Origin of the sequence: Kitasatospora sp. NPDC101176 (genome assembly GCF_044768035.1) — a bacterium.
Taxonomy (GTDB): Bacteria; Actinomycetota; Actinomycetes; order Streptomycetales; family Streptomycetaceae; genus Kitasatospora.
The window spans coordinates 1-56,165 of the sequence record NZ_JBIWPA010000036.1; the positions used below are offsets into that span (position 1 = coordinate 1).

A 56,165-nucleotide genomic window follows, 5' to 3' on the forward strand; every position below is an offset into this window, starting at 1 on the left:
TTCGTGGACGGCGGTCGAGTCGGTGGCGGCGCGTCCGGCGCGCAGCGCGGGCACCGTCGTCAAGGACGAGGGCGAGGGCGGCAAGGCGCTCGCCGGCTTCCTCGCCGACCAGAAGTTCATCTAGTCCCACCCGTTCGCGCATCCAACGATCGATCAGGAGCAACGAATCATGGCTGAGATCCTGGTTCTGGTGGACCACGCCGACGGTGTGGTCCGCAAGCCGGCCCTCGAACTGCTGACCCTGGCCCGCCGGATCGGCGAGCCGTCCGCGGTCGTGCTGGGCGCCGGCGGCGCCGCGGCCGACATCGCGGCCAAGGCCGCCGAGTTCGGCGCCGCGAAGGTGTACGTCGCCGACGGCGCCGAGTTCACCGAGCAGCTGGTCGTCCCCAAGGTGGACGCCCTGGCCCAGATCGCCAAGGCCAACGGCGTCGCCGCCGTCCTGGTCACCTCCTCCGGCGAGGGCAAGGAGGTCGCCGCCCGCGTCGCGCTGCGGCTGGGCTCCGGCATCATCACCGACGCCGTCGACCTGGAGGCCGGCGACGGCGGTCCGGTCGCCACCCAGTCGGTGTTCGCCGCGTCCTTCCAGGTGAAGTCGAAGGTCACCAAGGGCGCCCCGGTCATCACCGTCAAGCCGAACGCGGTGGCCCCCGAGGCCGCCGCGGCCGCCGGTGCGGTGGAGAACGTGTCGGTGGAGTTCACCGGCAACGCCGCCAAGGTCACCTCGCGCACCCCGCGCGTCTCCTCCGGCCGTCCGGAGCTGACCGAGGCCGCGATCGTCGTCTCCGGCGGCCGCGGTGTCGGCGAGGCCTCGGGCTTCGGCGTGGTCGAGGAGCTCGCGGACGCGCTGGGCGCGGCCGTCGGCGCCTCCCGTGCCGCGGTCGACGCCGGCTGGTACCCGCACAGCAACCAGGTCGGCCAGACCGGCAAGCAGGTCTCGCCGCAGCTGTACATCGCGGCGGGCATCTCCGGTGCGATCCAGCACCGGGCCGGCATGCAGACCTCGAAGACCATCGTGGCCGTCAACAAGGACCCCGAGGCCCCGATCTTCGAGCTGGTCGACTACGGCGTGGTCGGCGACCTCTTCGCCGTGCTGCCGCAGCTGACCGCCGAGGTGAAGGCCCGCAAGGGCTGATCCCCGCGGGAGGACTGGAGGGCGTGGCGCCGGGTGCTCGGTGTCACGCCCTCCGTCGTGCGCGGCGCGACCCGGTGCACGCGCGGCGTAGCGCCGGGTGCGCCGCGGGCCCGTCGGCCGCGGACCGTAGAGTCGGCGCGAGAACGCGGGACGACGGCGCGGGGCGGCCGCGCCGGGACGAGGACGAGGACGAGGGCGAGGGGACGGAAGCATGGCACTGCTGACCGCACTTCAGGGCGGCTTCGGGGACGCGGCCGACGCGCTGCGGATCGACGGGCGGGCGCTGTCCCGGGAGGAGCTGCTGGGCGCGGCGTCCGTCGTCGCCGCCCGGGTGGCCGGCGCCCCCGCGCTCGCCGTGCTGGCCCGGCCCACCGCCGAGACGGTGGTGGCCGTGGTCGGCGGCCTGTTGGCGGGCGTGCCCGTGGTGCCGCTGCCGCCCGACTCCGGGCCGAAGGAGCGCGAGCACATCCTGCGCGACTCGGGCGCGGCGCTGCTCGCGCACGCCGTGGGCGAGGAGGTCGACGGCGCGGCGGACGCGGCGGCGGGCCGCGGGGGCGTGGAGCTCCTGCCGGTGGACCCCGCGGAGCGGTCCACCGCACGCCACGCCGAACCCCCCGCGGACGCCACCGGCTTCGTCCTCTACACCTCGGGCACCACCGGGGCTCCCAAGGGGGCCGTGATCCCCCGCGCGGCGATCGCCGCCGACCTGGACGCGCTCGCCGCCGCCTGGCAGTGGAGCGCCGACGACACGCTCGTGCACGGCCTGCCGCTGTTCCACGTGCACGGCCTGCTGCTGGGGGTGCTCGGCGCACTGCGCACCGGCAGCCGGCTCGTGCACACCGGGCGGCCCACCCCGGCCGGGTACGCCGCCGCGGGCGGCAGCCTCTACTTCGGCGTGCCGACCGTCTGGTCCCGGCTGGCGGGCGATCCGGAGGCGGCGGCCCGGCTCTCCGGGGCCCGGCTGCTGGTCTCCGGCAGCGCGCCGCTGCCGGTGCCGGTGTTCGAGAAGCTGGCGGCGCTGACCGGGCACGCCCCGATCGAGCGGTACGGGATGACCGAGTCGCTGATCACCGTCAGCACCCGGGCGGACGGCGAGCGCCGGCCCGGCAGCGTCGGCCTGCCGCTGGACGGGGTCCGCACCCGGCTGGTCGGCGAGGACGGCGCGCCCGTGCCCAGGGACGGGGAGAGCGTCGGGGAACTGCAGGTCGCCGGCCCGACGCTGTTCAGCGGCTACCTCAACCGGCCCGACGCGGACGCCGAGGCCTGGACGCCCGACGGCTGGTTCCGCACCGGCGACGTCGCCGTGATCGGGGAGGACGGCTTCCACCGGATCGTCGGCCGCGCCTCCGTCGACCTGATCAAGAGCGGCGGCTACCGGATCGGCGCCGGAGAGGTGGAGGCCGCACTGCGCGACCACCCGGCGGTCGCCGACGCGGCGGTGGTCGGCGCGCCGGACGAGGACCTCGGGCAGGCGATCGTCGCGTTCGTCATCCCGGACGGCGCCGTGACGGGTGACCAGCTGACGGCCTTCGTGGCGGAGCGGCTCTCGGTGCACAAGCGCCCCCGCCGGGTCGTGCTGGTGCCCGAACTGCCCAGGAACGCCTTGGGGAAGGTGCTGAAGAAGCAGCTGCTCGCGCAGGCCGCCGGACGCGACTGAGGGGGCGTCGGACGGCGTCCGATGACGGGTGTTCACCCTGATGCACCGTCGGTGCTCACCCGCCGTGAACCCTTCCATTGGCGCACTCCACTGCGCGCTGTGAGCGGACGCGTGCCTAACGTGACACGCAGGCAGAACTGAATCCCTGGGCGACATGCCGCGGCTTCCGGTCGCACGGCCGGAGGCCGCGGCATGTCGGACGGGGACTGCCGGTCGGTGCGTGCCTCGCCGGGACGCACCGCGTGTCCGCAGCCGTTTCCGCAGCCGCCCCCGTGGCGGCGGGTTCGCAGCAGTGAAGGAAGTCAGCAGGATGAGCTCCGTCAACACCGGCGCGCCGGGTGCCGCCGACGAACCGACCGGGCAGCGCACCGCCGCCGCCACCGCCGACCAGCGGGCCGCCGCCCGCCCCGCCCGTCCGGCCCGCGCGTCGCGGGTCCGCCGGGGGATAGGCATGGTGGCCGTGATCGCGGCCGGTGCGGGCGTGATCGGCCTCGGCACCAGCGTGAGCCCCGCGGCCGCCGAGCCGGCACCGGCGCACGCCGGCTGGGACGGCTCGCGGTACTGGTTCAAGAACAGCCAGGGGCAGTGGCGCTGGACCTCGCACTACGACGTGTACGTGGCGCGCACGGGCGGCGGGTCCTCGTCGGCGGCGAAGTCCGCCGGGTCCGGCGGGATCAAGCAGGGCTGGGACGGGTCGCGCTACTGGTTCAAGAACAGCAAGGGCGAGTGGCGCTGGACCACCCACTACGACATCTACCTGGCGCGGACCGGGGGCGGGTCGGCCTCGTCCTCCTCGTCCTCGCCGAGTGCGTCGGGGTCGGTGGGGTCCTCCTCCGACGCGGTGGCGGGCGACCGGGACGTCGAGGACGCGGTGCAGTTCGCGCTCGCGCAGCTGGGCAAGCCCTTCGTGACCGCGGGCAACGGGCCGGACGGCTACGACTGCTCCGGCCTGGTGCAGCAGTCCTTCCGGCGCGGCGGCATCGACCTGCCGCGGGTGGCCAACGACCAGTACGCGGCCACCACGCCGGTCAAGGCGAGCCAGCTGCGCCGGGGCGACCTGCTCTTCTGGTCCCCCGACGGGACGGCGCGGGGCATCCAGCACGTGGCGATCTACCTGGGCAACAACCAGTACGTCGAGGCGGCCCGGCCGGGGACGACGATCCGGATCTCGGGGATCAGCAGCGGCTACTACCCGGCGTTCATGGGGCGGCCGTAGCTCCGGCGGCCCGGTGAGGGGCAGGGGTGCCCGGGCGTTCGCGGCCCGGGTGCCCCTGGCGCGTCCGGGTCCGGGCCACTCCCGGGGCGCTGCTCGGCGCTGCGGGGGTCACCGCTACGGCGGGTGGTGACCGGTGGGGTTGTCGCCGGTGGGTCAGAGGTCGGTGGCTCCGGGGTCGGTGGCTCCGGGGTCGGTGGGTCCGAGGTCGGTGGGGCCGAGATCGGCAGGGCGGGGGAGGGCGCCGCGGGCGCCGAGGGCGGTGACGGCGAACGCCCCGGCGGCCACGGCCGTGGCGGCGGCTTCGGGCAGGGCCGTTCCGCGGGCGAGTCCGGCGGCGAGGGCGCCGCAGAAGACGTCGCCGGCACCCGTCGTGTCGACGACCCGGACGGCGGGTGCGGGCAGCCGGGTCAGCCGCCCGTCCGCGGCGACCAGTGCGCCGTCGGCGCCCAGGGTGAGCACGGCGCCGGCGACCCGGCCGCCCCGCGCCGCCGCGCTGCCCGTGCCGTCCGTGCTGCCTGTGCCGTCGCCACCGTCCCGGCCGGGACGGTGGCCCGTACCGGCGAGGATCCGGGCGGCCTCCTCGACGGTCGGGGCGCCGGTGAGCTGGCGGGCCTCGACGGCGTTGGCGACGATCAGGGGCCGGCGCCCGGCGGGGCCGGTGTCGGGCAGCGCGCCGGCGGGCGCGGCGTTGTGCACCCAGCGGGTGTCGGTCCCGGCGAGCGCGGCCGCCGTCGCCCGGATGCACTCCGCGGGGACCTCGCCGCTGGTGAGGACCACGTCGAGGGGGCGCGGGCGAAGCGCGGCGAGCGCGGCGGTGACCTCGGCGGCGGTCAGGTGGGCATTGGCGCCCGGGACGACGACGATGCTGTTCTCGCCGCCCGGGTCGACCATGACGATCGCCTCGCCGGTGGGCGCGTCGGGGTGCGTGAGCACGGCGCCCGTCTCGACCTCCGCGTCCTGCAGATCGGCCAGTGCCGCCCGGCCGTCGGCGTCCCCGCCGACCTTGGCCACCAGGTGCGTCGCCGCCCCCATCCGGGCCGCCGCGACGGCCTGGTTCGCCCCCTTGCCGCCGAACCCCCGGGTGGCGTCGGCGGCGAGGACGGTCTCGCCGGGGGCGGGCAGCACGGGGCAGCGGAGGATGCGGTCGGTGTTGACGGAGCCGATGACGACGACGCGGCCGACGGGAAGCAGCTTCATCGTCCCTCTGTACGTGCCGGGGCGTGCGCGGCGCAAGACGGCACCCCGGGCGTGCCCAGGCGGCGCGGGACGGCGGCCCGGGCGCGCGTGGCCGGCGCAGGAGGGCGCCCCGGGCGCGCGGGCGGGGCGCGCGGCAGCCGTGTGCCGTCCCTCCTGGGGCCGGACGGACTGGGGTGGCTGGGCGGATGGCCGCTCGCCCGGGCACATGCCGCCGTCAAGGGGGCGGACCGGGGCGGACACGGCGGGCGCGCGGGGGAGGCATGGGGAGCGGCGTGGCGCGGGTACCACCACGGGTGGCGCTGGTTCGGCCGACGGGGGCGCTGCCCGGTGCGAACGGCATCGGGGCAAGTCGAGGGCAGGGGACGTTGTGATCGTCTGGGTCAATGGCACATTCGGGGCGGGCAAGACGAGTGCCTGCCGAGAGCTGGTGGAACTGCTGCCCGGGAGCGTGCTCTTCGATCCCGAGCTGGTGGGCTTCGGCCTGCGGCGGATGCTCCCGGCCGACCGGCTGGCGACGGTGTCCGACTTCCAGGACCTGGCGGCCTGGCGCCGGCTCGTCCCCGAGACGGCGGCCGCGCTGCTCGGCGAGGTCGCGGGCCCGCTGGTGGTCCCGATGACCCTGCTCAGAGAGGACTACCGGGACGAGATCTTCGGTGACCTCGCCTCGAACGGCATCGCGGTGCACCATTTCGTCCTGGACCCAGAAGAAACGATCCTGCGCGACCGCATCGCCCGTCGCGACGAGTGCCCGGACGATCCGCTGGCCAGCGAGCGGGTCCGCACCTGGTGCCTGGAGCACGTGGCCCGGTACCGGGCCGCCCGGCGCTGGCTGGTCGAGGACGCCCGGATGCTCGACACCAGCGAACTCACCCCGCGCGAGACCGCGCACCGGATCGCCGAGCTGGTCCGGGTCGGCGCCGCGCGCTGCCCGATCGTCCAGACCCCGGACCCGACCGGGGACACCGTGGCCTCCGCCGTGCTGCTCTTCGACGAGCAGGACCGCGTCCTCCTGGTCGACCCGGTCTACAAGCCCGACTGGGACTTCCCCGGAGGCGTGGTCGAACGCGGCGAGGCCCCCACCGACGCCGCCCTGCGCGAGACCGCGGAGGAGCTCGGTCTGCGGCTGGACCCGTCCGTCCTGCGCCTGCTCGCCGTCGACTGGGAGCCGCGCACCGGACCGCGCCGCGGCGGTCTGCGCCTGATGTACGACGGCGGCCAGCTCGACTCCGCCGCCCGCCAGAGCCTGCTGCTCCAGCCGGAGGAGCTGCGCGGCTGGCGCTTCGTCACCCTGGCCGAGGCCGCCGACCTGCTGCCCCCGAGCCGCTGCCGCCGCCTCGCCGCCGCCCTGGACGCCCGTCGCAGCGGTGAGCTGCGCTATCTGGAGGCCGGCCGCCGGGTGGCCCTCGGCCTGACCAGCACGGCGGACGCGGCGTAGCGCGGGCCCGACGGTCCACGCCGGGCCGGGACCTGTGTTCACACCCGCGTCCGCGGGGCGACGCCGGACGGCCCGGGGACCGTCGGACGCGGCGTGGTGGCCCACGACCGGGGGCGTTGGCCGGCGGCCGGGCGCGGGCGGGAGGATGGGGGCATGCCGTTCACACTGAGCCACCCCGCCGCCGTCCTGCCCCTGCTGCGCGCCGCCGGGCAGCGCGGGCCGCTGGTGGCCTCGGCCCTGGTCGCCGGGTCGATGGCGCCCGACGCGCCGTTCTTCGCCGAGTCGCTGCTTCCCGGGGTGTACCGGCACGGCGGTCTGACGCACAGCTGGTGGGCCGTGCCCACGCTGGACGTGGCGATCGCCGGGGTGCTGGTGGCCGGCTGGCACGGGCTGCTGCGCGCCCCGCTGGTCGCTCTGCTCCCCGACCGGTGGGCGGGCGCGGCCGAGGCGCTGACGGTGCGGCGGCCCGGCGCCGACGGGGCGGGCGCGGCCTGGTTCGCCGCGTCGGCGGCGATCGGCGCCGCCACCCACGTCGGCTGGGACGCCTTCACCCACGAGGGCCGACTGGGCGTGCGGCTGTTGCCGGAGCTGAACCGCCAGGTGGTCGGCGTCCCGCTCTACTCCGCGCTGCAGTACGGCAGTTCGGCCCTCGCGCTGGCCGCGATGGCCGGCTGGGCGGCGCGTGCGGTGCGGGCGGTCGAGCCGGTGCGCCCGGCCGTCGCGCTCGCGCCCCGGACCCGCCGGACCGCCGTCGCGGCGCTCGGCGCGGCGACGGCGGTCGGGGTGCTGCACCGGCTCTCCCCGCTGCGGCGCAACCTCGTCCCGGAGGTCTGCTTCGGTGCCGGCGCCGGGCTCGCCGTGGGCGCGCTCGGCTACGCGGCGGTGACCGCCGCCGCCCGCCGGCTCAGCGGCGGGCGGCCGGGCGGGCCCGGTGGCCGGGGCGGCGCGGGCGGCGGCCCCGGCTCCCGCAGCGGCGCGCGTCAGACGGAGCGCAGCTCGGCGTAACGGCGCAGGAACAGGGCCTCGGTGAGGGCCATCCGCTCCAGCTCCAGCGGGTCGACGCTCTCGTTGACCGCGTGGATCTGGGTGGTCGGCTCCTCCACGCCGATGAGCACGATCTCGGCCTGCGGGTACAGCGAGCGCAGCGTGTTGCAGAGCGGGATCGAGCCGCCCTCGCCGGAGGCGACCATCGCGGTGCCGAAGGCCTCCGCCATCGCCTCGCCCATCGCCTCGTACGCGGGGCCGGTGGTGTCCGCGGTGAACGGGGAGCCGTTGCCCTGGCGTTCGATGGTCACCCGGGCACCCAGCGGCACCTGCGCCTCCAGGTGGGCGACCAGCGCCTCCTGGGCGGCGTCGGCGTCGCTGCCCGGCGCGACGCGCAGGCTGACCAGCGCCTTGGCGGCTGCCTGCACCGAGGAGGTGGCGCCGATCACCGGCGGGGCGTCGATGCCGAGGACGGTGACGGACGGCCGCGCCCAGAGGCGGTCGGCGATCGTGCCCGTGCCGGTCAGGGCGACGCCGTCGAGGACCCTGGCGTCCGAGCGGAACTGCTCCTCCGCGTACTGGACGCCGGTCCAGGTCTGGTCGGTGGTCAGGCCGGCCACCGCGACGTCGCCGTGCTCGTCGTGCAGCGAGGCGAGCATCCGCACCAGCACCTGCAGCGCGTCCGGGGCGGCGCCGCCGAAGGCTCCGGAGTGCAGGTTGCCGGCCAGCGTGCTGACGGCGACCTCGACGACGGTCATGCCGCGCAGCGAGGCGGTCACGGTGGGCAGGCCGGGGGCGAAGTTGCCGGTGTCGCCGATGATGATGGCGTCGGCGGCGAGCAGCTCGGGGTGGGCCTCGGCGTAGCGCTCCAGACCGCCGGTGCCCTGCTCCTCCGAACCCTCGACGATGACCTTCAGGCCGACCGGGTAGCCGTCGCCGTACACCCGGCGCAGCGCCCGCAGGGCGGTCAGGTGCATCAGGATGTTGCCCTTGCAGTCCGCGGCGCCGCGCCCGTACCAGCGGCCGTCCCGCTCGGTCAGCTCGAACGCGGGGCTGAGCCAGGCGTCCTCGTCGAGCGGCGGCTGGACGTCGTAGTGCGAGTAGAGCAGGACGGTCGGCGCGCCCTCGGGGCCGGGCAGCTCGCCGTAGACGGACTGGGTGCCGTCCGGGGTGTCCAGCAGCCGGATGCCGGTCAGGCCCTCGGCGGCGAAGGCGTCGGCGACCCAGCGGGCGGCCTTCTCGCACTCCTCGACGGGGAACTGGCGCGGGTCGGCGACCGAGGGGAACGCGACCAGTTCGGCGAGGTCGGTGCGGGCACGGTCCATCAGGGACCGGACGGCGTCGACCAGGGGCTGTGACATTCGGGGACTCCGTGGGGGCGGCTCCGGCCGCGGGGTGCCGCGGACGGAGGGGAGTGGTTGGGGTACCGCCGATCATAGGCGGAGTCGGGCGGGCCGGTCCGGTGGACGGGCTCGGCGGGGCGGCCCGGCGCAGGGGCCCGGCGTGCGGGCCGGTCCGCCGGTTCCGCGGGGCCCCGGCGGTGTGCTGCGCGGCCCGGTCCGGAGTTCGGGGCGGCGCGGCCACCGGCGGGCCCGGCGGACGCATAGGATTGCTCGTCGTGACTGACTCCGGAAGCTCCGATTCCCGTAGCCCGCTCGACACCGGGTCCTCGCCGCTCGACGCCGAGGTGTCCGGACAGCCGTCAGGTCAGCCCTCGGGCGAGGCGTCAGGACCGGCGCCCCAGGCGGAGCCCGATGCGGCCGGTGCGGCCGACCGGGCGAGAGCCGGGGGGAGAGCCGACGCGACGCCCGCCGTGCCGTCCGAGGAGAGGCCCGACGCGACGCCCGCCGTGACGGCCGAGCCGCGCGCCGGGCGGCCGCAGTCCGACGCCCTGGACGGCGTCTGGGACGTCGTGGTGGTCGGTGCCGGGCCGGCCGGGGCCTCGGCCGCGCACGCCGCCGCCGTGCAGGGCCGCCGGGTGCTGCTCCTCGACAAGGCCGAGCACCCCCGCTACAAGACCTGTGGCGGTGGCATCATCGGCCCGTCCCGGGACAGCCTGCCGCCGGACTTCCGGCTGCCCCTGCAGGACCGGGTGCACGCCGTCACCTTCGCGTACCAGGGCCGGTTCACCCGGACGCGTCGTTCCCAGCGGATGCTCTTCGGCCTGGTGAACCGGGACGAGTTCGACCTGCGCCTGGTGCAGGCGGCCAAGCAGGCCGGGGCGGTGCTGGTCACCGGAGTGACCGTCACCGGTGTCGAGCAGCGGGGCGGAGAGCACCGGACGGCGCTGGTGACGGCCGCCGACGGGCGGAGCTTCGAGGCGCGCGCCGTGGTCGGCGCGGACGGCAGCGCGAGCCGGATCGCCCGGCACGTCGGCGTCACCTTCGACCAGATCGACCTCGGCCTGGAGGCGGAGATCCCGGTGCCGCCGCAGGTCGCCGCGGACTGGTCCGGCCGGATCCACCTCGACTGGGGCCCGCTGCCCGGCAGTTACGGCTGGGTGTTCCCCAAGACGGAGTCGAGCAGCCTGACCGTCGGCGTCATCTCGGCGCGCGGTGACGGCGAGCGGACCAAGCAGTACCTCGCCGACTACATCCGGCGGCTGGGGCTGTCCGGCTTCACCCCGACCGTCGAATCCGGCCACCTGACCCGCTGCCGGGCCGAGGACTCGCCGCTCTCCCGCGGCCGGGTGCTGGTCGCCGGTGACGCGGCCGGCCTGCTGGAGCCGTGGACCCGCGAGGGCATCTCGTACGCGCTGCGCTCGGGCCGGCTGGCCGGCGAGTGGGCGGTGAAGGTCGCCGAGGCGGGCAACGCCGCGTCGGTGCGGCGCGAGGCGCTGAACTACGCGTTCGCCGTCAAGGCCGGGCTGGGCGTGGAGATGCGGGCCGGCAAGCAGCTGCTGGCGGCGTTCGAGCGGCGGCCGTACCTGTTCCACGCGGCGGTCTGCCTGGTGCCGCCGGCCTGGCGGGCCTTCGCCCGGACCACCCAGGGGCACACCACCTTCGCCCAGGTGCTGCGGCAGTACCGCGCCGCGCGGAAGCTGTCGGCGCTGGCCTCGCGGTAGCGGCGGACCCGGGCCGGGGCCCCCCCCCGCGGGGAGGGGCACCGGCCTCTCGGGTGGTACGGGCCCTTCGGTGGCACCGGCCTTTCGGTGGCACCGGCCTTTCGGACGGGGCTACTTGAGACCGGCGTCGAGGGCACCGATCAGCGTGCCGGACGGGGTGTCGCCGGACATCTCCCAGATCATTCCGCCGAGTAGGTTCTTCGACTTGAGGTAGGCCGCCTTCTGGCCGATCGACCAGGCGTCGTCGAAGCTCCACCACTGCCCGCCGGCTCCCGTGTAGCCGTACGTCGAGACCGACTCGGGGTCGTGGTAGACGGTGAGCCCGGGCACTCCGGTGAGCAGGTTCTGGTAGCCGCGGGTGCCGGCCTCCTCCGCGAACTGGCCGGGGGCGGCACCGTTCGCGGACTGCCAGACGCCCTTGGCGCCGCCGTCCGCCACGCTCTGCCAGCCGCGCCCGTAGAACGGGAAGCCGATGGTGAGCTTGCGCGGGTTGACCCCGGCGTCCAGGTACGTCCGGACCGCCGCGTCCACGCTGAAGTGGGTGGTGTACGGGTCGTGCGGGTCGGTGTAGAGGTTGGCCTGGTGGCCGGTGCGGCCGGGTTCCCAGGAGTTGTCGCTGCCGGAGCCGTGGAAGTCGTACCCCTGGACGTTGGCGATGTCCAGCGAGCCGAAGATCTTCGTCAGGTCCCATCCCGCGGCGACCTTCGCCGGGTCGGCCGGGGTGAAGGCGGTGAGCAGCTTGTGCGAGCCGCCCAGCGCGTCCAGCTGCTTGCGGAACTCGGCCAGCAGCAGGGTCAGGTTGCCCTTGTCGGCGGCGCTCCAGTGGTTGCCGGCGTGGCCGTCGCCGGAGCCGGGCCACTCCCAGTCGAGGTCGATGCCGTCGAAGATCCCGGCCGCGACGCCGTCGCCGCCGGCGCCGTTGTAGACCGGCAGGTTGCCCTTGATCCAGGTGTCGACGCAGGACTTGACGAACTTCTGGCGGGAGGCGTCGGTGGCGGCGGCGTCCGAGAAGTACTTGGAGTACGTCCAGCCGCCGAGTGAGACGACCACCTTGAGGTTCGGGTACTTGGCCTTGAGCTTCTTCAACTGGTTGAGGTTGCCGCGGAGTTTGCCCCAGCCGTCGTCGGCCACGCCGTCCACCGACTGGGCGGCGCTCATCGGGCGGGCGTAGTCGGCGTCGGCGTCGCCGGCGCCGGTGCCCTGGTCCGGGTCCTGCGGGTTGGCGGTGGTGCCCTTGGTGACGCCCGCCAGGCAGGTCAGGTTGACCGGATCGATGTTCTCGAAGGCGTAGTTGACGACGTCCAGCTTGGCCGCGCTGCCCGAGGTGTCGAGGTTCTTGACGAAGTACTGGCGGCCGTAGATGCCCCACTGCACGAAGTAGCCGACCCTGGCGTACTTTCCCGCGCCGACCAGGTCCGAGGTGGTCACGGTGAGCGGTGCGGAGGCCGGCGAGGCGTTGTCGGCGGGGTCGCGGGCCTTGACGGTGAACGTGTAGGCGGTGGACGGCGAGAGGCTGCCGACGGTCGCGGTCAGCGTGCCGCCGCCGACCGTCGCCACCGGCGTGCCGCCCTGGTAGACGTCGTACGCGGCGACCCGGACGTTGTCGGTCGCGGCGTTCCAGGCGAGCGTGACGCTCGTCGAACCGACCGCCGTGGAGCGCAGGGCGGTCGGCGCCGTGGGCGGGGTCGGATCGCTCGACGGGTCGAAGGTCGCGGCGGTGACGGTGGTGCTGAGCGGGCCGGTGTTGCCGCGGGCGTCCTTGGCGCGGACGGTCAGGGTGTAGCTGGTGGCGGGGGTGAGGCCGGTGAGCAGGGCGCTCGTGGTGGTGCTCGAACCGAGCACGGTGGTGCCGCTCAGCACGTCGTAGGAGGCGACCGGGAAGTCCCCGCCGGTGGCGGCCGCCCAGGTCAGGGCGAGCGTGTGCGCGGTGCTGGAGGTGACCGCCGGTGCGCCGGGGGCGGACGGCGGGACGTCGGCGGTGCCGTCGCACTTGTCGCCGTTGACGCGGCAGTTGACCGGCGCGGAGACGGGCCCGGTGCCGACGAACCAGAAGCTGTACGGCTCGGTGGTGCCGTGGGCGTTGACGGTGGCGTTGTAGAAGGCGTTGGTCGCGGTGACGTGCCTGCCGTTGACGGTGGCGGTGCCGTTGTAGCTGTTGCCGATGGAGACTCCGGCCGGCAGGTCGAACTCCAGGGTCCAGCCGGTGACGGCGGTGGCGTTGTCGTTGTGGACGATGTAGGTGCCCTGCCACCAGGATCCGTTGTCGGCGGTGGTGAAGGTGGCGGTGAGCTTTCCGGCGGCGTGCGCCGGGGCGGCCAGCGCGGTGATCGCGGCGACCGGGAGGAGCAGGGCGGAGAGCAGTGCCAGCAGTCTGCTGTGCACGCGCGGGCGCCCGGCCCGGGATCGAGCGGACATGGTTCTCCCTGTGACTGTGGGGGTTGGACAGGGTGACGTAGAACCGCGGGTGTGGTGCGTGTGCGATGGGTGCCCGCGCCGTGGGGTGACGCGGCATGGGGCACTGTAGGAGGACTGGACCAATGCGTCAACAGGTCTGTACCACTGGGGAGTTGGGGTGCAGGGTCGCGGGCCGGGTCACCGGTTCGCCCCCGTCAGCTCGTCCCCGAGCGCGCTGCGCCGGTACAGCACCGAGCGGCCGTGGCGCGCCCGGGTGACCAGCCCGGTGGCGGCCAGGACGGACAGGTGCTGGCTGACCGCACCCGGGGTGACCCCGAGCCGGTAGGCGAGGTCGGTGGTGGAGGCGGGCTCGGCGAGCAGGGTCAGCAGCCGGGCCTTCGGCGCGCCGATCAGCGCCTCCAGGGCCTGCGGCGGGACCGGGGCGCCGGCGCCGTCCATGCCCGCCTGCCCCCGGGCCGGGTAGCTGATCTGCGGCGCACGGTCGTTGCTGATCATGGTGATGGCGCCGCGTGCGAAGAAGGTCGGGATGAGTACGAGGCCGCGCCCGTCGACCGCCGTCTCGCCGTCCCAGTCCGTCCAGCGGCGGTTGATCGACAGGACGCCGTCCTCCCAGTGCAGCCGGTGGTCCAGGTCGGCGAAGAGCGCCGCCGCGCCGTACTGCGAGAGCAGCCGGGCCCGGTAGACGAGGTCGGCGTCCAGGACGCTACGGGCCTGCGGCCACCAGTGCGGGGCCAGGCAGACCTCCCAGTACTCCTCCAGCGCGTCGGCGATCCGCGCCAGCAGCCGGGCCGGGTCGGCCAGTCCGGCGGCCAGCCGGGCGGGCAGGGGGCGTCCGTGCGGCAGGAAGGTCTGTTCGAGTTCGGTGCGCAGCTGCTCCGGCGGCAGCCCGCGGACGGCCGCCAGCTCGGTGCGGAAGTCGACGGCGGGGGCCTCCGGGCGGGGCGTCAGGAAGTCCGGGATCCAGCGGTTCCCGCCGACGAGGGAGAGCAGCAGTGCGGAGTCCAGCCGCTCGAAGGTGGGCCGGAGGCGTTCGAAGGCCCGGCTCTGCAGGGGGTAGACGCCGGGGTGGGTCCACATCCGCAGGCTGAGGGAGGCCTCCTGGATCGGGGACACCGCGAACCAGGTGGTGGCGAGGTCGGCCAGGCCGAGCCGGAAACGGTGCACGGGAGCTTTCCTGCGGCGCTCGACGACGAGGATTCAGCCAGAGCCTAAAGGATTGTCCGCAGCGCCCCGGTAGGCGGTGTGATCAGGGCATGACCTCCTCACCTGCGGAGACTTCCGCACCTCCGCTCGCCATGCCCGGAAACGCGGGAGACCCGGACGCCGGGAGCGGCCTGCCGGGGGCCGTCCGGCGGCGCCTGCACCCCGACCCGATGGTCCGTCGGCTGGCCGGGGCCACGTTGGTCAACACCGTCGGCAACGGACTCTCGCTGTCCGTCGCGGTGCTCTTCTTCACCCGGGTGCTCGGTCTGAGCGCCGCCCAGCTCGGGCTCGGGATGACCGCCGCGGGACTGTGCGGGGTGGCGGCCAGCGTGCCGGCCGGGCGGGCGGCCGACCGGTGGGGCGCCCGGCCGGTGCTGGTGGTGCTGGTGGTGGCGGAGGCGGTCGGCACCGCCGGGTACGCGCTGGTGCACAGCTACCCGGCCTTCGTCGCGCTGGCCTGCGGGGTCGCGGCCGTCGACCGCGGGTCCGCCGCGGTGCGCAACGCCCTGTACGCCGAGGTGCTGCCGCCCGAGCGCCGGGTCGCGGGCCGGGCCTACCTGCGGGTGGTGACCAACATCGGCATCTGCCTGGGCACGGCCGTCGGCGCGGTCGCGCTCCAGGTGGACACCCGGCCCGTCTACCTGGCGGCGATCCTGGCCGACGCCGCCTCCTTCGCGGTCGTCGCCGTGCTGTTCCACCGCCTGCCCGCCCACGAGCGCCCGGCGCCGACCGCACCGCAGGCCGGTGGCGGGGAGCCGGACGGGCGGAGGGCGCGGCGGCGCAACCCGGCGCTGCGGGACGGCCCCTTCCTGGTCGTCACGGTGCTGAACTCGGTGCTCTGCCTGCAGTTCGCCGTCCTCGAGGTCGGCGTGCCGCTGTGGATCGTCCAGGACACCGAGGCGCCGCGCATCACCGTCGCGGGCACCCTGATCGTCAACACCCTGCTGGTGGTCGCCCTGCAGGTGCGGGCCACCCGGGGGACGGAGGACCGGGCGACGGCGGCCCGGCTCTGCGGCCGGGCGGGACTGCTGCTCGCCGCCTCCTGCCTGGTGATCGCGCTGGCGCACGGCCTGCCCGCGGTCGTCGCGGCCCTGGTGGTGCTCGGCGGAGTGGCGCTGCAGTCGCTCGGCGAGGTCCTCGGCCAGGCGGGCGGCTGGGCGCTCAGCTACGACCTCGCGGGGGAGCGCGACCACGGCGCCTACCAGGGCGTCTACAACGCCGGGACGGCGGCCGCGATGATGGCGGGCCCGGCGCTGGTCACCACGGCGGTGATCGGGTTCGGCCCGGTCGGCTGGGCGGCCCTGGGCGGGGTGCTGGCGGCGGCGGGCCTGGCGATGGGCCCCGCCGTCCGGTGGGCCGGGCGGCGGGGCGGGTCCGTCCTGCCGGTGTGACGGACGGTGTGACGGACGGCGTGACGGTTGCTGTCACGGCTGCTGTGACGGCGCGGTGGATGTGGGCCCGAGCCGTGCCGGGGCCCGAGCAGTGCGGGGCCCGGGGGAGCCGGCCGACGGGGGTGGTCGGCTACTCCGGGACGACCGCCATGGCCTCGATCTCGATCAGCACCTCGGGCAGGAACAGCGCCGAGACCTGCATCGCGGAGGAGGCCGGCGGGAGCACGGCGCCGAGGTACTCGTCACGGGCCTCGCGGATGGCGGCGAGGTGGCCGATGTCGGTCATGAAGTAGGTGAACTTGACGACGTCGGAGAAGTCGGCCCCGGCGGCGGCCAGGCAGCGGCGCAGGTTCTCGAAGATCTGGCGTGCCTGCGCCTTGGGGTCGCCGGCGCCGACCAGGTTCCGGTGCTCGTCGAAGGCCACCTGGCCGGAGACCAGGACCAGCCGGCCGGTGCCGGTGACGACCTGGGTGTAGCCCGTCCCGGGGGCGACTCCGGGCGGCTCGACGATGTGGGTGAGGTGCGAGGTGGTCATGGCGACCATCCTCTCCGAGCGGGTGACCGGGCCGCACCCGGGTTTCGCGGTCCTGCGCGCGGTCCCTAGCGGACGACCTCGGGCAGCTCGCGCAGGAACGGCCGGTCGGAGCCGGGGAGTCGTGCGGCCGGGCCGCCGGCACGGAGCACCACGTCGAGGACGCCCTCCGGGTCGGCGGCGTAACCCCCGCTGGCCCAGGCCGCGTTGGCCTCGACCACGGCCCAGCGGCCGTCGTCCGTGAGCCCGACGTCCACCACCACGGCGCTCGGCAGCGCGGCGCCCGGCCCGGACGCCGCCAGGACCTCGGCGGTGAAGGCGAGGGCGTCGGCCGCCTCGGCGGCGTCCACCTCGGCATCGGCCGCCCCGCTGCCAGCCGCCCCGCTGCCGGCCGCCCCGCTGCCGGCCGCCCCGCTGCCGTTCGCCCGGCTGTCGTTCGTCGTGCCGAGCGGTGCGACGGACAGGTCGCCGTCCACCGCGTAGCGCGAGGCGGCTCGTACCGTGCCGTCCAGGACGAACAGCCGGTACTCGCTGCGGAACCGCACCACCTCGCTGACCAGGACCGGAGTGTCCCCGTCCAGCAGCTCGGGGCCCGGCAGCGCGCCGCCGTCCGGGTAGACCCGGGCGGCGAACAGCTTGTCCGCGGGCGGCTTGACGAATGCCCGGCGGCGCAGGCGCCGCGCCTCGGCCAGGGTGGTGCAGGCCACCTGCCGGCCGGTCAGGGCGTGCGGCAGACGGGCCAGCCAGTCCGCCGACGGCTCCAGGAGCGCCAGGTCGAGCGCGCGCCCGACCGCGTCCGCGAACAGCGGCCCGCCGTACACGTGCACGGCCGAGCCGAGCAGCTCCGGCGGCGCCTGCCAGGCCTGCGCGACGGCCGCGCGCAGGCCGCGGCGGCCGGCGGCGGTGCGCAGCTGGAGCCCCGTCTCGTTGATGCGCGGGGCGAGCAGGAGCACGGTGTCGGTGGCCATGGCGGCGATGCTGCCGTGCGCGTGGTGGTCGCCACCACCGGTTTTCCACCGGGATCCGGCGCAGGGTGGCTCTGGCCGAGGGGCGGGTGGGCGTGCCAGAGTCGTCCGGGCGTCGCCCGGGCACCCCGGGCGGCGCGGCAGTCCGACCCACCCTCAGCCGGAAGGCAGGCCCCGCCGATGACCAGCGCAGAGCCCCTCGTCCGCGTCACCACCGCCGACGCCGTCACCACGATCACCCTCGACTCGCCGCACAACCGCAACGCGCTCTCCACCCGCCTGATGGCCGAACTGCGCGCCGGACTGGCGGCCGCCGCGGCCGACCCGGAGGTCCGGGCCGTGGTGCTCGGCCACACCGGCAAGGTGTTCTGCGCGGGCGCGGACCTGTCCGAGGCGACCGGGGCGGACCCGACGGTCGGCCCGCGGGGCCTGGTCGAGCTGCAGCGGGCGATCGTCGACTGCACCAAGCCGGTGATCGCCGTCATCGACGGCCACGTCCGGGCGGGCGGTCTGGGTCTGGTCGGCGCGGCGGACCTCGCCGTCGCCGGGCCGACCGCGACCTTCGCGTTCACCGAAGTCCGGCTGGGCCTCGCGCCCGCCGTGATCTCGCTGCCGCTGCGCCCCAAGCTGGACCCGCGTGCCGCCTCCCGCTACTACCTCACCGGCGAGGTCTTCGACGCCGCCGAGGCCGCCCGGATCGGCCTGATCACCCGCGCCACCGAGTCCGCCGAGGACACCGGGGTCGCGCTGAAGGGCCTGCTGGACGCGCTGCGCCAGGGCTCCCCGCAGGGGCTGGCGGAGTCGAAGCGGCTGGCCAACGCCGAGGTGGTGCGTTCCTTCGAGCGGGACGCGGACGCCCTGGTGGAGCTGTCGGCGCGGCTGTTCGGCTCGGAGGAGGCGCAGGAGGGGATGCGGGCGTTCCTGGAGAAGCGGCCCGCGCGCTGGGTTCGCTGACGGGCGGGGCGGACGGCCTCCGGCCCGGCCCGGTGGCCCGTGGTCCGTGGTCCGTGGCCGGTGGCCGGAAGCGGCGGGTCGCCGGGCCGGGGGTCGGCCCCCGGCCCGGCGCCGGCCCGGGGAGCCGTCAGCTCCAGCCGATGGCCGCCGCGTCCCGCCACAGGCCGAGCAGCGTCTCGTCGCCGGAGAGCTCGACCTTCGCCACGGGCCCGGTCTCGGCCCAGGATCCGGCCCCGGCCCCGGTCACAGCCCCGGTCACGGCTCCGGTTCGGGCGGGACCGACCGGCAGCCGGTTCCACAGCAACAGGTACAGGTCGCGGGCGGGGCCGCTCAGGGTCAGGTCGGCCGGTTCGGGGGCGTCGCCCAGGGTGACGCCGAGCGGCTCCCGGGTGATCGTCAGGTGCCAGGAGCCGGGGCCGTCGGTCGCCCGGACCCGGATGGTGCGCGGCTGGTCGCTGCGCAGCTTGCTCCCGCTGCGGGCCATGAAGCCGCGGAGCAGCTCGTCGATGCCGTCGAGGGCGAAGGCGGCGTCCACCCGGGGCCCCTCGACGCCGGCCGCCGCATCGGCGTCGAAGCGGTGGACGGCGGTCTCGTGCGCCTGGCGCCGGGCCCAGAACGCCAGCGGGCTGGGGGCCGGCAGGAAGGCCCAGCAGTCGAGGTCGGCCGGGGCCCGGGTGAGCGCGTCGACCAGCGCCGCGTGGCCCTCGCGGAACCAGTCGACCAGGTCGGCGTCGGACGGTGCCGGGCCGATGGCGGCCCGTTCGCCCGCCTCGTCCAGCGGGGTGCGCAGGCCGCGGGACGGGTAGGCGGCGGCCCAGCGGTGGACGTGGCCGACGTGTCGCACCAGGTCGCCGAGGCGCCAGTCCGGGCAGGTGGGGACGGGCGCGGACGGGTCGGTCCGGGCGGCGGCGTCGCCGAGCAGGGTGCCCTCGCGGTGCAGCACGGACACGTGTTCGATGATCTCCATGGGGCGAGTGTTCCACCGGAGCCCGCCGTGGGCCGCGGATTTCGGACGGACCGTCGGCGCGGGTCGGCCCGGTCGGGTGCGCCGCAGGTCACGGCGGGCGCGGGGGCGGTGTGATGTTGGCCGCCCGGAGTCGGGGCGCACCCTACGGGCCGGTAACGTGATCGCATGCCGATAACCCGTTCGCTCCTCTCCGCCGTCCGGTCCGGCGGCCGCCGTGCCGCCGGCCGACTCGTCCACCGGGGCTGGCGCTGGGTGCAGCGGACCGGTGCGGTCACCAACCGGAGCCCCGGCCCGTACCGCTTCGGCGAGTTGGGGGACGGCACGACGCTGGCGTTCCCGCTCGGTGCGGTGTTCAACGAGCAGTGGATCACCATCGGCCCGTTCTCGATCATCGGCGAGCGGGTCACCATCAGCGCAGGCTTCCTGCCGGGCCTGGACCTCGGGCCCGAGCCGATCGTCCGGATCGGCGGCGGCTGCGTGATCGGCCGGGACAGCCACATCGTCGGCCACCAGTCGATCGTCCTCGGCGACGACGTCTGGACCGGTCCCGGTGTCTACATCTCCGACCAGGCGCACGAGTACCGGGCCACCGACCTGCCGATCGGCAAGCAGTGGCCGCGCAACGAGCCGGTGGAGATCGGCGCCGGGAGCTGGATCGGCACCGGCGCGGTGATCCTGCCGGGCGCCCGGATCGGCCGCAACGTGGTGGTCGCCGCGGGCGCCGTGGTGCGCGGTGACGTCCCCGACCACAGCGTGGTGGCCGGGGCCCCGGCCAAGGTGGTCCGGCGCTGGACCGCGGAGGACGGCTGGCAGCCGCCGCTGCGCCATGACGCGCCCCAGCCGGTGCCGGACGGCGTGACCGCCGAGCAGCTGCGCGCGCTGGTGGGCTGGGACCTGCGGCTGCCGGGGGAGCAGCCGTAGGGCCGGTGGTCCGGCCCGCCCGCTGTGTCCCGCGCGCCCGCAGTGCCCGGCCCGCGCGCCGTCTCCTGCGCGCCTGCTGTGTCCGGCCCGCCCGCGGTGCCCGGGCGGGTGTGGGGCCGACTGCGGGTGCCGGGGTCCGGCCGACTGTCGGTGTCGGGAGTCCGGCCGAGGCCCGGCCCGTCGTGCCCGGGCGGGCGGCCGACTACCCCGTGTGCGCCGCCCGTTCGGCGGTCCGGGCGGCGATGGCGGCGGTGATCCGCAGGACGTCGGCCGGGCGGGCGGGGTCGAGGCCGGTGAGGGCGGCGATCCGGCGCAGCCGGTAGTCGACGGTGTTCGGGTGCAGGTGCAGGGTGGTCGCGGTGTGCCGGCGGTTGAGTCCGCCCGCCAGGTGTGTGCGCAGCGTGGTGAGCAACTCGCCGCCGTCGGTGAGCGGTTCGAGCAGGGCGGCGAGCCGGGCGCGCGCCCGGCTGGGCCGGGTGAGCTGGTACTCGAGCAGGACGTCGTCGAGTCGGTGGAGCCCGGGCGGGCGGCCGAACGCGCGGGCGACGTCCAGGACTTCGTAGGCGAGGGCGGCTGCGTCGGGCACCTCGGCGGGCGCGGCGGCGGCCGCACCGGCCAGGACGGGTGCGCCCGCGGCCCTGGCCGCGGCGGCGACGGTGGCGGCGAGGTGCGGCCAGGGCTCGGCTTCGGGGGCCTGGCCGTCGTCGGTCGTTCTCCCGGCCGTCGGTGGGGCCTGGTCCGGGCCGATCGGGACGAGGACCAGGCCGCCCGAGGAGGTGAGCGCGGCCAGCGCCGACTGCCGGGTGTGGTGGCCGAGTTCGGCCGTGAGCCGGCGGAGTTTGCGGCGGGCGGCGACGGCCGGTTCGACGCCGGGGGTGTGCTCGTCGGGGTGGTCGGAGACGGAGAGGCAGAGGACGGCGTAGCGCGGGGGGAGGCGCAGTCCGGCCCGGGCGGCGGCCTCTTCGGCGGGGCTGCCGGCGAGCAGCGCCGTGAGCAGGGACTGTCGGGCCGCGCCGCGTGGGTCGCCGGCCGGCCGGTGTTCGTCGAGGTAGCCGGCGCCGGCCGCGGTGGTGGCCTGGCGGAGCTGGTCCAGAAGCAGCCGGTTGAGGACGAGCAGGTCGGCGGCGTCGTCGGCACGCGCGTGCCGGGTGGCGAACTCCCAGCAGACCTCCAGCCCGAGGTGGTGGGCGAGCAGGACGGCGTCCAGCGGCAGGCCCTCCTCGGCGCGCCGGGTGGCGGCCTCCCGGACGGCGGTGAACTCCTCGTCGGGGGCGGGTAGTCCGGTGCGGACGGCGTGGGCGAGGGCGCGGATCCGGCGCTCGGTGTCGCGGGTGAGTTCGCCGGTGAGCTGCTCCCGGGGCAGGCGGCGGTAGACGGGCACCCGGTCCAGCAGGGCGGCGACCACGGCCGCGGCCAACTCGCGTACTCCGCCGAGGAGCCGCTGGTCGGCCGGGCGGCCGCCGATCACCGGAATGCGCCAGCCGGGGGCCCGTCCGCCCGTCCGCCCCGTGGTCCCGGGGGCGGGCGAGGCTGCCGCCGCCGTTGCGGCTGCGGGTTCGGCCGCGGCTGCGGTTTCGGTCACGGTCTCGCCCGGGTGCGCGGTGCCGGCTGCGGAAACGGAGGCGGACGGGCCGGCGGGCGCGCGTTCGGGCGTGCGGGCGGCGGCGCGGTCAGGTGCGCGGTGGGGCGCGCAATCGGGTGCATTGTGACTGGTCACAGAGAACACCGTCCAGGTCTGGGGAACGCCCAAGGGCCGGGCCGGAGGGGCGACCGCATGATGGAGCCACTCGGGTTACCTGTTGGTAACAAACTTCCGCCGTGGAGGCAACAGTTGAGAACCCCACTTCTCCGCTTCTCCGCAACTCCCCTGCGCCGTAGGCTCGGCGGGGCCCTCGGCACGAGCCTGCTGGCGGGCGCGCTGCTGGTCGGCGCGTCGACGGCTCCGGCGATCGCGGCTCCGGCCGCCGTGGCGTCCCCCGGCGCCGCCGCGTCGGCCGCCGAACTGCCGCCGGACGGCGACTCGGTGGCCTCCCCGCCCGGTGCCAACGACTGGAACTGCCGGCCGGGCGCGGCCCACCCCGACCCGGTGGTCCTCGTGCACGGCACCTTCGCCAACCGCTACGAGAACTGGCTCGCGCTCTCCCCGCTGCTCAAGGGCCTCGGGTACTGCGTGTTCGCCCTCGACTACGGGACCGTCCCCGGTGTCACCTCCTCCGGCAGCGGTCTGCTGCTGCCGATCGGCGGCCTCGGCCCGGTGCCCGACTCGGCGGCCCAACTCGGCCGGTTCGTCGACCTGGTCCTGAAGGCGACGGGAGCGGGCAAGGTCGACATCGTCGGCCACTCGCAGGGCGGCATGCTGCCGAACTACTACCTGAAGTTCCTCGGCGGCGCCGCCAAGGTCGGGCGGATGGTCGGCCTGGCGCCGTCCAACCACGGCACCACGCTCGACGGGATCACCAAGCTCGCCCCGTACTTCCCGGGCGTCGCGGACCTGATCTACACCGTCTGCCAGTCCTGCCGCGACCAGGCGGTCGGCTCCGACTTCAACCGCGTGATGGCCTCCCGCCCGGACACCGTGCCCGGCGTGCGCTACACGGTCGTCTCGACCGTCTACGACGAGGTCGTCACCCCGTGGCGCACCCAGTTCCTGAACGGCCCGGCCGTGGACAACGAGGTGCTGCAGGACCACTGCCCGGTCACGCTGGCCGAGCACGTGGCGATCGCGTTCTCGCCGACGGCGCTGCACCTGGTGACCAACGCCCTCGACCCGGCGCACGCCACTCCGGTGTTCTGCGGCTGAGCGCCGCCGCCCGTCGGCGGGGCCCCGGCCGGGGAGTCCGTTCCCGGGCCGGGGCCCCGCCGGTGCGCCGTGGCCGGACGGGGCACGGGCCTGCCGATCAGCCGATCAGCCGCTGCCCGGCAGGTCGGCGGATCGGCAGGTCAGCAGGTCGGCGGGCGGACAGGTCAGCCGGTCAGCGGGACGCCCGGAAGGAGACCACCGCCGTGACACCGCCGTGCGGGACCCGCACCGCGTAGGCGCCGGGCCCGGCGAGCAGCGCACCGTCGAAACGGTCCAGCGCCACGTCGGCGGCACCCGTCGTCCCGTCCGCCGGCTCCGCGGCGTCGGCGGGGGCCGCGACCGCCGCCACGTCCGCGACCGCTGCGGAGCCGGCGAGGCAGACCACGAGCACGCTGTCGCCCTCCGGGACGTCCACCGCGCCCGGCGCGGTGAACAGGTCGACGCCCGCGCCGACCCGGCCGCGTCGGGTCATCACGTTGAAGTCGACCACCGGGCCGCCCAGGAGCCGGCAGTCCGTCTCGGCCTCACCCGGGAAGGCGAACGGGCGGAACGGCGCGTCGACGGCGTGCTCGGCGCCGTCGACGGTCAGCACCATGCCGGGGCCCTCGACGAGGGTGATCACCCGGTCGACGCCGGGGAACGGCGAGAAGGGCCCCGCCGAGGCGACGTCGGCGAGGCTGACCCGCCAGTCGAAGCCGTCCAACCCGGCCCCGGCCGGGTGTCCGGCGACCTCCCTGGTCACCCCGCCCCCGTTGAGCCACGCCGTGGCCGGGCGCTCGGCCGCCCGCAGTACCTGGATCCGTTCGCTGGTCGTCATGGCCCGCATCCTGCCAGCACCCGGCCGGGCCCGTCCCACCGGCGATCCCCGGGCCGGGAGGTCGCCGCGTCCGGCGGTGACCTGCGGGTCCGGCGGTGACCTCGTGGCCCGCGACCGACCCCGAGACCCGTCGGCCGTCCCGCCGGGGGATCGCCGGGGGATCGTCGGGGATCACCGGCGATCCCCCCCCCGGGCGGGTGTTCAGTGCCGGCGGACGGTCAGCGGCAGGAACGCCGCCGCGCCGGCCGCCACCGCGACGGTGGTCAGCGCCAGCGGCAGTCCGATCGCGTCGGCCAGGAAGCCGATCACCACCGGGCCGATCAGCATCCCGCCGTAGCCGAGGGTCGAGGCGAACGCGACGCCCTGCGGCCCGCCCGCGGCGCCGGCCCGGGCGATGGCGAGCGGAAAGAGGTTGGCCAGGCCGAGGCCGACCAGGACGAAGCCGCAGACGGCCAGCGGCACCACCGGGGCCAGCGCGGCGACCAGCATGCCGGCCGCCGCGGCCAGTCCGCCGAGCAGCATCAGCCGGGTCTGGCCGAGCCGGATGGACAGCCAGGTGCCGGCGACCCGCCCGCTGGTCATCGCGAACGCGTACGCGGCGTACCCGGCGGCGGCAGTACCGGGGCCGGCGTGGACGTCGTCGGTGAGGTGGAGCGTGGTCCAGTCGGCGACGGCGCCCTCGCCGTAGGCGGTGCACAGGGCGGTGAGGCCGAGCAGGAGGACGAGGAGCCGGACCTGCGGCGCGGCCCCTGTCGCCCGCGCGGTGGTCCCGGCCGCCCCGGTGCCCGGGGTTCCGTCCGCGGCTGCCCCGGCGACACCGGCGTCTCCTGCGGCCCCGGTGCCCGCGGTGTCGCCCCCGGCCTCCGCCGCGGCGGACCCGCCGGCCCGCACGGGCGCGACCATCGGCGCGGCCGGGCTGCGCAGCAGGACCACGCCCGCGGCGGCGGTGACGGCGAGACCGAGCAGGCCGCCCAGGGCCAGTGCCCAGGAGGCGCTCAACGGCCCGGCGAGCAGTCCGCCGACGCCCGCGCCGATCAGGCCGCCGAGGCTGTAGCCGGCGTGGAAGCTGGGCATGACGGGCCGTCGCAGCTGGGCCACCAGGTCGACGGCTGCGCTGTTCATGGCGACGTTGGCGCCGCCGTACCCGGCGCCGAAGAGCAGCAGGACGCCGCCGAGCGCGGTGACGGAGTGGGTGTGGGCGGGCAGCGGTACGGCGAGGCTGAGCAGGGCGAGCGAGGCCACGGTCACCGGGCGCGAGCCGTACCGGAGGCAGAGCCGACCGACCACCGGCATGGTGAGGACGGCGCCGACGGACAGGCAGAGCAGGGCCATGCCGAGGGCGCTGTGCGAGGCGTTCACCTGGCTGCGGACGTCCGGGATGCGCACGACCCAGGCGGCGAACAGGAATCCGTCGACGGCGAAGAAGGCGGTCAGCGCGAGACGTGCTGGGCCCCAGGGGCTGTCCGTTCCGGGGGGAGTGCTGCGAGACTGGGAGGAGGCCTGGTCGGGTCGGGAGTGTGAACGGATTTTGTTTCGAAGCGGCACAAAGTCACAATAGGGGCGTGCAGCTCTCACCTTCAAGCCCGCGACCAGGCGCCGGGGTCGACTCCGACGCGCAGCGCGACGCCCACCGCCGCGCGGCCCCCGACCGCGGCCGGACGCTGCTCGGCCCCGCGCTCGCGCTCATCCACACCGGCCAGACGCCCACCCGCTCGGCGCTGACCCGTGCGCTGGACGTCACCCGGGCCACCGCCGGCGCCGTCACGGCCGAACTCGAGGCGCTCGGCCTGATCACCGTCGACTCGCGCCCCGCCGGCGGCGGCCGCGGCCGCCCTTCGCACCGGCTGGCGATCGACCCGCAGGGGCCGGTCGTGGTCGCCGGGCAGATCCACGCCGACGGGCTGAGCGTCACCCTGGCCGGCCTCGGCGGCCTGCTGGACCCGCCCGTCCACCTGCCGCTGCCCGCCGCCACCGACCCGGTCCGGATGCTGCGCGCCGTCGCCGAGGCCGGTGCCGAGCTGGCCCGCGCGACGAGCCGGCGCTGCCTCGGCGCCGCGCTCGCGCTGCCCAACCCCGTCACCGAGCCGGACGGCACCGCGCTGGCCGCCCTGCACTTCGCCTGGCCCAGCGGCACCCCGGTCGCGGACCTCTACGACGTCGAGGTCGGGCGCGCCGACCACGGCCCGAACGCACTGCGGCCGCTGCCCACCGTGATCGCCAACGACGCCAACCTCGCCGCGCTCGCCGAGTACCGCCACGGCGCCGGGCGCGGCGCCCGCCACCTGCTGCTGGTCACCTCCGGCCACCGCGGCGTCGGCGGCGCGCTGGTGATCGACGGCCACCTGCACACCGGGAGCGCCGGGCTGGCGCTCGAGGTCGGCCACCTGACCGTCGACCCGCAGGGCCGCCCGTGCCAGTGCGGCAACCGCGGGTGCCTCAACTCCGAGACCGACCCGGACGCGCTGTTCGCCGCCGCCGGCCTCAGCCCCGAACCGGGCCGCCCGCTGCTCGACCAGGCGCGCGAGCTGTGCCGGGCCGCGGCCACCGACGAGCGGGCGCGGGCGGCGGTGGAGCACGTCATCGACCGGCTCGGCCTCGGGCTGGCCGGCGTCGCCAACATCCTCAACCCCGACCGGGTCGTGCTCAGCGGGCTCCACCTCGACCTGCTGGAGGCCGCGCCCGAGCGGCTGCGCGCCGTGGTCGCCGAACGGTGCCTGTGGGGGCGCAGCGGGCGGGTGCCGATCGTCGGCGCGGAGCTTGCGCACGGTGCGCTCGCCGGCGCCGCCGAACTGGGCTGGGGGCCGTACTTGGCGGATCCGCAGTCGGTGCCGACGGGCTGACACCGGTGCCGGCGGGCTGCGGGGGCGGACCGGGAGGGCAGCCCGGGCTCCTCGACGGGGAGCGCGGGCGGGATAAGCGGAAGCTGGGTCTTCGGAAATTGTCACTTATCGTGACTCTCATACACTTGTAGTGAGCACCGGGGGGGCGCAACGAGTGGAGAGACCATGAGCAGCCAGTCCGGCGGCGTCCGCAGTCAGAGCGGCGCGAGCGCGATCGAGCCCACGATCGACATCGACCGCACCGACCCGCAGTACCGCGCCTGGCTCAAGGAGGCGGTGCGCAAGGTCCAGGCCGACGCCAACCGCTCCGCCGACACCCACCTGCTGCGCTTCCCGCTGCCCACCGAGTGGGGGATCGACCTCTACCTCAAGGACGAGTCCACCCACCCGACCGGCTCCCTCAAGCACCGCCTCGCCCGCTCGCTCTTCCTCTACGGGCTCTGCAACGGCTGGATCCGCCCCGGGAAGCCGGTGATCGAGGCCTCAAGCGGATCCACCGCCGTCTCCGAGGCGTACTTCGCCCAGCTCGTCGGGGTGCCGTTCATCGCCGTCATGGCCAAGAGCACCAGCCAGGCCAAGATCGACCTGATCGAGTTCCACGGGGGCGAGTGCCACCTGGTCGAGCGGCCGGACGAGGTCTACGCGGCGTCCGCGCGGCTCGCCGAGGAGACCGGCGGGCACTACATGGACCAGTTCACCTACGCCGAGCGGGCCACCGACTGGCGCGGCAACAACAACATCGCCGAGTCGGTCTTCGCCCAGCTGCGCCTGGAGCCGCACCCGGAGCCGGCCTGGATCGTCGCCACCGCCGGGACGGGCGGCACCTCGGCGACCATCGCCCGGTACGTGCACTACATGCAGTACGACACCCGGATCTGCGTCGCGGACCCGGAGAACTCCTGCTTCTTCGAGGGCTGGGTGCACCACGACCCGGAGGCCGTCTGCGACCGCGGGTCGCGGATCGAGGGCATCGGGCGGCCGCGGATGGAGCCGAGCTTCGTCCCGGGGGCCGTGGACCGGATGATGAAGGTGCCGGACGCCGCCTCGATCGCCGCCGTGCGGCTGCTGGAGCAGGTGCTGGGGAAGAAGGCGGGGGCGTCCACCGGGACGGGCCTGTGGAGCGCGCTGAAGATCGTCGCCGAGATGCGGACCTCGGGGCGGCGCGGCAGCGTGGTGGGCCTGATCTGCGACCCGGGCGACCGCTACCTGGACAAGTACTACTCGGACGACTGGCTGGCGGGTGAGCGGATCGACATCGCGCCGTACCGGGCCGCACTGGAGTCCTTCCTCGCCGGCGGGGCCTGGACGGGCTGATGCCGCGGGCGCGGTGGCGGATCGTCAGGCGCCGTGCCGGGCGGCCGGGTCGGGGCGGTCGGTGAGCGGCGGCCCGGCCCGGCGGGGCGGCGTGCGCCCGCCGGCCGTGCCGGCGCCGCCCGGGCGGGGGTCGACACCGCGCCCTTTCGGCGCTCTGTTGCCTAGCGATGCTAGTATCGGTCCATGTCGATTCACCAGCGCCGCGAGCGCGAACGCGCCGAGCGGCACCAACTGATCATCAGCAGCGCGCGGGAGCTTGCCGAGGCCGAGGGCTGGGAGGCGGTGACGACCCGCCGGCTGGCGGAGCGGATCGAGTACAGCCAGCCGGTGCTGTACAGCCACTTCGCGGGCAAGACGGAGATCGTCGCGGCCGTCGCACTGGAGGGGTTCGCGGAACTCGCCGCAGCGTTGCGGGCCGTGGTGCGCGAGGCCGACGGGCCGGCGGCGGCCTTCGCGGCGGCGGCGCACGAGTACCTCGCCTTCGGCCTCGCCAACCCGGCGCTCTACGACGCGATGTTCACCCTCGCCACCGACCTGCCGTTCGGGCGGCCCGACTCGCCGGAGCCGTTGAAGGAGGCCTTCGCCGCGCTCGCGGGCACCTTCGCCGAGGTGGCGGGGGAGCGGGACCCGGAGGTGTTCACCGAGGTGGGCTGGGCGTCACTGCACGGGCTCGTGACGCTGGTGCGCGGCGGACGGCTGCGGCCCGGGTTGGAGCGGACGCGGGTGGACCTCCTGGTCGAGCGGCTGCTCGGCTGAGGCCTCCTTCCGGCCCCGGCCCCGACCCCGGCCGCCGGACCCCCCGTCACCCTGCCCCCGTCACCCGGCCGCGCTCAGGGCAGCCGGGTGCCCGGCAGGTCCGCCGGGACGAGGAGCTGGAGCTCCTCCGTCGACGGGTCGGTCAGGTGGGCCACCCGGACGGCGTGCCGCTCGACCATGGTCTCGAAGACCTGCCGGGCGGTGCGCCCGTTGCCGAAGTTGGGCCCGCGCTCCAGCCGGGCGAAGTGGTCCAGCAGTGCGCCCTCGGCCTCCTCGGCGAGCTCGTACTCGTGCTCGGCGCACTGGGCCCGGGCGATGTCCAGCAGCTCGTCCGCCGTGTAGTCGGGAAACGTGACGGTGCGTGAGAAACGCGACGAGACACCGGGGTTGGCGGAGAGGAAGCGCTCCATCTCGGCGGTGTAGCCGGCCACGATGACGACCACCTCGTCCCGGTGGTCCTCCATCAGCTTGACCAGGGTGTCGATGGCCTCCCGCCCGAAGTCCCGCGCGCCGTCCTCGGGGGCGAGCGCGTACGCCTCGTCGATGAAGAGCACCCCGCCGCGCGCGCGGTCGAAGGCGGCGGCGGTGCGGATCGCGGTGGAGCCGATGTGCTCGCCGACCAGGTCGACCCGGGCGACCTCGACCAGGTGCCCGCGCTGGAGGACCCCGAGCGCGGCCAGGATCTCGCCGTACAGCCGGGCGACGGTGGTCTTGCCGGTGCCGGGGGCGCCGGTGAAGACGAGGTGCCGGCGCAGCGAGGGCGCCTTGAGTCCGGCCAGCCGGCGGCGCTTGCCGACCGAGATGAGGTCGATCAGCGTGCGCACCTCCTGCTTGACGGTGGCCAGCCCGACCAGCGAGTCGAGTTCGGCGAGCGCCTCGTCGGCGGGCCGGCAGTCGGGGATCGGGGAGATCGCCGCGGGCGCCGCGGGTGCCGCGGCGGCGACGGCGGACGGGATCGCGGGCGCGGGGAGCCGGGCGGTGCGCGGCGCCGGTACCTCGGCCGCGCCGAGGCCCGGCCCGACGTCGTCGGAGGTGCAGCCCTCCGCGACCGGCCCGGGTTCGGAGAACTCGAAGCCGGCCCGTTCGTTCTGCTCGGCCCGGCAGCGGGTGAGCCGGGTGCGGCAGCCGTCGATGATGTGGAAGCCGAAGCCCTTGCCGTGCGAGACCCGGCAGTCCTCGAAGGTGCCCCGTCCCTGCGCCGAGACGTAGACCCCGGCGTCGGTGCTGGCCCGGACGGTGCAGTCGCGCAGCACCGGGTCGGCGCCCTTGGTGACGATCACGCCGGTGGCGACGTCGGAGATCTCGCAGTCGGTGAGCAGCCCACCGCTGCCGTGGTCACGGAACCACAGGCCGGTGCCGGCCTCCTGGACCCGGCAGCCGGTGAGGGTCACGGCCGCGCCGCCGCTGACCGAGACCGCGGAGCTGCGGATGCGGCTGAAGGAGCAGTCCTCGGCGGTGGCGGCGGAGTCGCGGTCGAGGACGAAGAGGGCGTCCGGGAGGTCGTGCAGCGAGCAGTCGGTGAGGGTGAGCCGGGCGCCGTCGCTGACCCACAGGGCCGGGTACTCGCCGTTGGAGCCGTGGATCTGGCAGGACTCGGCGACGGCCTCGGTGCCCTGGTCCCACACCGAGAGCGCTCCGCGTCCGAAGTCTCGGACGGTGGTGTGGGTGAGGGTGAGGCGCGAACGGCCGCGCAGGTCGGCGCCGTTCTCCGGCAGGTCGTGCACCCGGCAGCCGGTGAGGACGAGTTCGGCCTCCCCGTCCAGGGTCAGGCCGTTCCCGGTGACCCGGTGGATCTCGCAGTCGACGAGCCGGCCGCCGGCCTGCGCGTCGGCCTGGACCCCGCTGCCGCGGATCTCGTAGATCTCGCAGCCCGTCAGTTCGGCGGCGCTGCCCGGGTCGGAGAGCAGGACGCCGGCGCCGGAGGCGTGGTGGACCTTGCAGCGTTCGAGGGCCGCGGTGGCACCGCCGAGGACGGCGAGTCCGGCTTGGCCGGCGGCGGCGACCTCGCAGTCCTCGAAGGCGGCGGCGGTGCCGGCGCCGCGCAGCCGCAGGCCGAGGCCGGCGGGGTTGGTGACGACGCAGCCGCGCAGCGTGGGCCGGGCGCCGTCGGCGACCTCGAGGCCGGTGGCCGATCGGGTCTCGATCCGGCAGCCGGAGAACGCGGGCGCGGCCTGCGGCCCGGTGACCAGGACGGCGGGGGTGGAGCCGTCACCGCCCTCGACGACGAGGTCGCGGACGGTGGCGGCGGCGGTGACGGTCAGCGCCACCCCGGAGGGCGGGTCGATCCGCACGGTGCCCGGGCCCTGGGCCGGGACGATCGTCACCGCCTTGTCGAGCAGCAGGTTCTCCCGGAACGTGCCCGGCCGGACGGTCACGGTGTCGCCGGGTTCGGCGGCCGCCAGGGCCTCGGTGAGCGTGTCGTACTCGCCCGCGCGGCGACGCCAGCGGGATGCGCTGTCCTGGGTGACCCGGACCCTGTGCTCTGCCATGACGGTCTGTCGTCCCCACCTTCGTCGAGCCGGCGTGCCACGGGCCGGGCACGGGGTGCGCGGGCCGTCCGCCCACCGTAGCGCGCCCGTCCGGGTGGTCCGGCCGCCCGTGGAGGCGGGGGCACCGGGGGTGCGCGCCGTTGCCACACGTTCCGACCACATGTTTCAACGAGCGCGCACAGCCGGGGTTCCGGAGCCGGCGCCGGAGCCGATCACGGCGGCGGCCGGAGCCGGAGCGGGCGACGCCGGCGGTGACGGCGGTGACGGAACGGACGTGGCGGAACACGTGACGGAGCCGGTGGGGGAGGACGGGACGGCGGGGGCCGGGCCCGCCCCCGCGACGGAGCCGGCCCCGGAGCACGTGACGGAGCCGGAGCCCGGGGCGCGGTGGGAGCCGTCAGCCGGTCACCCCCGCGCGTCGGCCGGCCAGTGCGCCCCGTCCTCCAGCACCTCGACGTCGTCGCCGACGCGCAGCGTGCCGAGCACGTCGCCGGTCACGCCGGCCGGCCGCTCGGGGATCAGGTTCTGCCCGAACGCGGCGGACCTCAGCAGGCGGTGGTGCCGGGCCAGGGTGCGCAGCGGTTCGGGGCCGCGCCGCTCCCCGCTCTCCTGGTCGGTGGTGGTGATGACGCAGCGGCCGCACGGCTTGACCACCCGGAAGGTCAGGTCGCCGATCCGGATCCGGCGCCAGCCGTCCTCCGCCCAGGGTTCGGCGCCGCCGATCACGACGTTGGGGCGGAAGCGCTCCATCGGCAGGTTCTCGTGGCCGTCGGGGTGCTCGGCGGCGATCAGCGCGTTGAGGCGGTCCAGCGAGGCGGTGGTGGTGAGCAGCAGCGGGAAGCCGTCGGCCATCGAGACGGTGGTGCCGGGCTCGGAGTAGTCGGGGTCGACGGGCCGGGCGCGGGGGTCGTCCAGGTGCACCAGCCGGTAGTCGCCGAGGTGTTCGGCGATCCACCGGTGCGCGTCCTTGGCGGCCTCGGCGGCGTGGAAGCGGGTGCCCCACACCTCGACCTCGGCGAGCGGGTCGCCGGCCGCGACGGCGGGGGCGGGGACCTCGGTCCGGGAGCCGTCGGGGGCGGTGAGGGCGAGCGCGCCGTCGGGGAGCAGGTCGGCCTGCATCTGGCCGAGTGCGGTGTTCTCGCGCTGGCTGACGAACCGTCCGGTGGCGTCGGCGAGCATCCAACGGCGGTCTCCGGCCAGGCCCCAGGGTTCGACCTGGGCGGTGGCCGGGCTCAGGCGGTACATGGACTTGACGGGGTAGACGTGGAGTCCGGTGAGCTGCATCCCCCCATCCTGCCAGCCGGTCGCGGGGATCCTCCGGGCGCCCTGGGTGCGGGGAGCGCGGCCGTCCGGCGTGGCTGCGCAGCTGCTCCGGGCGGGGCCCGGGCCCGTCGTGCCGTGACGGTGCCGGCGAGGGGCGGTCGGACGGCTCCGGGCCCGTACGCGCACGGACCGCCCGGGACGCCGTGGGGGCGTTCCGGGCGGTCCGTGGATGACCCGTTCTCCGTGGGCCCGGCGCGGGATCGCGCCGGGTGGTGCTCAGATGGTGCGGGTGGGGGCCGGGTGGGGACGGCCCCGGGGTGTCAGTGGCTCAGTAGCCCTGGCCCTGCTGGTAGCTGCCGGGCTGGAACTGGCCCTGGCCGGGGTCGCCGTAGGGGCCCGGCCGCTGCGGCTGCATCGGGCGGACGGGTGCGACCGGCGCCATGGCGGGGCGCAGCTGGCCGCCGCCGAAGCCCTGGTCGCCGCCCTGACCCGGGAAGCCGGGGCCGGCCGGGTTCGGGCCGGTGAAGGACTGCTGGCCGCCGAAGCTCTGCGGACCGCCCTGCGGCTGGCCGCCGGGGTGGCCGGGCCCGAACGCGCCCGGGCCGCCGATCGGCTGCGCGCCGAAGGACTGCTGGCCGCCCTGGCCACCGATGAAGGTGTTCTGGCCGCCGAAGCTCTGGCCGCCGGTCGGCTGGTAGCCGCCGCTGGCGGTCTGGGCGAAGGACGGCGCGGCGGGCTGCGGTCGCTGGTACGGCTGGGGGGCGCCGTAACCGGGGACGGGCGGCTGCGGCGCGGAGGCGTACGCCGGCGCGGGCTGCGCGGGGATGTACGCCGTGGCGGGGCCGGCGGAGGGGCCGATGCTCGGGCCGGGGCCCAGGGCGAGGCGGGCGGGCGGCAGCGCGGGGAGGTTGCTGCCGGCACTCTCGTACCCGTTGCCGTACCGGTTCTCGTAGGAGGGGGCGAGGCCCGCTCCGTAACCGGACGACAGCGCCGGCGGCAGGGCTGCCGGCACGTTGATGGGCGCGATCTGGGGGACGCCGCGCTCAGCCACGAGGCTGTCGTAAATCGGCGTGCCGGAGGAGAAGGACGGAGAGGGGTAGCCGACTCCGTCGTAGGAGCGGGGCGAGGTCATGGGGCATACGGTAAGCCCACAATGCGCCTGCTGAGGAGAGCGGGAGGGGGAGCAGTTCGAGTGTTTACACAGTCTTCGCTCGCACAAAGGTTTCGAAAGTAGGAAGAACGGACATACCGGCGTTCAGTTCCGGACAACCTTCGCGCGCCGTCGGTGATCGAACGGCGACCGCACGGAGGAGCCGGGAAACCTTGCGGTGACTGGGCGGTGGCCGCTTCCGGGCCCGCCGGAGAAACTTTCGGCGACAGGGCGTGCGCGGGCGCATTCGAGCCCCCGCCGACGGTCGGCGGAGGCTCGTGAATGTTTCGGGGATAAGGTCCCTGTCAAACGCTACTGAACCGGTGCCCAGCCGTTATAAAAGCCGTGGTCAGCCCCGCCCCGCCCGGTCCGCCACCGGTGGGCGGCCCGGCGGCCCGGCGGCCCCGCGGTCGGGAGCCGGGACCCGGCGCGGGCACCGGACCGGGCGTCGGACCGGGCGGGGCCGGCGCGACCGGAGTCGCACTCAGCTCGACTGCAGCGCCTGCGTCTGCGCCGGGAGACCCGGCCGGCCGGACACCTCCGAGGTGCAGAAGGAGCAGCGGCTGGCCGCGGCCGGGATCGAGCTCAGGCACTCCGGGCAGTCCACCTTCGCGGCCGGTGCCGGCTTGGCCGATTCGAACCGCGCCTGCAGCTTGCCGACCGGCACCACCACGGCGAAGTAGATCACCGCGGCGACCAGCACGAACCCGATCAGCGCGTTGACGAAGACCCCGTACGGGAACCGGGTGCCGGCCACCTCGAAGGTCTTCTGGGTGAAGTCGCCGACGGCCCCGGTCGCGACCCCGATGAGCGGGGTGAGGAAGGCGGTGACGAAGCCGGTGACCACGGCGGTGAAGGCCGCGCCGATCACGATGCCGACCGCGAGGTCCACCACGTTTCCGCGCAGCAGGAAGCTGCGGAATCCCTTGAACACCGGGTGACTCCAAATCCGAAGGGGGCAGGGGGAGATGGGGCGGCGCGCCGGGCCCCGGCCGGACATCCTGCCGACCTGGCCGGGTCGAGGTCCAACCGCGTTCACCCGAACCGCGTAACCGGCCCGGCGCCGCGCGGGGCGTCCCCGGGCCTCGCGGGGTCGCTCCGCGTACGGGCCGATCGCGTGCCCGCTGCGCGTGCGGGTCGGTCGCGTGCCTGCTCCGCGTGCGGGCCGTTGGCGGCCCCGCTCCGGGTGCGGGCCGGTCGCGTGCGCCCGCGCCCCGGCTCAGACCGGCCGCACCCGCAGGGCCCGCTCGTAGAACTCGACCATCTGCGCCGACACCTGAGGCAGCGTGAAGGACGTCAGGAACCGCGCCCGCGCCGCCTTCGCCCGCTGCCGCGCCGCCGCCCGGTCGTCCAGGGTGTCCGTGAGCGCGGCCGCCAGAACAGTGGGTTGCTCCGGCGGCACCAGCCGCGCGTAGTCCTCCGAGCCGACCGTCTCGCGCAGTGCCGGGACGTCCGTGCAGACCAGCGGCACCCCGATGCCCATCGCCTCGATCGCCGTGCCGCCCTGGCCCGCCCAGCGGGACGGCACGGCGACGGCGTCGGCGGCGGCCATCAGGTCGGCGACGTCCTCGCGCGGCCCGAGCAGACGGACGTTCCCGGCCGCCTCGGCGAGCGTCCGCAGCCGTCCGCTCTCCGGGCCGGCCGCCCCCGCCAGCAGCAGCACGGCCTCCGGTTGCTCGCGCCGGACCGCCGGCCAGGCCGCCAGCAGTACGTCCAGGCCCTTGCGGTACTGCTGGCACCCGGCGGCGAGCACCACCGGTGCGTCCGGGGCGAGTTCCAGCGCGGCGCGGACGGCGGCCCGCCGCTCGGGGGTGGCGGTGCCCAACAGGTTCGGGTCGAGGCCGCGCGGCACCACGTCGATGCGCCGCCGGGGCACCCGCAGCCGCCGCGCCATGGTGGTGGCGACGTGCCGGGTGAGCGCGTGGAAGCGGCGGGGGCCCCGGGCGGTGGCCGTGTCGAGGGCCCGCCCGGCGCGGGTCCGCCAGGGGCCGCCGTCGTGCGTGCTGAGCTGCGCGGGCCCGTACGCCGGGTCGAGCAGGCTGGAGACCACGGGGGTGCGGGTGGCCAGCGCGGTGGCCCGGCCGAGCACGTCCGTGGTGTGGCGGGTGGTGTGGAGGAGATCGGGCCGGCGTTCGCGGACCAGGCGGCGCAGCGCCGCTGCCGTCCCGGCGCGGCTGAGCCGGCCGACGGCGAACACGGTGGCGCCCGCCGCCGTCAGCTCCGGCTGCCAGCCGCCGGGGGAGTCGTGCAGATGGGCGACGTCCAGGGTGACGCCGGCGCGCACCAGGTGGGGCGCCATCTCGACCAAGGCGCGCTCGGCCCCGCCGGTCCGGTTGACGCTGTCGAGCAACACGAGTACCTGCACCGGCCACCCCCGCCCGCTGCGGGCGCGCCCGTTCTCCCGTGCCGGACGCCCCCTGACTGGCGATCAGCATCGCAGGTGACCGACCGGCCCGCCAGCGATTTGGCCCGCCCGGGTGGCGAACTCCCGTCGTGCGGGCGAAGGTTGGGGGGTGGCCGGGTTACGCCGCGGGGTCGGCCGGGGTGCGCCGGGGACCGGACGCGACCGTCGGCTCGGGGGTGGTGGGTGTCACGGGGCGCACAGCGGTCGCAACCGGCGCACGGCCGCGGCCGACCCGCGCACGACAGGTGTATTCGCGCGGGCGCACGGGCCACCACCAGGTTGCGCGAAGGGGCTGTACCGCGCGGGGCGCTGTGCCAAGGTCGGTCCATGCCCGACCATACGTCGGCCGATCCGGCCGGAGCCCGTCCCCGTGTCCTGCACCTGATCAGTGATCCACGCCGCGGCGGCGCCCAGAACCTCGCCCGTGACCTCCACCGGGAACTGCGCCGCCGGGGCCAGGCCTCCGCCCTGTGCGCCCTCGCCCCGCAGCCCGCCGCGCCGGTGGCGCGGTTCGCGGCGCCCGCGCTGCCCGGGCCCCGCGCCGAGGACGGCGGCGAGGACGAGCCGGACATCCTCCCCGGCGCCTGCGCCGGGCTCCCGGGCGCGGCCAACGCCGCGGTCCTCGGCGCCGGGCGCCTGCGGCCCGGCACCCTGCGCTCACTGCGCGCCGCCGCCCGCGCCGCCGACGTGGTCCTCGCGCACGGCTCGGACACCCTGGCCGCCTGCGCCCTCGCCCTGGCCGGCACCCGGACGCCCTTCGTCTACGTCTCCGTCGGCCACCCCCGCTACTGGACCGCGACGCGGCTGCGCCGGGTGCGCGGGGGTGCGCTGATGCACCGGGCGGCCGCCGTCACCACCCTCACCGACGAGGCCCGGATCGTCCTGGAGGAGCAGTTCCAGCTGCCCGAGGGCAAGGTCCGGGTGATCGCCAACTCCCGTGCCGCGGAGAGCTATCCGCCGGCCGGCGGCCGGGACGACAGACGTGCGGCCCGGCACGAGCTCGGCCTGCCCGCGGACGTCCTGCTGGTCGCCTGGATCGGGGCGATCGCCCCCGAGAAGCGGCTCGACCTCGCCCTCGACGTCCTGGACCGCCTGCCGGACGTGCGGATGGCCGTGGCCGGGGACGGCCCGCTGCGCGAGGCGCTGGCCCGCCACCCGGCGGCCGCCCGCGCACACTTCCTCGGCGCCCTGCCCGACCCGGCCCCGCTCTACCGGGCCGCCGACGCGCTGCTGCTCACCAGCGACAGCGAGGGGGTGCCGGGCGCGCTGATCGAGGCGGCGCTGGCCGGCGTGCCGGCGGTGGCCACCGACGTCGGCTGGGTGCGCGAGGTGGTCCGGGACGGCGCCACCGGCGCGCTGGTGGCACCCGGTGACCCGCTGGCCCTCGCCGAGGCGCTGGCCAAGGTCCTGGCCTGCAACCGGGCGGGCCTCGGCGCGGCCGCCCGGGCGCACGCACTGGAGAACTTCGAGCTGGGCGCGGTGGTGGACGACTGGCAGCGGCTGGTGGCCGAGGTGTGGGCGGGATCAGGGCCGGGCTCCTGACGGTGCCGGCGGGGCGGGCCCCGGCAGTCGGTGGCGGACGGCCCTCCGCGGGCGGCGCCCGGGGTGGGGCCCTTCGGGCGGGGCGGTTCCCCTCAGCCGGGCCCGGTTCCCGTTGACCGGGCCCGCCTCCCGCCGGTCGGGCGGTGGGGGCTGCGCCGTTCGGGCGAATCCGGGCCGCCGGCCCGGGGCCGACTCGACGGTAACGAACCGTCACCAGCACACTGCCCGGTGTGAACTCGAAGTCGCTGCTGCGGTCCGCCGTCCTGCTCGCCGTCGCCGCGGGGATCGCCGCATCCCCCGTCCAGGCCGGCGCGGCGTCCCACCAACCCCCCTCCGAGGGGGCCCAGTTCGTCAGGCTCGACCATCCGCAGCCGGTGCGCGAGAGCGCCCGCGCCGAGGCGGTCGAGTTCTTCTGGTACGACTGCGGCCACTCCCAGCAGCTCGAACAGCCGCTGCAGGCCTGGGCCGAGAAGCACCGCGCGGACGTCGCCCTGCGCCGGGTGCCGGCGATCTGGCCGGGCAGTCCGGAGGAGACCGTGCAGCGCGGCCACGCGCGGCTCTACTACACGCTGGAGCGCCTGGGCCTGGTCGAGCGACTGCAGACCGGCGCCTTCCGCTCGGTGCACACCGACAAGGCCGACCTCACCTCCGAGGTCACCGCCACCGACTGGGCGGTGCGCCACGGCGTCGACGCCGAGGTCTTCCGCACGGCGTACCGCTCGCCGGAGGTCGGGCGCGCGGTGGACGACGCCGCGGCCCAGTTCATCCGCTACGAGATCAACGAGCTGCCGACGGTGGTCGTCCAGGGCGAGTACCGGACCTCGCCGAGCAAGGCCGGTGGCGTCGACGCGATGCCCGAGGTGCTGGACTACCTGGTGCAGCAGGAGCAGCTCCAGCACAACTGACCCTGCGGGGAGAGGTGGTGACGCGGGATCGGTGAATTCGCTCGCGCGGCTGAACTAACCAGTGCAGTGCTGTTTAATGGTTAGCATGAGCGAGCTGACGATCCCGCACGTCCACCACCGCCACGTCGACCTCGACGGCCTCCGGATCTTCTACCGCGAGACCGGCCCGGCCGACGCCCCGGTGCTCCTCCTCCTGCACGGCTTCCCCTCCGCTTCCCACCAGTACGGCCGGCTCCTCGACGCCCTCGGCACCCGCTACCGCCTGATAGCCCCCGACTACCCCGGCTTCGGGTACAGCGACAGCCCCGCCCCGAACGCCTTCACGTACCGCTTCGAGACCCTCGCCGACGTCGTCGAACGCTTCTGCCTCGCCCTCGGCCTGGACCGCTTCGCGCTGTACGTCTTCGACTTCGGCGCCCCCGTCGGACTGCGTCTGGCCACCCGCCACCCGGAGTGGATCACCGGACTGGTGGTCCAGAACGGCAACGCCTACGAGGAGGGGCTCTCCGACCGGGCGCGGGAGTTCATCGCCAACCGGCACGGCGTCGAGGGCGCCGCCCAGCGCGCGCGGGCCATCCTCACCCCGGAGACCACCCGCGGCCAGTACGAGGGCGGCACCGACGACCCGAGCCTGGTCGCCCCCGACGGCTGGACCCTCGACCAGCACTTCCTCGACCTGCCCGGCCGCAAGGACATCCAGGTCGAACTCGCCCTCGACTACCACTCCAACGTCGCGCTCTACCCCGAGTGGCAGGAGTGGCTGCGCACCGAACGCCCGCCCGCGCTGGTGCTCTGGGGCCGCAACGACCCCTTCTTCACCGAGGCCGGCGCCCGCGCCTACCTGCGCGACCTGCCCGCGGCCGAAGTCCACGTCCTCGACACCGGGCACTTCGCCCTCGAGGAGAAGCTGCCCGAAATCGCGCCGCTGATCGACGACTTCCTGGCCCGCACGGCCCGCACGCAGAAGTAGGCGCGTCCGGGCGGGCGTTCGGCCCGTACGGGCCGTTCCGGCCGGACGGCCGTTCAGCCCCGGCGCAGCAGGTAGGTGACGAAGCCCAGCGTCCCCCGGTAGCCGTGCAGCCACTCCCGGCGGTGCCGGTCCACGGCCTCCCGGGCGGCCGGCGCGTCGGGGTGCTCCGGGTGGTCCAGCACCCACTCGGCCAGCGAACCCGTCCAGGCGAACTCGTAGTCGTCCCACTCCTGCGGGCTGCTCACGTACCCGGACACCGGTGTCCAGCCGTCCGCCAGCACCCGGTCCGTGGTGGCCGCCAGGTCCGCGTAGTCGTCCCGCTCGGCACCCAGCCCGTCCAGCACCGCCCGGGACGGCTCGCGCTCCCAGAACGCCTCGCCGACCATGACCAGGCCGCCCGGGGCCAGGTGATCGCGGGCCGCCGCCAGGGTCGGCGACAACCCGCCGAAGGCGTGCGTGGAGCCGACGCACAGCACCAGGTCGAAGGGCTCGACGGCGGTGAACTCCCGGGCGTCCAGGTGGTGCAGGCCGAGCCGGCGCACCACGCCGAGCGCGGTCGCCGTCTCGCGGGCCCGGGTCAGCGCGGCCGGGTCGAGGTCCACCCCCACCGCCCGCCAGCCCGGGCGCGCCGCCAGCGCGCGGACCAGCCACGCGCCCTCGCCGCAGCCGAGGTCCAGCGCGCGGCCGGCCTCCGTCCGCGCGGTCGCCCGGTCCAGCAGCCGGGCCACCGACTCGTCGGCGATCGGCGCGGAGATCGGGTGGTGGGCGTGGGCGAGGCGCGAGATCGTCTGACGGTCCATCCGAGCAGTATGGAGCGGACCGGCCCGCGGCGCCCGGCTTTGCGCCGGGTCCGGCCGCCGTCCGGCCTCGAGTGTTACGGGGACGGCGGGCTCTGCCGCCGGACGCCGGCCGCCGGGGAACCGCCGGCGGGGCTCAGGCCTGCGAGTACGTCCGGCCCTTCCACGCCGCGCCCCGGCCCCGCCAGTGCTGCACCGCCGAGTCCACCGTCATCAGCAGGTAGAGCGCGGCCGTGAACGGCAGCAGCAGCACGGCCGCCGCCGGCTGCCGGTAGTAGCGGACCATCGGCAGGTACGTCCCCGCCATCAGCGCCCAGGCCGCCCCGCCCGCCACCGCCACCGCCGGGACCCCCGCCACCAGCCCGGCCACCGTCGCCAGCGGCGGCACCAGGTACACCAGCCCCAGCCCCAGCACCGTCCCGGCCAGCAGCAACGGCGAGTGCCGCAACTGGGCGTAAGCACTGCGCGACACCATCCGCCACAGCTGCTCCAGCCGCGGGTACGGGCGGACGCTGTCCACCTCGTCGGCCAGCCCCAGCCACGTCCGCCCGCCGGAGGACTTCACCGCGCGGGCCAGCGACACGTCGTCGATCACCGCCCCGCGGATCGCGGCCACCCCGCCCGCCCGCTCCAGCGCCTCCCGCCGCACCAGCGAACAGCCGCCCGCCGCGGCGGCCGTCCGGCCACCCGGGCGGTTGCTCCGGCGGAACGGGTACAGCTGGGCGAAGAAGTAGACGAAGGCCGGCACGATCAGCCGCTCCCAGCCGGTCTCCACCCGCAGGCGCGCCATCTGCGACACCAGGTCCAGCCCGTTGGACTCCGCCGCCGCCACCAGCTCCGCCAGCGACTCCGGGCCGTGCGCGATGTCGGCGTCCGTCAGCAACAGGTACTCCACGTCCGGACCGGCCAGCTCCACTCCGTGCCGCAGGGCCCACAGCTTGCCCGTCCAGCCCGGGGGCAGCGGGGGCGGCGTCGTCACGGTCAGGTCCAGTCCGTCCAGCGTCCGCAGCTCCGCCGCCAGCGCGCCGGTGCCGTCCGAACTGTGGTCGTCCACCAGGATCACCCGCGCCCGCCCGGGGTACTTCTGCGCCAACAGCGTCGGCAGGCTCACCGGCAGCACCTGCGCCTCGTCCCGGGCCGGCACCACGACCACCGCCTCCGGCCAGCGCACCGGCGGACGACGCGGCGGCAGCCGCACGTCGGTGCGCCAGAACAACCCGTGGCAGCACGCCAGCCAGAGCCAGACCAGCAGGGAGGACGCGGCGATCCACAGCAGGACGGTCACCCCGGCAGTCTGCCGCAGAACCGGCCCGGACGGGCGGATCGACTAGAGTCTTGCCCCGTGAAGATCGCACTGATGGACTCCGGAATCGGCCTGCTGGCCGCCGCCGCCGCCCTTCGGAAGCTGCGCCCGGACGCGGATCTGGTGCTCTCCTCCGACCCGGCGTCGATGCCCTGGGGGCCGCACACCCCCGAGGAGATCACGGACCTCGCCCGCGGCTGCGCCCTGGCGGCGGCCGCGCTGGAGCCGGACGTGCTGATCATCGCCTGCAACACCGCCTCCGTGCACGCGCTCGCCACCCTGCGGGCCGAGCTCGAACCCGCACTGCCCGTCATCGGGACGGTCCCCGCGATCAAGCCGGCCGCCGCGCTCGGCGGCCCGGTCGCCATCTGGGCCACCCCGTCCACCACCGGCAGCGCCTACCAGCGAGGGCTGATCCGGGACTTCGGCGGCACGGCCGAGGTCACCGAGGTCGCCTGCCCCGGGCTCGCCGACGCCGTCGAGCACGGCGACGACGAGGCCATCACCGCCGCCATCGCCCACGCCGCGGCCCGGACGCCCGAGGGCACCGCCGCGCTGGTCCTCGGCTGTACCCACTACGAACTCGTCGCCGACCGCATCCGCGCAGCCGTCGCCCCGACCGCCTCCCCGGCGCTCGTCCTGCACGGCTCCGCCGAGGCCGTCGCCGCCCAGGCCCTGCGGCGCGTCGCCGACCCCACCCGCACCGGCTCCGGCACCCTCACCGTGCTCCACGCCGGCGCCCCGGCCACCCTCCCGGCCGCCGCCGCCCTCTACCCCCAGGGCCGCGCCCTCCCCAACCCCCTCCCCGCCTGACCCGCCCCGCGCGGCCCCGGCCCCGCACGGGACAAATCTTGGCCCCTAATCTCCGGCACCTCGCCTGAGCCCCGGCGGCCCGCGGGACGTGTCCCACCTCAGAAGGCCGGCCGCAGCGCGGTGCTCCGTCTCCGGAGGTCGTCCGGGCCGACTTCCCGTGCGGGACGTGACGCCTCGGGCGAAAGGCGCCCTCTTCGGTCCCCGCACCCATAGCCCGAGAAGGTCGTCCCCACCGCAGGGTCCCGTCACGGGAAGTCGGCGGGCCCGACTTCCTGCGTCGCGAGCCGATCCCGCCACACGACTCCCCGGGGCCCTGCGGGCCGAGGGGTCGGATTCAGCGCGGGTGTTCGCCTCCGGAAGTCGATGGAGCCGACTTCCCATGAAGAGCGCGATGCCTCGGGCGCCGGGCGCCCTTCGCGTGCCCACGCCCGTAGCCGACGCAGGCTGCCCCCATCGCAGGCTCCCGTCACGAGAAGTCGGCGGGCCCGGCTTCCTGCGCCATGCGCCTGCGCGGCCCCGGCCCCTCCACACAAGAGGTCGACCGGGCCGACTCCCTGCGCGGGCTGCGCCGTCCGCGGCCGAGGAAGGGGTTGGTCGCACAGCGCAGGGCTCCGTCTCCGAAGGCCGGCGGGACCGACTACCTGGGTCGCGATGTGCCGCCTCGGGCGCATGGCAGCCCTTGGGCGCCTCGCACCCGAGGCTTTTCCGTGGCCGGAAAGGGCTGGTCGAAGCGCAGGTGACGTCACGAGAAGTCGGCGGGGCCGACTTCCTGGGCGAGACGCGCTGCCGGGGGCACATGGCGGCCTTCAGCGCCTTGAGCCCGCGGCCGTTCGTGAGCGGAGGGACTGGCTGTAGTACCGGTGTCCCGCATGGGAAGTCGATGGGGTCGACTTCCCAGGGCGGTGAGTCGGCGTGGCGCCGTTTCCTCCGTCGGGGACGTCGATCAGACCGACTTCCCACGTGGGATGCGCTGCCTCAGGCGCATGGCCGCATGCGGCGCCTCTCGCTCGCGCCTGTCAGTCGCCCGAGGAGGCCGGATGCAGCGCAGGCGCCCGTCGCCGGAAGTCGGCGGGGCCGACTTCTGGAGCGGTGAGTCCGAGTGGCTTCGATGCCTCTGCGTGGGAGGTCGGTCGGGCGGACTTCCCGGGCGAGGTGCGCTGCCTCGGGCGCGCGGCGGCTTTCGGCCCTCTGTGCCCGTGCCCCCCGCGGTTGTCCGCGACGCAGGTCGTCTCCGCAGGAGGTCGGCGGAGCTGACTTCCTGTGCGGGATGTAACGCCTCGGGTGCGGGGTGGCGCCTCGGCGCCTGGCACCTTGGCTGGAGGTGGTTGGCCGCAGGGTGGGGGTTCGGCACGGGAAGTCGGCGGGGCCGACTTCTGGGGGTGGTGGCTCTGCGTGGCCCCGTGCCCGTGTGGGGTGCCTTGGGTCGGGCGCCTGGCGTCGCCGGTTGCAGCGCAGTGCCTGCGGGATGTGCTGCAGCCGGCGCATGGCGGCATGTCGGTGCTTCGTGCAGGTGGTGGTCACGGGAACTCGGTGGGCGTGGCGCTGGCCGCTCCACGGGGGAGGTCGGGTGGGCCGACCTCCCCCGTGGAGGGGCACATGTTGGCCCCTTGGGGTCAGGCGACGGCCTGGCGGCGCCAGCGGCGGTAGGCGGGTTCGAGGCCGGAGAGGATGGTGTCGAACCGGCGGGTGCTGGTGGTGGAGTCGACCTGGAGGCGGCTGATCTGGAGCGGGTGGGAGGGGATGCGGGGGCCGAGGCGGTGGTCGGAGAGGAAGCCGAGGCGGTAGCCGAGCTCCTGCAGGACGGTTTCCGCACGCGGGTCGTGGCCTCCGTCCGGGTAGGCGAAGGCGATGGGCGGCTCGCCCAGCCACCGGGTGAGGGCCTCGTGGGCGCCGGTGATCTCGGCGCGGACGGTGGCGTCGTCGCAGCGGCCGAGACAGGGGTGCCCCTGGGTGTGGTTGCCGATGGCGACCCCGCCGTCGCGCAGGGCGAGCAGGTCGGCGGGGGTGAGCTGTTCCTGGCTGGGAGGTCTGCGGTGGGCGCTGACCCGCAGTTCGTGCAGGCTGCGCCGCCGGTCGGGGTCGGGCATGGCCTTGAGCCGGGGGAGCAGCTGGGAGGGGTGTCCGCAGTCGAGGGAGCGGGCGCGGCCGCCGTGCCGGGCGAGGAAGTCGGCCTCGTGCCACCAGAACGGGCGCTCGGTGCCGATGAGCTCGGAGATGACGAAGGCGGTGGCGGGGATGGAGCGGGCGTCGAGGGCGGGCAGGGCGTGGGTGAGGACGCTGCGGTCGGCGTCGTCGAAGGTGACCAGGACGCTGCGGGGCGGTAGCGGCCGCCGTTCGGTGACGGCCTGGAGCACGGCGTTGAGGGAGACCGGGGTGGCGAGTCTTCGGAGCCGGTCCAGCTGGGCGCCGAACGACCGGTGGTCGGTGACGCCGTGGTAGGCGAGCACGGCGAGGCGCTGTGCGGCGCGGGCGCGGAAGAGCGGCTGGACGGGGGCGAACCGCAGCCACTCGCCCCGTGCGTCCGGCCGGCAGCCGTCGACCGGCGGCCGGCGGAGCCCGGCGGCGGTGGCCGTGGCAGCGGTGGTGGCCGCCGCGGGCGGCAGCGCGCGCACGCGTGGGGCGGGCCTGGTGGGGGCCATGGAGATCGACGTGGTGGACTGGGACTGCGGCACGGTTCCCCCTCGGTCGCCGAGCGGCGTGGCGGTACCGCCGGAGGGCGGAGCCCGGCCTCCGACTCCAGGGGGCGGCGGCTCCGCCCCCTGGGTATTCCTGTTCGCGGTGGGGGCTCGCGCCCTCCCGTGAACGGCTCCTGGATCGCTCAATGCCATTGAGACCGCTGCACCGAGCAGATGGTTGTACCGGGGGGACGAGGATTTTTCGTGGACTGATTGTGGAGCCGTAATGCGCGTGCGCGGCCGGATCGGACCGGGCCCGAACGGCTTGGCGGCCGGTGGCGCAGGGTGGCCGAATGTTCACTCCCTGCGGGCTGCCCGCGGCACCGGCCCGGGGTACCTTGGGCTCATGGCAGATGCGGACCGTGATCCCTTCCACCTGCACGGCGCGACCAGGATGGCCCGTGCCTGGAGCGGCGGCGCCCTGGTCACCCACCAGCTCCCGCTGGCCGTGGTGGGTCTGGCCTGCCTGGCGCTGGGCATCGTGGTGGCCGTGGTGGTGCCGGACAACGACGGCCCGGCCTGGGCGATGGCCGTGGCGGGTTGCCTGGCGGCCGGGGTGCTGCTGCTCGGACGGATCGCTTTCGGCCTGTTGCGCTACCGGCGGGGCGCCACGCTCTGACTACTTCGATTGCCCTCGGCATTACGAACGCAGATCGAGCGATATTGGTCAGATCGACCGAATTTCGGCCTGTCGGGCAATCTTCTGCCCACTTCTTTCACTATTTCCGGGTGGCGGCACACCGGCCCCACTTACAGTGAATGCGTTCTTGTGTCGGACGAGGCCGTGGAGGGGAACGATGGGCGGGGAGCCGGGCCCGATACCGCGCGCCGCCGTGTCCGTCTCATGAGACGCGGTGGGGACCTCGCCCTCGCCGCCCTGGCGGGGATCGTCGCGCTCCCGCTGGCCCTGGCGATCGCCGCGCTGCTCCGCTGCACCGACGGCGGCCCGGTGCTGCTGAGGCAGACCCGCGCCGGCCGGCACGGCCGGGAGTTCCAGGTGCTCCGGTTCCGCACCCGCAGGACCGGTCCGGGCGGACGGCTCGGCGCACTGCTCCGCCGGACCGGCCTGGACGAGCTGCCGCGACTGTGGAACGTCGCCCGCGGCGAGATGGGGGTGATCGGCCCGCGCCCCGCCCGCCCGGACCAGGTGGTCCGCTACTCCCGCCGCGAGCGCGGTCGCCTCGACGTCCGCCCTGGGCTGACCGGGTGGGCCCAGCTCCAGGCCGGCCGGCCGCTCGCCCGCGCGGACTGGGCCGAACTCGACCTCTGGTACGTCGAGCACCGCTCGCTCCGGCTGGACCTGCGGATCCTCGGGCTGACGGTGCTGGCCCTGCTGCGCCCGGACCCGCCCCCCGCGCACCGCCCCGGGGGCCCCGCGGTGCCGCCGACCTGACGCCCCGTCTCGGTAGGCTGCGGCGCATGGCCATTCCCGCGTTCCTCGCCGACCTCCGCACCCTCGTGGGCCACCGCCCGCTCTGGCTGAGCTCCGTCGTCGCCGTCGTCCTGGACGACCGCGACCGGGTGCTGCTCGTCAAGCGGGCCGACGACGGCAGGTGGGCGCCGGTCGGCGGCATCCTCGAGCCGGGGGAGCAGCCCGCCGACGGCGTGGTGCGGGAGTGCCTGGAGGAGACCGGGGTGACGGTCGTGCCCGAGCTGCTCGCCTCCGCCACCGTCCCGCCGCCCGTCTCGTACCCGAACGGCGACGTCGCGCAGTACCTGGTGCTGACCTTCCGGTGTCGGGTGGTCGGTGGTGAGGCGAGGGTCAACGACGACGAGTCGCTGGAGGTCGGCTGGTTCCCCCTGGACGCGCTGCCGCCGATGATCGACGTCGAGCAGGACCGGCTGCGCCACGCGCTGGAGTGCGAGGGGCCGGCGGTCTTCGCGTGGGAGGGCAAGGAGCGGCCCTGACCTGCGTGCCGCGGGCGGTCCCGGGCATCCCCGCCTCCCTTCCCCCTGACGGCACCGGGGCCGGCGCCGCGTCCGTGCCGATGGTAGCGGCCCGGTCACACCGTGTGGAAGAGGGTCGTGGGCGAATGCCGTGGCACCGGCCCGGTGGGGGCCGGACCCTGGGGCTGCCCTAGTCCTTGTGCTGCCGGTAGGCCTCCTCCGCGGCGTCCAGCACGGCGGCGAGGTCGCCGCCGGCCGTGGCGGTCGCGGCGGCGGCCACCGCCCCCTCGACGAACGGGGCGTTGGCGAAGCGGACGGGGAACGGGAGGCCGTGCTCGTCGGCCTCGGAGAGCAGCGCGCGGACCGTGGTGACCGCGCTGCCGAGGTCGGCCAGCACCACCACGCCGTGCCCCTGGTCGACCCGGCGGGTGGCGGCGGCGACCAGGACGGCGCTGATGCCCGGTCCGGCCGGATCCCCTCCGGTCGCGGCGACCGGGGCGGGGGTGTCGGATCCGGTCAGCGCGAGCGCCACGGAGCGGACGGCGGTGGCCAGTTCCTGGCTGTGCGACACCAGGACGACCCCGACCCGCCCGTGCGCGGGGGGCCGGCCGGGGGTGGGACGCGGCAGGGTGGCCGGCGAGGGCGGGGTGCGGGGCGCCGGGGGGTGGGCCGAAGGGGCGTCCGAGATGGGGATGACGTCGGCGCGGGTGCCGTCCCGGCGGCTCATCGGCTGCTCCTGGGGGTCTCGGTGGGCGGGTTCGGGCGGAGGCGCGGACGGGGGCGCGGGCGGAGGTACGGGCGGGCCGTCGGTCGCCGGGCCCGTGGACGGCCGGCGGGGGCGTGTGCGCGCCCTGTCGAGCACTCTGGCAGCTCCGGTGTCCCGCGCCCGGCGGGACACGCGTTGAGCGGGCCTCCGGCGGCGCCCGTTCCCGGCTGGGGCGGTCCTCGTCAACCCGCTGACCGGGGCGGGTGGGTGTGGCTAGGCTGGACGTGGAACCGCCGTCGGGAGGAGACCGGATCGTGGCAGTCAACAGCGGGATCGACGTGGAGGCGGCCGGCGTGCAGCCCGGACCGGCGCCGAGCGGCAAGCCGAAGGTGGACTTCACCGGGGCGACGTGGCTGTGCAGCAGCCAGGGTGTGGGGGATGTCCAGATCGCGTTCGTGGACGGGTACATCGGGATGCGGGACGGCCGCCAGGAGGACGGGCCGGTGCTGGTGTTCACCCCGGGGGAGTGGCGTGCCTTCGTGCTCGGCGCCAGGGACGGCGAGTTCGACCTCACCTGAGGGTCCGTCGGGCCCGCCGGGATCCGTGAAGGCCCGTCGGAAGCCCGGTGAGGGCCTGGCGGGAGCCCGGTGAGGGCCTGGCGGGAGCCCGGTGAGGGTCCGCGCCCGGGCGGCGCCGGCGGCGCCGCCGTCACCCGGGATTCGCCCCGAGGTCACGCAGGGGTCGCCCCACGTCGCCAAGGATTCATCCGACGTTCGCCCGGGCCGTGGTCCGACGGCTGTGGAGCGGCCCCCGGGCGGGGGTCGCTCCACAGGTGATTTCGGGCCCGAACATCACAAGTGATGATCTATTGAGCGTGCCCCGTCAGAATTTCTGTTGACTGTTAGACAAACGCAGCTCAGAGTATGAGCACAGGCAGACGCCGTGCCCACCGCCCCCACGCGGCCAGACACGGCGCCTGCTGTGCGGCCCGGCAGCAATGCCAGGCCATCCTCCCAGTCATCCCCTGCGCACCGGGGGTGCGTCGGCCGGTCCCGGCCCACGAAGGGCCGGCAGTCGCCGGGAGGCTGGCGCCGAAGCCGAGAGCGACTCGGTGACGACACCGTTTGCTCGGGACCCGCACGCCCCCACGCGGCGGCGTCCCGAGCAGATCCACGGGAGCGACGGGCCGGGGCCCCGCGGATCTGGCTTGTGGTACGTGGAACTGTTGGCTTGTGTGCTGTGCTGTGTGCGACGACGAAGCTGGGTGCTCGGCAGTTCGGCACGACAAAGTGCACAGTGAGGGATACGCGTGTAGGGCCGCGTTGCGACATGCCGTCCCCCCGGAGGGTGAAACCCAGAACGGCTGTCGTGCTGAACCGAACGTAGCCCGGACGGTTGCTCAGAGTCAACATTGGTCTCTGAGCGTCGATCTCCCGCCGGTGCCCCACCCACCTCGCGAGCGTGGTGTGCCGGGCACGTACGATGTTCCCATGTCTTTTCTCCGCCGTCGCTCCGGACAGCCCGCCGGCCCGGACTTCGACGTGCTCGCGATGGACCCGGGCGACTGGCCCGGTGACTTCGGTGCGGCCATGATGACCGGCCCGGACGGCTCCTGCCAGGGGATTTTCCTGCGCTACGACCTGTTCGGCGGCAGAGGCCCGGCGATGTTCATCGGCAACCTGCCCGAGGGCTCGCCCGCCCGGGACACCGGCGACGAGGTGCCCTTCGAGGTGCGGCAGCTGCTCGCGGCGCTGGAGAACGACGAGCCGGTCGAGTTCGTCTCGGCCGAGGACTTCCCGGTCATGCTCGGGGACGACCTGCTGATCGTGAAGAAGGTCAAGGTCAGCGAGGAGCGGGTGTTCTGCGCGCAGTTCGGGCGCAGCGACGGCGTCCAGGTCACCATCGCGTCCTGGGACCGACCGATTTCGGACGACCTGTATCAACTGCTGAAGCCGCTCCCCGCGGACATGTTCCAGCAGGGCTGACCGACCCCTGCCCGGGGCCCGGACGCCGCTTGACGGTTTCGATCACCGGTTCGTACAGTCGCGAACATGTCGTGCCGTCTCCCGCTGCTGACCCGCCGCAGCTATCTGGACCTGCGGCGCACCGCCAGCGCGGTGTGTCCGGGCCGCTGAGGGGGATTCGTCCCCGTGGCGGCGGGTGCCGGGCCGAGTGCGGTCGGCGCCCCATCCGGGGGCGGGCCGCGACCTGACCTCCGGGGCCGCCCGCCGGTACCGCGCGCCCGTCCGGCGTGCCGCCCGCACCTGCCGAGCCCACGCTGCCGCCCGGAGGCCCCACCGCCATGACGACCACCACCGCCGACCGTTCGCCTGCGGACCGCCCCTCCACCCCGTTGCGGGGCACGGCGGGACGGTCGGATTCCGGCCAACCCGCATCCGGCCGAACCGCATCCGGCCAACCCGCATCCGGCCGAACCGCATCCAGCCGGACCGCGACCGGCGATGCCGCGACCGGCAGCTCCGCCTCCGACGACGCCGCGCCCGACCGTACGGCGGTCACCGCCGCCCTCGCCGGCCTGCCCCGGGTGGTCGACCTGCTCGCGGCCCGCGCCGAGGAGCACGACCGCGACGCGACCTTCCCGTACCAGGGCATCGAGGCGGTGCACGAGGCCGGGCTGCTGACCCTGACGGTCTCCCGGCGCTACGGCGGGCCGGGCGGCACGCTCGCCGACGTCGTCCGGGTGCTCGCCCAACTCGGGCGCGGGGACGCCTCGGTGGCGGTGGTGACGGCCTTCACGCTGCTCCAGCACGCCGAGCAGGCCCGCCGCGGGGCCTGGCCGACCGCGGGTTACCGGCGGCTGCTCGTCGAGTCCCGGCGCGGGCCCGCGCTGGTCACCACGCTGAGCGCGGAGCCGGGCGGCCGGCCCGGCGAGCTGCCGGGGACGCTGGCCCGACGGGACGGTGACGGCTGGTCGTTGACGGGCCGGAAGACGTACTGCACCGGTGCCGAGGCGCTGGCCTGGATGGCGGTCACCGCGCGGACCGACGAGCCGGAGCCGAGGGTCGGGACCTTCCTGGTCCGCGGCGAGAGCGAAGGGCTGGAGATCGACCCGACCTGGGACCAGCTCGGTCTGCGGGCCAGCGCCAGCCACGACGTGGTGCTGGAACGGGTCCGGGTCCCGGCCGATCTCGCCCTGGGCCTCGGTCCGGCGCGGCCGATGGGTGCGAGGTCGGGTGCGGCGGGCGCGAGGTCGGGTGCGGCGGGCGCGAGGTCGGGTGCGGCGGCGAAGGCGGACGGGCCGGCGGGGGCGGACGCCCAGGAGGCCGGGGCCGCCGAACTCACCCGGGCCTGGCACGACCTGGCGCTCTCCGCGGTGGCGATCGGCGTCGCCCGCGCCGCCGAGGCCTGGCTGGTCGGCTTCCTCAACCAGCGGACTCCGGCCAACCTGACCGAGCCGCTCGGCACCCTGCCGCGCTACCGCTGCGCCCTCGGCGAGATCGAGGCCCAGCTGATCGGCGCCGAGGAGCTGGTGGCGGGCCTGGCGCCCCGGGTGGACCGGGGCGAGCCGGACGCCGTCGCCAGGACCGGCCCCGCCCACCTGCTGGCCACCCGGGCCGCCACCGCGGCGGTCCAGCAGGCGGTGGCGCTCACCGGCAACCCCGGCCTGAGCCGGCGTCACCCGCTGGAGCGCTACCTGCGGGACGTGCTCAGCAGCCGGGTGCACCTGGCCCCGGACGAGGCCGTCCTGGAGGCCGCGGGCCGGGCCGCGCTGCAGCGCGGGGGCCGGCCCTGACACTCCGTCCTCAGCGGGTGCCGACCGCCGCGCGGACGGCCCGCCGGGCGAGCGCGGCGTCGTCGTAGAGCCGACGGATCATGATCCGCTGCTCCTCGCCGGCGCCCGGCACGTCGTACAGGCGGATCTCCCGCATCAGCACCAGCACCAGGTTGACCAGGAATGCGTCCCGGGCCATCGTGCCGCCGCTCTGCGCGAGTTGGCTGATCTGGCGGCGGGCGGCGGTGTCGCCGGAGAGCACGCTCCACAGCACCGCCAGGTCGTAGCCGGGCAGGTACCAGCCGGCCTGCTCCCAGTCGACCAGCACCGGGCCGGACGGCGCCAGCAGCATGTTGCTGAGCAGGGCGTCGCCGTGGCAGAGCTGGAGCGGGGTGTGGCCGAGGCCGTGCAGCAGGCCGCGCAGGTCGCCGGCGTCCCGGTCGGTGAGCTGGCCCACCGAGTGGTAGCGGGCGACCTCCAACTGGTAGTCCATGCGCGGCTGGAACACGTCGGTCGGCGGCCGCCACAGGTTCAGCGTCCGGACGGCGGTCAGCAGCGCCCGCACCTCGCCCGGGGTGGGCGCGTTGACGGGGTGGCGCTCCCGGGCCGCCGGGCGGCCGGGGACGCGCTCCATGACGAGCACGCAGCGGTCGTGGTCGGCGGCGACCAGCCGGGGCAGCCGCACCGGCGGGCGGTGCCGGACGAACGCCCGGTAGACCGCGACCTCGTGGTGGAAGTCGGCCACCAGCTGCTCGAAGTGCCCGCTGCGCACCGCCTGCGGGGCCAGGCACTTGGCGACCACCGGGGCCCGCCCGATGGTGCCCGCCACCAGGATGTGGCGGCTCCCCTCGCGCAGCACCTGGCGCGGGGTGAACGCGGGACATATCCGCGCGACGCTCGCCAGGGCGGCCCGTACCGCCGGGGTCTGCAGCGCCGACGGGTCGATCCGTTCGGGGCCGCCGACCTGGCCGGGCCGGTGCGGCTGGCGCAGCACCCGGCCGTCGGCCTGCCGGGCGAGCGGGACCCGGCCGCCGGCGGGCGGGGCGGTCTCGGGGCCGCGCAGCCCCAGCGCCGTACGGCCGGCCGGGACCCGGGCGTCCGTGGACCGGCCCTCGGTGCCGCGCGGAGCCACCGGGCGGCTCGACGGGGGCACCTGCTTGGGGCCGGGACGGCCGGCGGCTGCGGTGGGGGGGCGCAGCGCGGTGCGGGTCGCGGTCGGCGTGGGGGTCGTCGCTGAGGAGTACATGGGGTGAGGGTGGTCCCTTCCTGTCCGTCGGCGGGTGCGCCCCGCGGTGCGGGGAGGGCCGGTGCCGCGTGCTTCCTGGCGTGACGGCGGCCCTGGCTCGGAGCGGTGGGTGGTGCGCGGGCGCCGGGCACGGACGCGGGGGTCGGGGACCCCTCCTACGGCGGTCCGCCCGTCCGCACCCTGGGGAATGCGGTCGGTCGGACTGCCGTGGCCGTGCCCGGCGCCCCCGCGCCACCCGGCCGCGCCACCCCCTCGGGTGAGGACCGGAGGCGTCCCGTGCCACGGACGGGGGACTGCCCCGACGCTGGTGGGACGCCGCCCGACCCTGGGGCGAGGTGGCGCACCCCTACAACACACCCGCCGTGCACTGGCTTAGTAGTCTGGCGGGCCCTGGCGAACGGTGGCGAATGCTCGCCTGGCACTTGCCCGAGCCTCTAGCCTCGAACCAGCCGAGGATCCTGGGGGCTTCATTGAGCAGGGGACCCAACACCCGACTCGCCGACCTGTTCGTCCTGACCGGATGGTCGAAGGGCGAACTCGCACGGCTGGTCAACCGTCGGGGTGCCGCGATGGGACAGCAGCAGCTGTCCACCGACACGTCGAGGGTACGGCGCTGGATCGAGCAGGGGGAGGTCCCCCGCGATCCGGTCCCGAGGGTGCTGGCGGCCGTGTTCACGGAGCGGCTCGGCCGTGTCGTCACCACTGAGGACCTCGGTCTGGAACGACACCGGCCAACCAGGTCCGGAGCGGCACCGTCCGCAGCAGTGCCATGGTCGCCGGATCGAACGGCCGCGGTCCTCACCGAGTTCACGGGAATGGACCTCATGCTGAACCGACGTGGATTGGTGGGCGCGGGCGCCGCGCTCACGGCCGGAACGGTCATCGCCGACTCCCTGAAGGGCTGGCTGGGCGGGGACGCCGTCGCGTACGCGGCCTCGGTGCCCGGACCGCGCCAGGTCATCACCGCCGGCGGTGCCCGCCCGGTGGTGGACGTGTACGACGCGGGCCCGGTCGGGCTCGACGAGGTGGAGTCGCTGGAGCACTCCGTGCAGGTCTTCCGGGCCTGGGACGCGGCCCGCGGCGGCGGGCTGCAGCGCAAGGCGGTGGTCGGTCAGCTCAACGAGGTGGGCGGCCTGTTGACGCACCGGCACGCCGCGGTCGTGGAACAGCGGTTGTGGCTGGTGGCGGCCAACCTGGCCGTGCTCGCGGGCTGGATGTCCCACGACGTCGGCCTGGAGCCCACCGCGCAGCGGTACTTCATGATCGCGGCGGAGGCGGCCAAGGAGGCCGGCGACCGGCCGCGGGCCGGCGAGGCGATCTCGCGGGCCGCGCGGCAGATGGTCCACCTGGGCCGGGCCGACGACGCGATCGACCTGATGGGGGCGGCCAAGGCGGCCGGCGGCCGGGTGCTGCCGAGAACGCGGGCGATGCTCAACACCGTCGAGGCGTGGGCGCACGCCTCGATCGGGCACTCGCAGGACACCTGGCGGCTGCTCGGCGAGGCCGAGGACCTGTTCGCCGAGGACGCTCCGGAGCCGCCGCCGTCCTGGATGCAGGTCTTCGACGAGGCCGAACTGCGCGGCATGCAGGCGCTGGTGCTGCGGACGCTGGCCGAGCACGACCCCTCGGCGGCCCCGCAGGCGCAGCGGCACGCGGAACGGGTGATCGCCCTGCGGGAGGGCACCGGGCAGCTGCGCTCGGCGCTGTTCGACCGGATCACCCTCGCCTCGGTGCACTGGCTCACCGGCGAACCGGACGCGGCGGACTTCCAGGCGAAGATGGTGATGAACCTGATCGGCCAGAACTCCTCGCACCGGACCTGGGACCGGCTGCGCGAGATGTACCGGCTGACCGCGCGCTACCGGGGGCTGCCGCTGGTGGACGAGCTGCGGGCCGAGCTGGGGCGGGAGCTGCGGGCGGCGGACGCCAAGAACCGGCCGAAGCCGTCCTGAGGAGGCCGTCGTCGGAGGGGCACCCGGCGGGCCCCCGGCGGGAGCGGCCGTCGGGGCTCCCGGCCGGGTCTGCGCGGAAGGACGGGCCTGCGGGGGAAGGGCGGGCCTGCGGGGAAGGGCGGGCCGGGCCCGGCCGGACGGGTCAGCGCGCCGGTCGGAGCAGCATGCGCAGGGCGGTGACGGTGCCGTCCGCGCCGAGGACGGGCTCGCCCGCGCACTCGACGTCGGCGGGCCGGCCGCCTCCCCGGTGGATCCGCAGGGTGCCGGCGGAGGTGCGGCCGTGGATCAGGGCGTCGGTCATCATCCGGCGCAGCAGCGGCCGGTCGGCCTCGGGGAGGCGGTCGGGCAGCCGGTCGAGGCTGAGCGGTCCGTCGCCCGGGTCGCAGCCGAGCAGGAGGTACGCCTCGGCGGTCCAGTGGACGCGGTCGGTGATGAGGTCCCACTCGGCCGAGCCGACGACATCGCACCGGCCCGTGTCGCGCTCGCGACCGCGGGGGGATCGACCGTCCTGGGATCGACCGTCCTGGGAACGGTCGTCGGGGGAGCGACCGTCCGGGGCGGGGTCGCCCGGGGCGGCGCCGTCGGGGGAGGGAACGTCCTCCTGGCCGAGATCGGGGCCGGACGGCTCCCGTGCCGTGCCGTCCACTCTGCCGTCCGTTCCGCTGTCCGCGTCGCCCGCGTCCCCGGAGTCGCCGTCGTGGGCGGTGCGGTCCGTCGTGCCCGCCGGGGCGCCGTCCACCGTGGCGGTGTCCGGCGGGCGGGCGGCGCCTAAGGGCATGTTCATGACCGGCCCATCGCTCGGGTGCGGCCCGTTCTGCACGGGCTCTCGGGTGGTGAGAAGACTGTCGCACAGCGTGCCCGCCCCTTGCGGGCGATTTGGACAGAACGCAGGCAAAATTCCTCTGGCATATGCCACCCTGGCGGGAGCCTTCGTCGCCCTGTGTGCGGCGGGGGGCCCGAGGCGGTAACCTTCGGTGATTCCGGCGCCCGGGCGCCCACCGCAGTACCGACCAGAGACCCCGGCGACGGAAATCCCGTTGCCACTACGACCGCCGCAACGGATGCTGACCTCATGTTCGAGCCAGTGATAGCACCTAGCGCCAGCCTCCTCGGCCTCCTGCAGCGAGGCCGCGGTGACGGGCAGCTCCATGCGCTGGCCGCCGACCGTACCGAGGCCGTCGCCGCGCTGGAGGAGTGCGTCACCAGGGATCCGCGAGCCGACTGGCAGGTCGAGAGCCGCTCCCTCTACTACGCCCGCCTCTACATGGAGCTGGAGGCGCCCCTCGACGGCATCGAGGACCACCTCCACTCCGCCGAGGACCTCGTGACCGACGACGAGAGCCGCACCGGCCTCGCCCTCTCCGTCCTGGGCCACCTCGCCGCGTACGGCCGGCGCGACGCGCTGCTGATGCTGCGCGAGTACGCCGCCACCGGCGCGAACTGGTCCTGGGCCCTCGACGAGCTCGCGCTGCGCGACGACGACCGCGGCCTGCTGCTGCTCGGCACCGCGGTGCTGGACCACTTCGCGCCGGGCCCCGAGGGCGACGCCGAGCTGCGCGAGTTCATCCGCAACGCGTACGAGCCCCGGCCCTGGCGGCTGTGGGCGGCCTACCACCCGAGAGTGGCCGCGGCCAGCGAGCAGTCCCCCTTCGACCTCTGGCAGCGCCAGCTCAACCGCGGCGGCGTGACCCCGGGCTGGTCGACCGCCGACGTGCTGGCCTGGGCCGACCAGGGCGACCTCGGCGGCCTCGGCGCCGGCGCCTTCCTCGG

General features: G+C 75.6%; 46 protein-coding genes and 1 pseudogene (1 of these 47 running past the window's edge). 26 read left to right on the top strand and 21 right to left on the bottom strand.

All coding sequences use genetic code 11. The annotated features are described in order from the left end of the window. The 4 genes and pseudogenes from ACIRS1_RS32970 to ACIRS1_RS32985 all read left to right on the top strand — a co-directional run. Window positions 1-124 (top strand): annotated as a pseudogene (locus ACIRS1_RS32970) (electron transfer flavoprotein subunit beta); the annotation flags it as partial. A gap of 45 nt (window positions 125-169) precedes the next feature. Further along, complete coding sequence (locus ACIRS1_RS32975) at window positions 170-1,132, top strand: electron transfer flavoprotein subunit alpha/FixB family protein (protein WP_402845793.1); 963 nt, start codon at window positions 170-172, stop codon at window positions 1,130-1,132. Between the two features lie 211 nt (window positions 1,133-1,343). After that, the gene (locus ACIRS1_RS32980; protein WP_402845795.1) at window positions 1,344-2,789 is read left to right on the top strand and encodes an acyl-CoA synthetase; all 1,446 of its coding nucleotides are present in this window, start codon (window positions 1,344-1,346) and stop codon (window positions 2,787-2,789) included. 310 nt (window positions 2,790-3,099) lie between these two features. Further along, window positions 3,100-4,005, top strand: a complete 906-nt coding sequence (locus tag ACIRS1_RS32985; RefSeq protein WP_402845797.1) for a C40 family peptidase — start codon at window positions 3,100-3,102, stop codon at window positions 4,003-4,005. 153 nt (window positions 4,006-4,158) lie between these two features. Here the strand turns inward: ACIRS1_RS32985 and ACIRS1_RS32990 are convergent, their stop codons facing one another. Continuing rightward, window positions 4,159-5,202: a PfkB family carbohydrate kinase gene (locus ACIRS1_RS32990; protein WP_402845799.1), complete on the bottom strand. Its 1,044-nt coding sequence runs from the start codon at window positions 5,200-5,202 to the stop codon at window positions 4,159-4,161. Between the two features lie 367 nt (window positions 5,203-5,569). Between ACIRS1_RS32990 and ACIRS1_RS32995 the strand changes: the two genes are divergently transcribed. Further along, window positions 5,570-6,637: an NUDIX domain-containing protein gene (locus ACIRS1_RS32995; RefSeq protein WP_402845801.1), complete on the top strand. Its 1,068-nt coding sequence runs from the start codon at window positions 5,570-5,572 to the stop codon at window positions 6,635-6,637. Between the two features lie 153 nt (window positions 6,638-6,790). Continuing rightward, entirely contained in the window at window positions 6,791-7,642 is an 852-nt protein-coding gene (locus ACIRS1_RS33000; protein WP_402845803.1) for a DUF4184 family protein, read from the top strand. Here the strand turns inward: ACIRS1_RS33000 and ACIRS1_RS33005 are convergent. After that, window positions 7,618-8,982 carry a dipeptidase gene (locus ACIRS1_RS33005; RefSeq protein ID WP_360221613.1) on the bottom strand — a complete coding sequence of 455 codons (1,365 nt, stop codon included), beginning with the start codon at window positions 8,980-8,982 and terminating at the stop codon, window positions 7,618-7,620. The genes ACIRS1_RS33000 and ACIRS1_RS33005 overlap by 25 nt on opposite strands. A gap of 488 nt (window positions 8,983-9,470) precedes the next feature. Between ACIRS1_RS33005 and ACIRS1_RS33010 the strand changes: the two genes are divergently transcribed. Then, on the top strand, window positions 9,471-10,685 hold the full coding sequence (locus tag ACIRS1_RS33010) for a geranylgeranyl reductase family protein (RefSeq protein ID WP_402845898.1): 1,215 nt from the start codon (window positions 9,471-9,473) through the stop codon (window positions 10,683-10,685). Between the two features lie 111 nt (window positions 10,686-10,796). Here ACIRS1_RS33010 and ACIRS1_RS33015 read toward each other — a convergent pair whose 3' ends face one another. Then, window positions 10,797-13,100: a glycosyl hydrolase family 18 protein gene (locus tag ACIRS1_RS33015; RefSeq protein WP_402845805.1), complete on the bottom strand. Its 2,304-nt coding sequence runs from the start codon at window positions 13,098-13,100 to the stop codon at window positions 10,797-10,799. Window positions 13,101-13,277: 177 nt separating this feature from the next. Then, entirely contained in the window at window positions 13,278-14,264 is a 987-nt protein-coding gene (locus tag ACIRS1_RS33020; protein WP_402845807.1) for an ArsR/SmtB family transcription factor, read from the bottom strand. A 131-nt stretch (window positions 14,265-14,395) separates the two neighbouring features. Between ACIRS1_RS33020 and ACIRS1_RS33025 the strand changes: the two genes are divergently transcribed. Continuing rightward, window positions 14,396-15,694 (top strand): MFS transporter, encoded by a 1,299-nt coding sequence (locus tag ACIRS1_RS33025; RefSeq protein WP_402845809.1) that lies wholly within the window; start codon window positions 14,396-14,398, stop codon window positions 15,692-15,694. Window positions 15,695-15,824: 130 nt separating this feature from the next. On the opposite strand, the gene ACIRS1_RS33030 is transcribed toward ACIRS1_RS33025, so the two are convergent. Then, complete coding sequence (locus tag ACIRS1_RS33030; RefSeq protein ID WP_387907150.1) at window positions 15,825-16,229, bottom strand: RidA family protein; 405 nt, start codon at window positions 16,227-16,229, stop codon at window positions 15,825-15,827. A gap of 65 nt (window positions 16,230-16,294) precedes the next feature. Further along, window positions 16,295-17,194 carry an ATP-grasp domain-containing protein gene (locus tag ACIRS1_RS33035; RefSeq protein ID WP_402845811.1) on the bottom strand — a complete coding sequence of 300 codons (900 nt, stop codon included), beginning with the start codon at window positions 17,192-17,194 and terminating at the stop codon, window positions 16,295-16,297. 177 nt (window positions 17,195-17,371) lie between these two features. On the opposite strand from ACIRS1_RS33035, the gene ACIRS1_RS33040 reads away from it, so the two are divergent. Then, complete coding sequence (locus ACIRS1_RS33040; RefSeq protein WP_402845813.1) at window positions 17,372-18,145, top strand: enoyl-CoA hydratase family protein; 774 nt, start codon at window positions 17,372-17,374, stop codon at window positions 18,143-18,145. 127 nt (window positions 18,146-18,272) lie between these two features. On the opposite strand, the gene ACIRS1_RS33045 is transcribed toward ACIRS1_RS33040, so the two are convergent. Beyond that, window positions 18,273-19,112, bottom strand: a complete 840-nt coding sequence (locus ACIRS1_RS33045) for a maleylpyruvate isomerase family mycothiol-dependent enzyme (RefSeq protein ID WP_402845815.1) — start codon at window positions 19,110-19,112, stop codon at window positions 18,273-18,275. Window positions 19,113-19,277: 165 nt separating this feature from the next. Between ACIRS1_RS33045 and ACIRS1_RS33050 the strand changes: the two genes are divergently transcribed. Continuing rightward, window positions 19,278-20,033: a DapH/DapD/GlmU-related protein gene (locus tag ACIRS1_RS33050; RefSeq protein ID WP_360221586.1), complete on the top strand. Its 756-nt coding sequence runs from the start codon at window positions 19,278-19,280 to the stop codon at window positions 20,031-20,033. 202 nt (window positions 20,034-20,235) lie between these two features. Here ACIRS1_RS33050 and ACIRS1_RS33055 read toward each other — a convergent pair whose 3' ends face one another. Continuing rightward, window positions 20,236-21,615, bottom strand: coding sequence for a PucR family transcriptional regulator (locus ACIRS1_RS33055; protein ID WP_402845817.1), 1,380 nt, complete (start codon window positions 21,613-21,615; stop codon window positions 20,236-20,238). A 249-nt stretch (window positions 21,616-21,864) separates the two neighbouring features. Between ACIRS1_RS33055 and ACIRS1_RS33060 the strand changes: the two genes are divergently transcribed. Next, entirely contained in the window at window positions 21,865-22,833 is a 969-nt protein-coding gene (locus ACIRS1_RS33060; RefSeq protein WP_402845819.1) for an esterase/lipase family protein, read from the top strand. 172 nt (window positions 22,834-23,005) lie between these two features. Here the strand turns inward: ACIRS1_RS33060 and ACIRS1_RS33065 are convergent, their stop codons facing one another. Both ACIRS1_RS33065 and ACIRS1_RS33070 read right to left on the bottom strand, forming a co-directional pair. Then, window positions 23,006-23,650 carry a HutD family protein gene (locus tag ACIRS1_RS33065; RefSeq protein WP_402845821.1) on the bottom strand — a complete coding sequence of 215 codons (645 nt, stop codon included), beginning with the start codon at window positions 23,648-23,650 and terminating at the stop codon, window positions 23,006-23,008. A gap of 201 nt (window positions 23,651-23,851) precedes the next feature. After that, window positions 23,852-25,195, bottom strand: coding sequence for an MFS transporter (locus tag ACIRS1_RS33070; protein ID WP_402845823.1), 1,344 nt, complete (start codon window positions 25,193-25,195; stop codon window positions 23,852-23,854). Between the two features lie 17 nt (window positions 25,196-25,212). Here ACIRS1_RS33070 and ACIRS1_RS33075 point away from each other — a divergent pair, with 17 nt between their 5' ends. The 3 genes from ACIRS1_RS33075 (at window position 25,213) to ACIRS1_RS33085 (ending at window position 28,560) form a co-directional block, all read left to right on the top strand. Further along, window positions 25,213-26,490: an ROK family protein gene (locus ACIRS1_RS33075; protein ID WP_402845825.1), complete on the top strand. Its 1,278-nt coding sequence runs from the start codon at window positions 25,213-25,215 to the stop codon at window positions 26,488-26,490. A gap of 165 nt (window positions 26,491-26,655) precedes the next feature. Next, the gene (locus ACIRS1_RS33080; protein ID WP_402845827.1) at window positions 26,656-27,804 is read left to right on the top strand and encodes a PLP-dependent cysteine synthase family protein; all 1,149 of its coding nucleotides are present in this window, start codon (window positions 26,656-26,658) and stop codon (window positions 27,802-27,804) included. A 183-nt stretch (window positions 27,805-27,987) separates the two neighbouring features. Further along, window positions 27,988-28,560, top strand: a complete 573-nt coding sequence (locus ACIRS1_RS33085; protein WP_402845829.1) for a TetR/AcrR family transcriptional regulator — start codon at window positions 27,988-27,990, stop codon at window positions 28,558-28,560. Window positions 28,561-28,634: 74 nt separating this feature from the next. Here the strand turns inward: ACIRS1_RS33085 and ACIRS1_RS33090 are convergent, their stop codons facing one another. From ACIRS1_RS33090 to ACIRS1_RS33110, 5 genes are all read right to left on the bottom strand, one after another. Further along, window positions 28,635-31,049 (bottom strand): right-handed parallel beta-helix repeat-containing protein, encoded by a 2,415-nt coding sequence (locus ACIRS1_RS33090; RefSeq protein ID WP_402845831.1) that lies wholly within the window; start codon window positions 31,047-31,049, stop codon window positions 28,635-28,637. 405 nt (window positions 31,050-31,454) lie between these two features. Next, entirely contained in the window at window positions 31,455-32,333 is an 879-nt protein-coding gene (locus ACIRS1_RS33095) for an MOSC domain-containing protein (RefSeq protein ID WP_402845833.1), read from the bottom strand. A 307-nt stretch (window positions 32,334-32,640) separates the two neighbouring features. After that, a complete protein-coding gene (locus tag ACIRS1_RS33100) occupies window positions 32,641-33,444 on the bottom strand; it encodes a DUF6643 family protein (RefSeq protein WP_402845835.1) in 804 nt (267 codons plus the stop codon). Window positions 33,445-33,946: 502 nt separating this feature from the next. Further along, window positions 33,947-34,396, bottom strand: a complete 450-nt coding sequence (gene mscL / locus ACIRS1_RS33105; protein ID WP_360222286.1) for a large conductance mechanosensitive channel protein MscL — start codon at window positions 34,394-34,396, stop codon at window positions 33,947-33,949. Between the two features lie 285 nt (window positions 34,397-34,681). Further along, window positions 34,682-35,827: a glycosyltransferase family 4 protein gene (locus ACIRS1_RS33110; RefSeq protein WP_402845837.1), complete on the bottom strand. Its 1,146-nt coding sequence runs from the start codon at window positions 35,825-35,827 to the stop codon at window positions 34,682-34,684. Window positions 35,828-36,193: 366 nt separating this feature from the next. Between ACIRS1_RS33110 and ACIRS1_RS33115 the strand changes: the two genes are divergently transcribed. The 3 genes from ACIRS1_RS33115 to ACIRS1_RS33125 all read left to right on the top strand — a co-directional run bounded on the left by ACIRS1_RS33115 (window position 36,194) and on the right by ACIRS1_RS33125 (window position 39,283). Beyond that, window positions 36,194-37,408, top strand: a complete 1,215-nt coding sequence (locus tag ACIRS1_RS33115; protein ID WP_402845839.1) for a glycosyltransferase family 4 protein — start codon at window positions 36,194-36,196, stop codon at window positions 37,406-37,408. A 230-nt stretch (window positions 37,409-37,638) separates the two neighbouring features. Beyond that, entirely contained in the window at window positions 37,639-38,313 is a 675-nt protein-coding gene (locus ACIRS1_RS33120; protein WP_402845841.1) for a thiol:disulfide interchange protein DsbA/DsbL, read from the top strand. A gap of 85 nt (window positions 38,314-38,398) precedes the next feature. Next, window positions 38,399-39,283 (top strand): alpha/beta fold hydrolase, encoded by an 885-nt coding sequence (locus tag ACIRS1_RS33125; protein ID WP_402845843.1) that lies wholly within the window; start codon window positions 38,399-38,401, stop codon window positions 39,281-39,283. A gap of 53 nt (window positions 39,284-39,336) precedes the next feature. Here ACIRS1_RS33125 and ACIRS1_RS33130 read toward each other — a convergent pair whose 3' ends face one another. After that, window positions 39,337-40,083: an SAM-dependent methyltransferase gene (locus ACIRS1_RS33130; protein ID WP_402845845.1), complete on the bottom strand. Its 747-nt coding sequence runs from the start codon at window positions 40,081-40,083 to the stop codon at window positions 39,337-39,339. 133 nt (window positions 40,084-40,216) lie between these two features. Next, window positions 40,217-41,365, bottom strand: coding sequence for a glycosyltransferase (locus tag ACIRS1_RS33135; protein WP_402845847.1), 1,149 nt, complete (start codon window positions 41,363-41,365; stop codon window positions 40,217-40,219). Between the two features lie 57 nt (window positions 41,366-41,422). Here ACIRS1_RS33135 and ACIRS1_RS33140 point away from each other — a divergent pair, with 57 nt between their 5' ends. Beyond that, window positions 41,423-42,196 (top strand): glutamate racemase, encoded by a 774-nt coding sequence (locus tag ACIRS1_RS33140; RefSeq protein WP_387907192.1) that lies wholly within the window; start codon window positions 41,423-41,425, stop codon window positions 42,194-42,196. Window positions 42,197-43,809: 1,613 nt separating this feature from the next. Here the strand turns inward: ACIRS1_RS33140 and ACIRS1_RS33145 are convergent. Further along, window positions 43,810-44,868, bottom strand: a complete 1,059-nt coding sequence (locus ACIRS1_RS33145; protein ID WP_402845849.1) for a polysaccharide deacetylase family protein — start codon at window positions 44,866-44,868, stop codon at window positions 43,810-43,812. 349 nt (window positions 44,869-45,217) lie between these two features. Between ACIRS1_RS33145 and ACIRS1_RS33150 the strand changes: the two genes are divergently transcribed. The 3 genes from ACIRS1_RS33150 (at window position 45,218) to ACIRS1_RS33160 (ending at window position 46,779) form a co-directional block, all read left to right on the top strand. Further along, window positions 45,218-45,490, top strand: a complete 273-nt coding sequence (locus ACIRS1_RS33150) for a hypothetical protein (protein WP_360222307.1) — start codon at window positions 45,218-45,220, stop codon at window positions 45,488-45,490. Between the two features lie 225 nt (window positions 45,491-45,715). Next, window positions 45,716-46,264, top strand: coding sequence for a sugar transferase (locus ACIRS1_RS33155; RefSeq protein ID WP_402845851.1), 549 nt, complete (start codon window positions 45,716-45,718; stop codon window positions 46,262-46,264). A gap of 26 nt (window positions 46,265-46,290) precedes the next feature. Further along, the gene (locus ACIRS1_RS33160; protein ID WP_360218614.1) at window positions 46,291-46,779 is read left to right on the top strand and encodes an NUDIX domain-containing protein; all 489 of its coding nucleotides are present in this window, start codon (window positions 46,291-46,293) and stop codon (window positions 46,777-46,779) included. Window positions 46,780-46,948: 169 nt separating this feature from the next. On the opposite strand, the gene ACIRS1_RS33165 is transcribed toward ACIRS1_RS33160, so the two are convergent. Next, entirely contained in the window at window positions 46,949-47,485 is a 537-nt protein-coding gene (locus ACIRS1_RS33165) for a PTS-dependent dihydroxyacetone kinase phosphotransferase subunit DhaM (protein ID WP_402845854.1), read from the bottom strand. A 317-nt stretch (window positions 47,486-47,802) separates the two neighbouring features. Here ACIRS1_RS33165 and ACIRS1_RS33170 point away from each other — a divergent pair, with 317 nt between their 5' ends. The 3 genes from ACIRS1_RS33170 to ACIRS1_RS33180 all read left to right on the top strand — a co-directional run bounded on the left by ACIRS1_RS33170 (window position 47,803) and on the right by ACIRS1_RS33180 (window position 51,218). Next, window positions 47,803-48,042: a DUF397 domain-containing protein gene (locus ACIRS1_RS33170; RefSeq protein ID WP_360218712.1), complete on the top strand. Its 240-nt coding sequence runs from the start codon at window positions 47,803-47,805 to the stop codon at window positions 48,040-48,042. Between the two features lie 912 nt (window positions 48,043-48,954). Beyond that, window positions 48,955-49,449: a hypothetical protein gene (locus ACIRS1_RS33175; RefSeq protein WP_402845856.1), complete on the top strand. Its 495-nt coding sequence runs from the start codon at window positions 48,955-48,957 to the stop codon at window positions 49,447-49,449. A 560-nt stretch (window positions 49,450-50,009) separates the two neighbouring features. After that, window positions 50,010-51,218 (top strand): acyl-CoA dehydrogenase family protein, encoded by a 1,209-nt coding sequence (locus ACIRS1_RS33180; protein WP_402845858.1) that lies wholly within the window; start codon window positions 50,010-50,012, stop codon window positions 51,216-51,218. 10 nt (window positions 51,219-51,228) lie between these two features. On the opposite strand, the gene ACIRS1_RS33185 is transcribed toward ACIRS1_RS33180, so the two are convergent. Beyond that, a complete protein-coding gene (locus ACIRS1_RS33185; RefSeq protein ID WP_360218626.1) occupies window positions 51,229-52,443 on the bottom strand; it encodes a phosphotransferase in 1,215 nt (404 codons plus the stop codon). A 470-nt stretch (window positions 52,444-52,913) separates the two neighbouring features. Here ACIRS1_RS33185 and ACIRS1_RS33190 point away from each other — a divergent pair, with 470 nt between their 5' ends. After that, window positions 52,914-54,395 carry a hypothetical protein gene (locus ACIRS1_RS33190; protein WP_360218629.1) on the top strand — a complete coding sequence of 494 codons (1,482 nt, stop codon included), beginning with the start codon at window positions 52,914-52,916 and terminating at the stop codon, window positions 54,393-54,395. Between the two features lie 142 nt (window positions 54,396-54,537). Here ACIRS1_RS33190 and ACIRS1_RS33195 read toward each other — a convergent pair whose 3' ends face one another. Continuing rightward, window positions 54,538-55,179 carry a hypothetical protein gene (locus tag ACIRS1_RS33195; protein ID WP_402845860.1) on the bottom strand — a complete coding sequence of 214 codons (642 nt, stop codon included), beginning with the start codon at window positions 55,177-55,179 and terminating at the stop codon, window positions 54,538-54,540. 288 nt (window positions 55,180-55,467) lie between these two features. On the opposite strand from ACIRS1_RS33195, the gene ACIRS1_RS33200 reads away from it, so the two are divergent. Continuing rightward, window positions 55,468-56,165, top strand: the 5' end (the start) of a protein-coding gene (locus ACIRS1_RS33200) for a HEAT repeat domain-containing protein (protein ID WP_402845862.1). The gene runs 790 nt beyond the window's last position; only the first 698 of its 1,488 coding nucleotides appear in the window; the start codon lies at window positions 55,468-55,470; its stop codon lies beyond the right edge, outside the window.

Excerpts from the sequence above, each read along its gene's own strand:
- ACIRS1_RS32975 (WP_402845793.1), top strand. The coding sequence starts at position 170 with ATGGCTGAGATCCTGGTTCTGGTGGACCACGCCGACGGTGTGGTCCGC.
- ACIRS1_RS32980 (WP_402845795.1), top strand. The coding sequence starts at position 1,344 with ATGGCACTGCTGACCGCACTTCAGGGCGGCTTCGGGGACGCGGCCGAC.
- ACIRS1_RS32985 (WP_402845797.1), top strand. The coding sequence starts at position 3,100 with ATGAGCTCCGTCAACACCGGCGCGCCGGGTGCCGCCGACGAACCGACC.
- ACIRS1_RS32990 (WP_402845799.1), bottom strand. The coding sequence starts at position 5,202 with ATGAAGCTGCTTCCCGTCGGCCGCGTCGTCGTCATCGGCTCCGTCAAC.
- ACIRS1_RS33000 (WP_402845803.1), top strand. The coding sequence starts at position 6,791 with ATGCCGTTCACACTGAGCCACCCCGCCGCCGTCCTGCCCCTGCTGCGC.
- ACIRS1_RS33005 (WP_360221613.1), bottom strand. The coding sequence starts at position 8,982 with ATGTCACAGCCCCTGGTCGACGCCGTCCGGTCCCTGATGGACCGTGCC.
- ACIRS1_RS33015 (WP_402845805.1), bottom strand. The coding sequence starts at position 13,100 with ATGTCCGCTCGATCCCGGGCCGGGCGCCCGCGCGTGCACAGCAGACTG.
- ACIRS1_RS33025 (WP_402845809.1), top strand. The coding sequence starts at position 14,396 with ATGCCCGGAAACGCGGGAGACCCGGACGCCGGGAGCGGCCTGCCGGGG.
- ACIRS1_RS33030 (WP_387907150.1), bottom strand. The coding sequence starts at position 16,229 with ATGACCACCTCGCACCTCACCCACATCGTCGAGCCGCCCGGAGTCGCC.
- ACIRS1_RS33035 (WP_402845811.1), bottom strand. The coding sequence starts at position 17,194 with ATGGCCACCGACACCGTGCTCCTGCTCGCCCCGCGCATCAACGAGACG.
- ACIRS1_RS33040 (WP_402845813.1), top strand. The coding sequence starts at position 17,372 with ATGACCAGCGCAGAGCCCCTCGTCCGCGTCACCACCGCCGACGCCGTC.
- ACIRS1_RS33045 (WP_402845815.1), bottom strand. The coding sequence starts at position 19,112 with ATGGAGATCATCGAACACGTGTCCGTGCTGCACCGCGAGGGCACCCTG.
- ACIRS1_RS33050 (WP_360221586.1), top strand. The coding sequence starts at position 19,278 with ATGCCGATAACCCGTTCGCTCCTCTCCGCCGTCCGGTCCGGCGGCCGC.
- ACIRS1_RS33065 (WP_402845821.1), bottom strand. The coding sequence starts at position 23,650 with ATGACGACCAGCGAACGGATCCAGGTACTGCGGGCGGCCGAGCGCCCG.
- ACIRS1_RS33080 (WP_402845827.1), top strand. The coding sequence starts at position 26,656 with ATGAGCAGCCAGTCCGGCGGCGTCCGCAGTCAGAGCGGCGCGAGCGCG.
- ACIRS1_RS33085 (WP_402845829.1), top strand. The coding sequence starts at position 27,988 with ATGTCGATTCACCAGCGCCGCGAGCGCGAACGCGCCGAGCGGCACCAA.
- ACIRS1_RS33090 (WP_402845831.1), bottom strand. The coding sequence starts at position 31,049 with ATGGCAGAGCACAGGGTCCGGGTCACCCAGGACAGCGCATCCCGCTGG.
- ACIRS1_RS33095 (WP_402845833.1), bottom strand. The coding sequence starts at position 32,333 with ATGCAGCTCACCGGACTCCACGTCTACCCCGTCAAGTCCATGTACCGC.
- ACIRS1_RS33100 (WP_402845835.1), bottom strand. The coding sequence starts at position 33,444 with ATGACCTCGCCCCGCTCCTACGACGGAGTCGGCTACCCCTCTCCGTCC.
- ACIRS1_RS33115 (WP_402845839.1), top strand. The coding sequence starts at position 36,194 with ATGCCCGACCATACGTCGGCCGATCCGGCCGGAGCCCGTCCCCGTGTC.
- ACIRS1_RS33125 (WP_402845843.1), top strand. The coding sequence starts at position 38,399 with ATGAGCGAGCTGACGATCCCGCACGTCCACCACCGCCACGTCGACCTC.
- ACIRS1_RS33130 (WP_402845845.1), bottom strand. The coding sequence starts at position 40,083 with ATGGACCGTCAGACGATCTCGCGCCTCGCCCACGCCCACCACCCGATC.
- ACIRS1_RS33150 (WP_360222307.1), top strand. The coding sequence starts at position 45,218 with ATGGCAGATGCGGACCGTGATCCCTTCCACCTGCACGGCGCGACCAGG.
- ACIRS1_RS33155 (WP_402845851.1), top strand. The coding sequence starts at position 45,716 with ATGAGACGCGGTGGGGACCTCGCCCTCGCCGCCCTGGCGGGGATCGTC.
- ACIRS1_RS33160 (WP_360218614.1), top strand. The coding sequence starts at position 46,291 with ATGGCCATTCCCGCGTTCCTCGCCGACCTCCGCACCCTCGTGGGCCAC.
- ACIRS1_RS33165 (WP_402845854.1), bottom strand. The coding sequence starts at position 47,485 with ATGAGCCGCCGGGACGGCACCCGCGCCGACGTCATCCCCATCTCGGAC.
- ACIRS1_RS33175 (WP_402845856.1), top strand. The coding sequence starts at position 48,955 with ATGTCTTTTCTCCGCCGTCGCTCCGGACAGCCCGCCGGCCCGGACTTC.
- ACIRS1_RS33185 (WP_360218626.1), bottom strand. The coding sequence starts at position 52,443 with ATGTACTCCTCAGCGACGACCCCCACGCCGACCGCGACCCGCACCGCG.
- ACIRS1_RS33195 (WP_402845860.1), bottom strand. The coding sequence starts at position 55,179 with ATGAACATGCCCTTAGGCGCCGCCCGCCCGCCGGACACCGCCACGGTG.